The sequence below is a fragment of the Plantactinospora sp. KLBMP9567 genome (assembly GCF_033446045.1).
Taxonomy (GTDB): Bacteria; Actinomycetota; Actinomycetes; order Mycobacteriales; family Micromonosporaceae; genus Plantactinospora.
The window spans coordinates 1-56818 of record NZ_JAWQRR010000023.1; the positions used below are offsets into that span (position 1 = coordinate 1).

General features: G+C 73.7%; 50 protein-coding genes and 3 pseudogenes (1 of these 53 cut by a window edge). 33 read left to right on the plus strand and 20 right to left on the minus strand.

Annotated features, from left to right (window positions below; translation table 11 throughout):
* Nucleotides 1-795 (minus strand): SigB/SigF/SigG family RNA polymerase sigma factor, encoded by a 795-nt coding sequence (locus R6Y94_RS19150; RefSeq protein WP_318397248.1) that lies wholly within the window; start codon nucleotides 793-795, stop codon nucleotides 1-3.
* Nucleotides 796-1005: 210 nt separating this feature from the next.
* Here R6Y94_RS19150 and R6Y94_RS19155 point away from each other — a divergent pair, with 210 nt between their 5' ends.
* Nucleotides 1006-1650 (plus strand): nucleotidyltransferase family protein, encoded by a 645-nt coding sequence (locus tag R6Y94_RS19155; RefSeq protein ID WP_318397249.1) that lies wholly within the window; start codon nucleotides 1006-1008, stop codon nucleotides 1648-1650.
* A gap of 116 nt (nucleotides 1651-1766) precedes the next feature.
* On the opposite strand, the gene R6Y94_RS19160 is transcribed toward R6Y94_RS19155, so the two are convergent.
* A complete protein-coding gene (locus R6Y94_RS19160) occupies nucleotides 1767-3413 on the minus strand; it encodes a PucR family transcriptional regulator (protein ID WP_318397250.1) in 1647 nt (548 codons plus the stop codon).
* Between the two features lie 77 nt (nucleotides 3414-3490).
* On the opposite strand from R6Y94_RS19160, the gene uraD reads away from it, so the two are divergent.
* The 14 genes from uraD to R6Y94_RS19230 all read left to right on the plus strand — a co-directional run bounded on the left by uraD (nucleotide 3491) and on the right by R6Y94_RS19230 (nucleotide 18022).
* A complete protein-coding gene (uraD, locus tag R6Y94_RS19165) occupies nucleotides 3491-4069 on the plus strand; it encodes a 2-oxo-4-hydroxy-4-carboxy-5-ureidoimidazoline decarboxylase (RefSeq protein ID WP_318397251.1) in 579 nt (192 codons plus the stop codon).
* Nucleotides 4066-4449 (plus strand): hydroxyisourate hydrolase, encoded by a 384-nt coding sequence (gene uraH / locus R6Y94_RS19170; RefSeq protein ID WP_318397252.1) that lies wholly within the window; start codon nucleotides 4066-4068, stop codon nucleotides 4447-4449. The genes uraD and uraH overlap by 4 nt, the downstream gene beginning before the upstream one ends.
* Before the next feature lie 13 nt (nucleotides 4450-4462).
* The gene (gene pucL / locus R6Y94_RS19175) at nucleotides 4463-5437 is read left to right on the plus strand and encodes a factor-independent urate hydroxylase (RefSeq protein ID WP_318397253.1); all 975 of its coding nucleotides are present in this window, start codon (nucleotides 4463-4465) and stop codon (nucleotides 5435-5437) included.
* Nucleotides 5437-6324, plus strand: a complete 888-nt coding sequence (locus tag R6Y94_RS19180; protein WP_318397254.1) for an FAD binding domain-containing protein — start codon at nucleotides 5437-5439, stop codon at nucleotides 6322-6324. Before pucL ends, R6Y94_RS19180 begins: the two co-directional genes overlap by 1 nt.
* Nucleotides 6321-6794, plus strand: coding sequence for a (2Fe-2S)-binding protein (locus R6Y94_RS19185; RefSeq protein WP_318397255.1), 474 nt, complete (start codon nucleotides 6321-6323; stop codon nucleotides 6792-6794). Before R6Y94_RS19180 ends, R6Y94_RS19185 begins: the two co-directional genes overlap by 4 nt.
* Entirely contained in the window at nucleotides 6791-8146 is a 1356-nt protein-coding gene (locus R6Y94_RS19190; RefSeq protein ID WP_318397256.1) for an 8-oxoguanine deaminase, read from the plus strand. The genes R6Y94_RS19185 and R6Y94_RS19190 overlap by 4 nt, the downstream gene beginning before the upstream one ends.
* A gap of 83 nt (nucleotides 8147-8229) precedes the next feature.
* On the plus strand, nucleotides 8230-10548 hold the full coding sequence (gene pucD / locus R6Y94_RS19195; RefSeq protein ID WP_318397257.1) for a xanthine dehydrogenase subunit D: 2319 nt from the start codon (nucleotides 8230-8232) through the stop codon (nucleotides 10546-10548).
* Nucleotides 10548-11732 carry a DUF6986 family protein gene (locus R6Y94_RS19200; protein WP_318397258.1) on the plus strand — a complete coding sequence of 395 codons (1185 nt, stop codon included), beginning with the start codon at nucleotides 10548-10550 and terminating at the stop codon, nucleotides 11730-11732. The genes pucD and R6Y94_RS19200 overlap by 1 nt, the downstream gene beginning before the upstream one ends.
* Nucleotides 11733-11765: 33 nt before the next feature.
* Nucleotides 11766-13139, plus strand: coding sequence for an allantoinase AllB (gene allB / locus R6Y94_RS19205; RefSeq protein ID WP_318397259.1), 1374 nt, complete (start codon nucleotides 11766-11768; stop codon nucleotides 13137-13139).
* The gene (alc, locus tag R6Y94_RS19210; protein ID WP_318397260.1) at nucleotides 13136-14212 is read left to right on the plus strand and encodes an allantoicase; all 1077 of its coding nucleotides are present in this window, start codon (nucleotides 13136-13138) and stop codon (nucleotides 14210-14212) included. Before allB ends, alc begins: the two co-directional genes overlap by 4 nt.
* A complete protein-coding gene (locus R6Y94_RS19215) occupies nucleotides 14209-15432 on the plus strand; it encodes an aminoglycoside phosphotransferase family protein (protein ID WP_318397261.1) in 1224 nt (407 codons plus the stop codon). Before alc ends, R6Y94_RS19215 begins: the two co-directional genes overlap by 4 nt.
* A 99-nt stretch (nucleotides 15433-15531) precedes the next feature.
* Nucleotides 15532-16194, plus strand: a complete 663-nt coding sequence (locus tag R6Y94_RS19220; RefSeq protein WP_318397262.1) for a hypothetical protein — start codon at nucleotides 15532-15534, stop codon at nucleotides 16192-16194.
* Between the two features lie 40 nt (nucleotides 16195-16234).
* On the plus strand, nucleotides 16235-17356 hold the full coding sequence (locus R6Y94_RS19225; protein WP_318397263.1) for a protein-L-isoaspartate O-methyltransferase family protein: 1122 nt from the start codon (nucleotides 16235-16237) through the stop codon (nucleotides 17354-17356).
* 531 nt (nucleotides 17357-17887) lie between these two features.
* Nucleotides 17888-18022 (plus strand): hypothetical protein, encoded by a 135-nt coding sequence (locus tag R6Y94_RS19230; protein WP_318397515.1) that lies wholly within the window; start codon nucleotides 17888-17890, stop codon nucleotides 18020-18022.
* A 69-nt stretch (nucleotides 18023-18091) separates the two neighbouring features.
* Here the strand turns inward: R6Y94_RS19230 and R6Y94_RS19235 are convergent, their stop codons facing one another.
* On the minus strand, nucleotides 18092-19561 hold the full coding sequence (locus R6Y94_RS19235; RefSeq protein WP_318397264.1) for an MFS transporter: 1470 nt from the start codon (nucleotides 19559-19561) through the stop codon (nucleotides 18092-18094).
* A gap of 74 nt (nucleotides 19562-19635) precedes the next feature.
* Entirely contained in the window at nucleotides 19636-20406 is a 771-nt protein-coding gene (locus R6Y94_RS19240; protein ID WP_318397265.1) for a hypothetical protein, read from the minus strand.
* Between the two features lie 282 nt (nucleotides 20407-20688).
* Between R6Y94_RS19240 and R6Y94_RS19245 the strand changes: the two genes are divergently transcribed.
* On the plus strand, nucleotides 20689-21153 hold the full coding sequence (locus R6Y94_RS19245; protein ID WP_318397266.1) for a hypothetical protein: 465 nt from the start codon (nucleotides 20689-20691) through the stop codon (nucleotides 21151-21153).
* A 137-nt stretch (nucleotides 21154-21290) separates the two neighbouring features.
* Complete coding sequence (locus R6Y94_RS19250; RefSeq protein WP_318397267.1) at nucleotides 21291-21875, plus strand: DUF1684 domain-containing protein; 585 nt, start codon at nucleotides 21291-21293, stop codon at nucleotides 21873-21875.
* A gap of 46 nt (nucleotides 21876-21921) precedes the next feature.
* Here R6Y94_RS19250 and R6Y94_RS19255 read toward each other — a convergent pair whose 3' ends face one another.
* The 3 genes from R6Y94_RS19255 to R6Y94_RS19265 form a co-directional block, all read right to left on the minus strand.
* Nucleotides 21922-22530: a general stress protein gene (locus R6Y94_RS19255; protein WP_318397498.1), complete on the minus strand. Its 609-nt coding sequence runs from the start codon at nucleotides 22528-22530 to the stop codon at nucleotides 21922-21924.
* A 222-nt stretch (nucleotides 22531-22752) separates the two neighbouring features.
* A complete protein-coding gene (locus tag R6Y94_RS19260) occupies nucleotides 22753-23589 on the minus strand; it encodes a helix-turn-helix transcriptional regulator (RefSeq protein ID WP_318397268.1) in 837 nt (278 codons plus the stop codon).
* Nucleotides 23590-23727: 138 nt separating this feature from the next.
* Nucleotides 23728-25116, minus strand: coding sequence for a glycoside hydrolase family 6 protein (locus R6Y94_RS19265; protein WP_318397269.1), 1389 nt, complete (start codon nucleotides 25114-25116; stop codon nucleotides 23728-23730).
* A 249-nt stretch (nucleotides 25117-25365) separates the two neighbouring features.
* On the opposite strand from R6Y94_RS19265, the gene R6Y94_RS19270 reads away from it, so the two are divergent.
* Entirely contained in the window at nucleotides 25366-26421 is a 1056-nt protein-coding gene (locus R6Y94_RS19270) for a sensor histidine kinase (RefSeq protein WP_318397270.1), read from the plus strand.
* A 12-nt stretch (nucleotides 26422-26433) separates the two neighbouring features.
* Here the strand turns inward: R6Y94_RS19270 and R6Y94_RS19275 are convergent, their stop codons facing one another.
* The 3 genes from R6Y94_RS19275 to R6Y94_RS19285 form a co-directional block, all read right to left on the minus strand.
* Nucleotides 26434-27801, minus strand: a complete 1368-nt coding sequence (locus R6Y94_RS19275) for a cation:proton antiporter (protein WP_318397271.1) — start codon at nucleotides 27799-27801, stop codon at nucleotides 26434-26436.
* A gap of 49 nt (nucleotides 27802-27850) precedes the next feature.
* On the minus strand, nucleotides 27851-30007 hold the full coding sequence (locus tag R6Y94_RS19280; RefSeq protein WP_318397272.1) for a SpoIIE family protein phosphatase: 2157 nt from the start codon (nucleotides 30005-30007) through the stop codon (nucleotides 27851-27853).
* Nucleotides 30008-30109: 102 nt separating this feature from the next.
* The gene (locus R6Y94_RS19285; protein WP_318397273.1) at nucleotides 30110-30322 is read right to left on the minus strand and encodes a hypothetical protein; all 213 of its coding nucleotides are present in this window, start codon (nucleotides 30320-30322) and stop codon (nucleotides 30110-30112) included.
* A gap of 232 nt (nucleotides 30323-30554) precedes the next feature.
* On the opposite strand from R6Y94_RS19285, the gene R6Y94_RS19290 reads away from it, so the two are divergent.
* A complete protein-coding gene (locus tag R6Y94_RS19290) occupies nucleotides 30555-31778 on the plus strand; it encodes an MFS transporter (protein WP_318397274.1) in 1224 nt (407 codons plus the stop codon).
* Nucleotides 31779-31784: 6 nt separating this feature from the next.
* On the opposite strand, the gene R6Y94_RS19295 is transcribed toward R6Y94_RS19290, so the two are convergent.
* From R6Y94_RS19295 to R6Y94_RS19310, 4 genes are all read right to left on the minus strand, one after another.
* Nucleotides 31785-32045, minus strand: a complete 261-nt coding sequence (locus R6Y94_RS19295; RefSeq protein WP_318397275.1) for a hypothetical protein — start codon at nucleotides 32043-32045, stop codon at nucleotides 31785-31787.
* A 142-nt stretch (nucleotides 32046-32187) separates the two neighbouring features.
* Nucleotides 32188-32649, minus strand: coding sequence for an SRPBCC family protein (locus R6Y94_RS19300; RefSeq protein ID WP_318397276.1), 462 nt, complete (start codon nucleotides 32647-32649; stop codon nucleotides 32188-32190).
* A 61-nt stretch (nucleotides 32650-32710) separates the two neighbouring features.
* A complete protein-coding gene (locus tag R6Y94_RS19305) occupies nucleotides 32711-33121 on the minus strand; it encodes a DUF2795 domain-containing protein (RefSeq protein ID WP_318397277.1) in 411 nt (136 codons plus the stop codon).
* Between the two features lie 48 nt (nucleotides 33122-33169).
* Nucleotides 33170-34156 carry a YihY/virulence factor BrkB family protein gene (locus R6Y94_RS19310; RefSeq protein WP_318397278.1) on the minus strand — a complete coding sequence of 329 codons (987 nt, stop codon included), beginning with the start codon at nucleotides 34154-34156 and terminating at the stop codon, nucleotides 33170-33172.
* A 178-nt stretch (nucleotides 34157-34334) separates the two neighbouring features.
* Here R6Y94_RS19310 and R6Y94_RS19315 point away from each other — a divergent pair, with 178 nt between their 5' ends.
* The gene (locus R6Y94_RS19315) at nucleotides 34335-34757 is read left to right on the plus strand and encodes a ChaB family protein (RefSeq protein ID WP_318397279.1); all 423 of its coding nucleotides are present in this window, start codon (nucleotides 34335-34337) and stop codon (nucleotides 34755-34757) included.
* Nucleotides 34758-34841: 84 nt separating this feature from the next.
* On the opposite strand, the gene R6Y94_RS19320 is transcribed toward R6Y94_RS19315, so the two are convergent.
* Nucleotides 34842-36281, minus strand: coding sequence for an aldehyde dehydrogenase family protein (locus tag R6Y94_RS19320; RefSeq protein WP_318397280.1), 1440 nt, complete (start codon nucleotides 36279-36281; stop codon nucleotides 34842-34844).
* A gap of 130 nt (nucleotides 36282-36411) precedes the next feature.
* On the opposite strand from R6Y94_RS19320, the gene R6Y94_RS19325 reads away from it, so the two are divergent.
* The gene (locus tag R6Y94_RS19325) at nucleotides 36412-38004 is read left to right on the plus strand and encodes a phytoene desaturase family protein (RefSeq protein WP_412102818.1); all 1593 of its coding nucleotides are present in this window, start codon (nucleotides 36412-36414) and stop codon (nucleotides 38002-38004) included.
* Nucleotides 38005-38756: 752 nt separating this feature from the next.
* On the opposite strand, the pseudogene R6Y94_RS19330 reads toward R6Y94_RS19325, so the two are convergent.
* Nucleotides 38757-39521: pseudogene (locus R6Y94_RS19330) on the minus strand (polyprenol monophosphomannose synthase); the annotation flags it as partial.
* A gap of 279 nt (nucleotides 39522-39800) precedes the next feature.
* Here R6Y94_RS19330 and R6Y94_RS19335 point away from each other — a divergent pair.
* Nucleotides 39801-41543 (plus strand): annotated as a pseudogene (locus R6Y94_RS19335) (HAD-IIIA family hydrolase); the annotation flags it as partial.
* 74 nt (nucleotides 41544-41617) lie between these two features.
* Here the strand turns inward: R6Y94_RS19335 and R6Y94_RS45170 are convergent.
* A pseudogene (locus R6Y94_RS45170) lies at nucleotides 41618-41833 on the minus strand (hypothetical protein); the annotation flags it as partial.
* Between R6Y94_RS45170 and R6Y94_RS19340 the strand changes: the two are divergent.
* From R6Y94_RS19340 to R6Y94_RS19370, 7 genes are all read left to right on the plus strand, one after another.
* On the plus strand, nucleotides 41771-42748 hold the full coding sequence (locus R6Y94_RS19340; RefSeq protein ID WP_318397282.1) for a glycosyltransferase: 978 nt from the start codon (nucleotides 41771-41773) through the stop codon (nucleotides 42746-42748). The pseudogene R6Y94_RS45170 and the gene R6Y94_RS19340 overlap by 63 nt on opposite strands.
* Entirely contained in the window at nucleotides 42733-43953 is a 1221-nt protein-coding gene (locus tag R6Y94_RS19345; protein WP_318397283.1) for a glycosyltransferase, read from the plus strand. Before R6Y94_RS19340 ends, R6Y94_RS19345 begins: the two co-directional genes overlap by 16 nt.
* Nucleotides 43950-44711, plus strand: coding sequence for an SIS domain-containing protein (locus R6Y94_RS19350; protein ID WP_318397284.1), 762 nt, complete (start codon nucleotides 43950-43952; stop codon nucleotides 44709-44711). The genes R6Y94_RS19345 and R6Y94_RS19350 overlap by 4 nt, the downstream gene beginning before the upstream one ends.
* An 11-nt stretch (nucleotides 44712-44722) precedes the next feature.
* Nucleotides 44723-46321: a PfkB family carbohydrate kinase gene (locus tag R6Y94_RS19355; RefSeq protein WP_412102819.1), complete on the plus strand. Its 1599-nt coding sequence runs from the start codon at nucleotides 44723-44725 to the stop codon at nucleotides 46319-46321.
* A gap of 101 nt (nucleotides 46322-46422) precedes the next feature.
* On the plus strand, nucleotides 46423-47091 hold the full coding sequence (locus R6Y94_RS19360) for an SDR family oxidoreductase (protein ID WP_318397500.1): 669 nt from the start codon (nucleotides 46423-46425) through the stop codon (nucleotides 47089-47091).
* Nucleotides 47088-48050, plus strand: coding sequence for a glycosyltransferase family 9 protein (locus R6Y94_RS19365; RefSeq protein WP_318397286.1), 963 nt, complete (start codon nucleotides 47088-47090; stop codon nucleotides 48048-48050). Before R6Y94_RS19360 ends, R6Y94_RS19365 begins: the two co-directional genes overlap by 4 nt.
* On the plus strand, nucleotides 48034-49014 hold the full coding sequence (locus R6Y94_RS19370; protein ID WP_318397501.1) for a DNA topoisomerase IB: 981 nt from the start codon (nucleotides 48034-48036) through the stop codon (nucleotides 49012-49014). Before R6Y94_RS19365 ends, R6Y94_RS19370 begins: the two co-directional genes overlap by 17 nt.
* A gap of 177 nt (nucleotides 49015-49191) precedes the next feature.
* On the opposite strand, the gene R6Y94_RS19375 is transcribed toward R6Y94_RS19370, so the two are convergent.
* A complete protein-coding gene (locus tag R6Y94_RS19375; RefSeq protein ID WP_318397516.1) occupies nucleotides 49192-49338 on the minus strand; it encodes a hypothetical protein in 147 nt (48 codons plus the stop codon).
* A 501-nt stretch (nucleotides 49339-49839) separates the two neighbouring features.
* On the opposite strand from R6Y94_RS19375, the gene R6Y94_RS19385 reads away from it, so the two are divergent.
* Entirely contained in the window at nucleotides 49840-50607 is a 768-nt protein-coding gene (locus R6Y94_RS19385; protein WP_318397287.1) for a DUF5753 domain-containing protein, read from the plus strand.
* A complete protein-coding gene (locus R6Y94_RS19390; RefSeq protein WP_318397288.1) occupies nucleotides 50595-50786 on the plus strand; it encodes a DUF397 domain-containing protein in 192 nt (63 codons plus the stop codon). The genes R6Y94_RS19385 and R6Y94_RS19390 overlap by 13 nt, the downstream gene beginning before the upstream one ends.
* 63 nt (nucleotides 50787-50849) lie before the next feature.
* On the opposite strand, the gene R6Y94_RS19395 is transcribed toward R6Y94_RS19390, so the two are convergent.
* Both R6Y94_RS19395 and R6Y94_RS19400 read right to left on the minus strand, forming a co-directional pair.
* On the minus strand, nucleotides 50850-51356 hold the full coding sequence (locus R6Y94_RS19395; protein ID WP_318397289.1) for a hypothetical protein: 507 nt from the start codon (nucleotides 51354-51356) through the stop codon (nucleotides 50850-50852).
* Between the two features lie 112 nt (nucleotides 51357-51468).
* The gene (locus tag R6Y94_RS19400) at nucleotides 51469-53172 is read right to left on the minus strand and encodes a RecQ family ATP-dependent DNA helicase (protein WP_318397290.1); all 1704 of its coding nucleotides are present in this window, start codon (nucleotides 53170-53172) and stop codon (nucleotides 51469-51471) included.
* Between the two features lie 490 nt (nucleotides 53173-53662).
* Between R6Y94_RS19400 and R6Y94_RS19405 the strand changes: the two genes are divergently transcribed.
* Nucleotides 53663-55897 (plus strand): YncE family protein, encoded by a 2235-nt coding sequence (locus R6Y94_RS19405; RefSeq protein ID WP_318397291.1) that lies wholly within the window; start codon nucleotides 53663-53665, stop codon nucleotides 55895-55897.
* 147 nt (nucleotides 55898-56044) lie between these two features.
* Nucleotides 56045-56818, plus strand: the 5' portion of a protein-coding gene (locus R6Y94_RS19410) for a multicopper oxidase domain-containing protein (protein WP_318397292.1). It continues 609 nt past the right edge of the window; the window shows 774 of its 1383 coding nt (coding positions 1-774); the start codon lies at nucleotides 56045-56047; its stop codon lies off the right edge, out of view.

A 56818-nucleotide genomic window follows, 5' to 3' on the forward strand; every position in this document is an offset into this window, starting at 1 on the left:
TCAGTACGTGTCGGCGAGTTGGCTGCGGAGTTTGGTGAGGGCGCGGGTGAGGAGGCGGCTGATGTGCATTTGGGAGACGCCGATTTGTTCGGCGATCTGGGATTGGGTGAGGTTGCCGTAGAAGCGGAGGGTGAGGATTTTTTGTTCGCGTTGGTCGAGGGTGGCGAGGGCGGGGCCGAGGGCGACGCGGAGTTCGGCGAGTTCGTATTCGTTGTCTTCGGTGCCGAGGAGGTCGCCGAGTTCGGTGGTGCGGTCGCCGTCGCCGGTGGGGGTGGACAGGGAGACGGCGTTGTAGGCGCGGGCGCCTTCGAGTCCTTCGAGGATTTCTTCTTCGGTGAGGTGGAGGTGGGTGGCGATGTCGGTGATGGTGGGGGAGCGGCCGAGGGTTTGCAGGAGGGTGCTGTTGGCTTCGCTGATGGCGAGGCGGAGTTCTTGGAGGCGGCGGGGGACGCGGATGTCCCAGGTGCGGTCGCGGAAGTGTCGTTTGAGTTCGCCGATGATGGTGGGGATGGCGTAGCCGGCGAAGTCGACGCCGCGGGTGGGGTCCCATTTGTCGATGGCTTTGATGAGGCCGACGGCGGCGGTTTGGGTGAGGTCGTCGGTGGGTTCGCCGCGTCCGCTGTAGCGGTGGGCGAGGTGGTGGGCGAGGGGGAGCCAGGCTTCGATGGCTTTGTCGCGGAGGGCGGGTCGGGAGGGGTGGTGTGCGGGTAGGGCGGTCATGGCGTGGAGTAGGTCGGTGGCGGTGTCGGTGAGGGCGTGGTTGTCGGTCCGGGTGGTGGTTGTGGTGGCGGTCATGGTGGTCCTCCCTGCGCTGAAGTGGTGGCGGGGACGGGGGTTGTCCGGTGGTGGGTGGTCGGTTGGTGGGTGGTGGTGTGGCTGTTCAGGCATCACCTTAGCCCGTTGGTATTGGTTGAGGCTAGCCGAACGGCTGATGTATAAAAGGTGCAAAGCATTCCATAGCAGGAACTTCGTCGAGATCTTGCGACTGAACTAGGCTCACGGACCGTGACCCATCTCGCCCCGGACGAGCCCAGAGCGCACCGGCCGGGACCATCCATCCCCGGACCGGTCGCCGCCGACCGGGTCGCCGGGCTGGTGCTCGCCGCCGGTGCCGGGCGGCGCTACGGCGGGCCCAAGGCGCTGGTCCGGCTGGACGGCCGACTGCTGGTCGAACGGGCGGTCCAGGTCGCCCGCGCCGGTGGCTGCGGGCCGGTGCTCGCGGTGCTCGGTGCCGCCGCGTCGACCGTGCGGTCCCGGGCGGAACTCGGCGACGCCGTACCGGTGGAGAACCCGGAGTGGGCGACCGGGATGGGCTCCTCGCTGCGCGCCGGGCTGGCCACGCTGCGGGACTCCGGCGCCGTCGCGGCGGTGGTCCTGCTGGTCGACATGCCGGGGATCACCGCCGAGGCGGTCCGTCGGCTGGTCGAGATCGCCGAACCGGACGCGCTCGGCATGGCCGGCTACGGCACCCGGCGCGGCCATCCGGTACTGCTCGGCCGGGCGCACTGGCCCGGCGTGGCCGAGCTGGCGGTCGGCGACGTCGGTGCCCGGCCCTACCTGCGCCGGCACGAGGCCCGGGTGTCGGTCGTACCCTGTGACGACGTCGCGGACGACGCGGACCTCGACGTGCCACCGGCGACCGTGCCGTGACGCCCGACCGGCGTCGTGCTGCGCGACCGTGACGTGATGGCGGTAAGGCGGCGACCGTGCCGGGACGCCCGACCGGCGTCCCGAGCGGCGGCGTGGCACCGGGGCAGACCGGCGGGTCAGCGCGGCAGGCGCAGCGCGAGATAGAAGTCGACCCGGTCGGGGAACCGGGACAGGTCACGCCCGGTGAGCTGCTCGATCCGGCCGATCCGGTAGCGCAGGGTATTGACATGCAGGTGCAGCCGTTCGGCCGCCCGACTCCACGAACCGGAACAGGCCAGGAACTCGTCCAACGTACTGACCAGGTCGGCGTGGTGTGCACGGTCGTAGGCCAGCACCGGGCCGAGCACCCGGTCTCGGAACGCCCGCCTCGCCTCCGGGGGTACGCCGCTGAGCAGCAGCAGGTGCGAGGCGAGGTCGCCGGCCGAGACCACGGTGCCGGGGTCGGGATCCGCCAGCGCCGTCGTTAGGGCGTGCTCGGCCTGCTCCACCGCGCCTGCCAGGGCATCCGGTTCGGCGGCCGGCCCGCTGATCCCCACCGCGAGCCGCCCGGCGCCGAGCCCCGGCACCAGCCCCGCGACCGTGCCCCGGACCGCGTCGGGAACCCCGGCCAGTTCGGTCCGCCCGCCCGCCAGCACGGCGAGCACCGTCCCGGGGCGGGCGGTGCCGGTGACCATGGCGGGCAGCGGCGTCGACCGGACGATTTCCTCGGTGACCGCGATCGCCAGCTCGGGGGGTGTGGTCAGCCCGGTCAGCCGGACGGCCAGCACCAGCAGGGTCGACCGGGGTGGCAGCCCACCGGAGGACAGCGCGGCGCGCAGCTCCGCCGGGGAGGCGGTGGTGGACAGGGCCGTACCGAGCTGGTCGGCGAGCCGCCGTTCCACCCGGCCCGCCTCGTCGGCGTGGGCCCGTTCCAGCGCCACCAGGCTGACCAGCTCGGCCGCCGCCTCGGGTAGCCCGGGCGGCGGAACGGCATCGCCGACCGTGGATCGGGCGGTGGCGATCGTGGACGGGGCGGAGCCGGCGGTCGCGGGCCGGACGGCATCGTCGGCATCGGACGGTCCGGTGTGCCGGACCGCGCAGGCCAGCATCCAGGCGGCGAGCCGGTGCTCGGGGCGGCCGGAGACGGCGACCAGCCAGATCCGCCGGCCGTCGACGTCGACCAGGGCCGGCAACCGGCCGGCGGCCAGGAACAAGATCGCCAACCGGCGGCTGGCGTCGGACGGAAGCGGCCCGGTGCCGGCGACGGTCCGCCCGGTCGAGGTCAGCACCCAGCAGTCGACGCCGAGATCGGCGGCGACCGGCTGGAGCAGGTCGGCCAGCCGGGCGCCGCCGGCCATCGCCGCGACCAGACCCCGGTACCGGCCGAGCACCGTCGCCAGCCCGTTCGCCCGGCGGGCCCACAGCGTCGGGGTGACCTCGTCGATGATGTCCCGGAAGGAGACCTCCACCGGGACCTCGAACAGCGGTACCCCGTACCGCCGGCACGCCGTCACCAGGTCCACCGGCACGGACCCGTACGCCGCGTCGCCGGCCCCGATCGCGGTGACTCCGGCGGCGGCGCAGGCGGCCACGAACCCGTCCGAGTCACCGGCCCGGCGGCGCCACATCAGCCCGGTCAGTACGATCTCGCCCCCGGAGAGGTAGCGGCGTGGATCGGGCAGGTCGGTGACGTACACCCGGCTGACCGTGCGGTCCAGTTCCGCCTCGCCGGTGAGCAGGGTCAGGCGCAACTGGGGCCGGTCCAGCGCCTCGCGCAGCAGCATCGCGTACCCGTCCGATCCCGGCGACAGGCCGGTTGGAGGAACCTACGAAAACGATACGGCGGCCGGCCGTGGTTTCGGTGTTCGCGCCGGTTCACCCGGGCACCACCCGGCTGTTGTACTTCTCCCGACCGCAGGAGGTGATCCGGGTGGCCACCGTCAGCGCGATGTTGGACGAGTTCAACCGGCGCTCCGCCGCCGAGGCCGAGACGGAGCTGCTCGCCTGCTGCGCCGTACCGGGCTGGGCCCGGGCGGTGACGGCCGGACGGCCGTACCCGGACGTGGCAGCGGTGGTCGCGGCGGCCGACGCCGTGCTGCGGCGGCTGGACTGGCCGGAGGTGGCGGGGGCGCTGGGCGCGCACCCGCGAATCGGCGAGCGGCCGACCGGCACCGGCCGGGAGTCCGCCTGGTCCCGCCGGGAACAGTCCGGCCTCGACGGTGCCGACCGGGACACCCGGGCCGCGCTCGCCCGGGTCAACCGGGAGTACGAGCAGCGGTTCGGGCACCTCTTCCTGGTATTCGCCGACGGCCGGACCGACGCGGAACTGCTCGCGGCGGCCCGGCGGCGGCTCGGCAACGATCCCGGTACCGAACGCGCGGTGGTGCGGGACGAACTGCGGCAGATCGCGCTGCTCCGGCTGAGGAGGCTGCTCTCGTGACCGACGACCGGACGAGTGCGCCGGACGGTCTGATCCGGATCTCCACACACGTGCTGGACACCGTACGCGGCGAGCCGGCCGCCGACGTCCCGGTCCGGCTGGACCGGCGGGACAGCGGCGGCTGGACGCCGGTGGCACACGGCCGGACCGACTCCGACGGCCGGCTGACCGGCTGGACGCCGCTGCTGGACCGGCTGCCGCTGCGGGGCTGGCAGGCCGGCGGCTACCGGCTGGTGTTCCAGGTCGAGGGCCACTTTCCGCCCGGCACGGCGTTCTTCCCGGAGATCGTCGTCGCCTTCCAGGTCACCGAGCCGGACCGGCACCACCACGTACCGCTGCTGCTCAGCCCGTACGGCTACACCACCTATCGAGGAAGCTGAGGAGGCGGGGGCGGTGGCGATCGTGCTCGGCGCGAACCAGTACGGCAAGGCCGAGGTGCGGCTGGTCCGGGTACGCCGGGACGGTCCCCGGCACGAACTGCGCGACCTGACCGTCAGCATCGCGCTCGCCGGTGACCTCGCCGAGGTGCACCGCAGCGGGGACAACGCGCACGTGCTGCCCACCGACTCGCAGAAGAACACCGTGTACGCCTTCGCCCGCGAACACGGCGTCGACCAGCCCGAGGAGTTCGGCCTGCTGCTCGCCCGGCACTTCGTCCGGAGCGCGCCGGCGATCACCCGGGCCCGGGTGGAGCTGACCGAGCACGGCTGGCGGCGGCTCGGCCCGCACTCCTTCCAGCGCGACGGCGCGGAGAGCCGTACCGCCACGGTGACGGTGGGCACCGACGGCAGCACCGTGGAGTCCGGGATCTCCGGGCTGGTGCTGCTGAACAGCACCGACTCGGAGTTCAGGGGTTACCTGAAGGACCGGTACACGACGCTGCCGGAGACCGGCGACCGGATCCTGGCCACCGCCGTCGAGGCGCGGTGGCGGCACCGCGACGCCGGCCCGGCCGACCGGGGGCGGGACTGGGCGCAGTCGTACGCCGGGGTGCGGGCCGCGCTGGTCGGCGCGTTCGTGGAAACCTACAGCCGCTCCCTGCAACAGACCCTGTACGCGATGGGGCACCGGGTGCTGGCGGAGCGTCCGGAGGTCGCGCAGGTGCGGTTGGCGCTGCCCAACCGGCACCACCTGCTGGTGGACCTGGCGCCGTTCGGGCTGGACAACCCGGGCGAGGTGTTCGTGGCCACCGACCGGCCGTACGGGCTGATCGAGGGGACGGTGACCCGCACACCGGAGGACGGAAGCGGGTCACCGGAGGACGGCACTGGGCCACCGGAGGACGGAAGCGGGTCACCGGAGGACGGGACGGCCGCACTGCGGGGCGGCCCGGCGGGGGCGGCGGCCGGGGACGGCGGGCCGGACTGATGGTCGTCGCACAGCCGGAGATGGAGTTCCTGCAGCCGGAGAGCTGGGCCGAGGCGCTGGCCACCCGGGCGGCGTACCCGGAGGCGCTGCCGGTGGCCGGCGGCACCGACGTGATGGTGGAGCTGAACTTCGCCCGGCGCCGCCCGCCGGCCCTGCTCGACCTGGGCCGGGTCGCCGGGCTGGCCGACTGGGGCACCGAGGACGGCCTGCTGCGGCTCGGCGCCGGGCTGCCGTACCGGCGGATCGTCACCGAACTGGCCGGCCGGGTGCCGGGGCTGGCGATGGCGGCCCGGACGGTCGGTTCGGCGCAGATCCGCAACCGGGGCACCGTCGGCGGCAACCTCGGCTCGGCGTCACCGGCCGGAGACGCGCTGCCGCCGCTGCTCGCCGCCGGGGCGCTGGTGGAACTGGCCTCGGTCCGGGGCGTCCGCCGGGTGCCGGTCGCCGGTTTCTGCACCGGGCCGAAGCGTAGCGTGCTGGCCCCGGACGAGCTGATCGCGGCGGTCCTGCTGCCGCCGGACGGTGGGCCGGAGCAGTTCGCCAAGGTCGGCACCAGGAACGCCATGGTGATCGCGGTCTGTTCGTTCGCGCTGGCGCTGCGCCCGGCGAGCCGGACGGTCGGCACCGGGATCGGTTCCGCGGCCCCGACCCCGGTCCGGGCACCGGCGGCCGAGGAGCTGCTCGCCGCCGAGCTGCCCTGGGCGGACCGGGCCGCACTGCCGGAGCCGCTGGTCCGCCGGTTCGGCGAGCTGGTCGCGGCGGCGGCCAGCCCGATCGACGACGTGCGCGGCACCGCCGCCTACCGCCGGCACGCGCTCGGCGTACTGGCCCGGCGGGCCGTGCAGCGGGCCTGGGCGGAACACCGACGGGGAGGGGGCGACGGGTGAGGATCGAGTGTGTGGTCAACGGCGAGCCGCGCCGGGCCGACGACGTGTGGGCCGGGGAGAGCCTGCTGCACGTGCTGCGGGAGCGGCTCGGCCTGCCCGGTGCCAAGAACGCCTGCGAGCAGGGCGAGTGCGGCTCCTGCACGGTCTACCTCGACGGGGAGCCGGTCTGCGCCTGCCTGGTGCCGGCCGGGCAGGCCCGGGGCCGCGAGGTGGTCACCGTGGAAGGGCTCGGCCCGGGGCCGGGCGAACTCGACCCGGTGCAGCGGGCGTTCGTCGCCGCCGGCGCCGTGCAGTGCGGATTCTGCACTCCGGGACTGGTCGTCGCGGTACACGACCTGCTGGCCCGGACGCCGTCGCCGGCCGACCCGGAGATCCGGGAGGCGCTGGCCGGGAACCTGTGCCGGTGCACCGGATACGAGAAGATCCTGACGGCGGTACGTCTCGCCGCCGGGCGGGAGCACGAGTCGTGATCATCATCGAGAACTGCGCGGTCGCCACGGTCGACCCGGCCGGCACCGAGTACTCCGACGGGCACCTGGTGCTGGACGAGGGCCGGATCGTCGCGGTCGGCCCCGGGCACGCCCCCCGCTACCACCGCTCGGTACGCCGGATCGACGGCACCGGCTGCCTCGCCACCCCCGGCCTGGTCAACACCCACCACCACCTCTACCAGTGGGCGACCCGGGGGATGGCGCAGCAGGCGGAGCTGTTCGGCTGGCTGAAGGCGCTCTATCCGGTCTGGGCCGGGCTGGACGCCGAGGTGGTGGCCGCGACCACCGCCGCCGGACTCGGCTGGCTGGCGCTGCACGGCTGCACCACCAGCACCGACCACCACTACGTCTATCCGGCCGGGGCGGGTGACCTGATGGCCGCCCAGGTCGAGGCGGCCCGCGAGGTGGGGCTGCGGTTCCATCCGTGCCGGGGGTCGATGGATCTCGGGGTGTCCTCGGGCGGGCTGCCGCCGGACGGGATCGTCGAGGAGACCGAGGCGGCGCTGGCCGCCACCGAGGAGGCGATCGACCGCTACCACGACCCGGCCGACGACGCGATGCTGCGGGTGGCGGTGGCGCCCTGCTCGCCGTTCAGCGTCACGCCGAAGCTGATGGCCGAGGCGGCGGCGCTGGCCCGGCGCCGGGGCGTACGGCTGCACACCCATCTCGCCGAGACCGCCGACGAGGAGGAGTACTGCCAGCAGACCCACGGCTGCGCCCCGGTCGAGTACGCCGAACGGCTCGGCTGGCTCGGCCCGGACGTCTGGCTCGCGCACGGCGTACACCTGGACGACGCCGGGCTGGACGCGCTGGCCCGCACCGGCACCTCGGTCGCGCACTGTCCCAGCTCGAACGCCCGGCTCGGGGCCGGTGTCGCGCGGATCCGGGAAATGCTGGACCGGGGAATGGCAGTCGGGCTCGGTGTGGACGGGCCGGCGTCGCAGGAGGCCGGTCAGCTCGGTGCGGAGCTGCGGCAGGCGCTCTATGCGGCCCGACTGGGGGGTGGCGCGGCGGCGCTGACCGCCCGGGAGGCGCTGGCGCTCGGCACCATCGGCGGGGCCCGCTGTCTGGGCCGGGGTGGCCAGCTCGGCTCGCTGGAGGTCGACAAGCTCGCCGACGTGGTGCTGTGGCGGCTGGACGGGCTCGGGCACGTCGGGATCGACGACCCGGTGGCGGCGCTGGTCTTCGGGCCGCCGGCGGCGGTGGACCTGTTGCTGGTGGGGGGTGAACCGGTGGTGGACAACGGTGAGTTGCGGACCGCGGACGAACGGGAGTTGACCCGGCGGGTTCGGCGGGCGCATCGGACGTTGGTCCGGAAGGCACGACGATGACGGGCGTGGAGTCCGGAGGTTCCGGGTGGTCGGTGGGCGCGGTGACCTCTCCTGGTTCCGGGCCGCCTGGTGACGTGCGGTGCGTGCGGGGTGGGGTGGCGCCCGAGCGGGACCGCGAGGCCGGGACGGCCGGGGGGATCGGGGCCAGTCCGGTACGGCCGGACGGTGCCCTGAAGGTACGCGGAGAGTTCGCGTTCTCGTCGGATCTGTGGGCCGACGACATGCTCTGGGGTGCGACGCTGCGCAGTCCCCACCCGTCGGCCACGATCCGGCGCGTCGACGTCGGCCCGGCGCTGGCGGTGCCGGGCGTGTACGCGGTGCTGACCAGTGACGACGTGCCGGGGGACCGGTACTACGGGCTGGATGTCGCCGACCAGCCGGTGCTGGCGGTCGACGAGGTCTGTTACCGGGGCGAGCCGGTGGCGATCGTGGCCGCCGACCATCCGGAGACCGCGCGCCGGGCGGTGCGGCGGATCGCGGTCGACTACCGGGTGCGGGAGCCGGTGACGGATCCGGAGGCGGCGCTGGCCGGTGGGCGGCTGGTGCGGCACGTGCCGATCCGCCGGGGTGATCCGGCGGCGGTCGCCGAGGTGGTGGTGACCGGGGAGTACCGGGTCGGCATGCAGGACCAGGCGTTCCTCGGGCCGGAGTCCGGGCTGGCGGTGCCGGCGCCGGACGGCGGGGTCGAGCTGTACGTCGCCACCCAGTGGCTGCACGCCGACCAGCGGCAGGTGGCGGCCGCGCTCGGGTTGCCGGTCGAGCTGGTCCGGCTGAGCCTGGCCGGGGTCGGTGGCGCGTTCGGTGCCCGGGAGGACCTGTCCATGCAGGTGCACGCCAGCCTGCTGGCGTTGCGTACCGGGCGGCCGGTGAAGATGGTCTACGGCCGGGAGGAGTCGTTCGTCGGGCACGTGCACCGGCATCCGGCGATCCTGCGCTACGAGCACGGCGCCACCCGGGACGGCGAGCTGGTCTACGTACGGGCCCGGATCCTGCTCGACGGTGGGGCGTACACGTCCACGACCCCGGCGGTGGTGGCGAACGCGGCCAGTCTCGGGGTGGGACCGTACCGGGTGCCGAACGTGACGGTGGACGCGTACGGGGTGCACACCAACAACCCGCCGTGCGGGGCGATGCGCGGGTTCGGCGCGGTGCAGGCGTGCTTCGGGTACGAGTCGCAGATGGACCGGCTGGCCGAGGCGGTGGGGCTGGATCCGGTGCAGGTGCGGGTACGCAACGCCCTGGCCGAGGGCGGGGTGATGCCGACCGGGCAGGTGGTGGAGGGGCCGGCGCCGGTGGCCCGGCTGTTGGAGCTGGTGCGGGACCGGCCGGCGCCGCCCCCCGTCGGGGACGATCCGCGGCAGTTGCCGGGCGGGGTGGCGAACACGACCACGCCGGAACAGGTGGTCCGGGGGGTCGGGTACGCGATCGGAATCAAGAACGTCTGCTTCTCCGAGGGGTTCGACGACTACGCGACGGCGCGGGTCCGGCTGGAGCTGATTGGTGGCGAGCCGACGGCGTTGGTGCACACGGCAGCGGCCGAGGTGGGGCAGGGCCTGGTCACCGTGCAGGCGCAGATCGCCCGGACCGAGCTGGGGGTCGAGCGGGTGGTGGTGGCGACCGCCGACACCACGGTGGGGAGTGCGGGGTCGTCGTCGGCGTCCCGGCAGACGTACATGACCGGCGGTGCGGTGCGGGCGGCCTGCCGGGCGGTCCGGGCGGCGCTTGTCGCGCGGCTGGCCGGCGGGCCCGGTGCCGGTGGTGACGACGGTGCCGGGCGGGTCGATGGTGCCGGGCAGATCGACGGGGGTGGGCTGGAGCTGGCCGGTGGCGTGGTACGGGACGCCGCCGGCCGCACGCTCGGCATCCTGGTCGACCTGCTCGGCGCCGGCCCGGTCGAGGAGACCGCCCGCTGGCGGCACCGCCCGACCCGGCCGCTCGACCCGGTTACCGGGCAGGGCGACGCGCACGTGCAGTACGCCTTTGCGGCGCACCGGGCCACCGTGGACGTGGACCCCGAACTCGGGCTGGTCCGGGTGGTGGAGATCGCCACCGCCCAGGACGTGGGCCGGGCGATCAACCCGCAGGCGGTGCTGGGGCAGATCCAGGGCGGCACGGCCCAGGGGCTCGGGTTGGCACTGATGGAGGAACTCCAGGTGGCCGACGGGGTGATCCGGAACCCGTCCTTCACCGACTATCTGATCCCGACCGTCCTGGATGTGCCGCCGATGGCGGTCGACGTGCTGGAGTTGGCCGACCCGCACGCCCCGTACGGGCTGCGCGGAGTGGGGGAGCCGCCGACCATCTCGGCCACTCCGGCGATCGTCGCGGCGATCCGGGCGGCGACCGGGTTGCCGCTGGCCCGGGTACCGGTCCGGCCCGAGCACCTGACCGGGACCGGCTGATGGGACGGCTCTCCCCCGACGTCCTCGCCGAGCTGGACGCGCGGCTCGGGCCGGTCGACGCCGAGCTGCGGCGGCGCTATCCGGGCCAGGCGGCGGGGCGGCAGCCGGTGCACACCGTCTACGTGCCTGCCGACCGCTGCCATCCGGAGCTGGTGGCCCGGTGGGGTGCGGCGGCACTGGCGTCGTTGCGGGACCATCCGCCGCTGCCGTACCCGGCCGAGCTGCACGGGCGGGTGGTCGACAAGCTGCGCCGGGAGCCGATCGAGGACCTGCGGATCGACTTCGAGGACGGCTACGGGGTACGCGAGGACGAGGCCGAGGACGCGGCGGCCCGGGCGGCGGGGCGGCTGGCGGGTAATGGGCTCGGGGTGCCCTTTCTGGGCTTGCGGATCAAGAGCCTGACCGGGGCGCTCCGGCGCAGGGCGGTGCGCACCCTGGATCTCTTCCTCGACGCGCTGCGCGACGGCGGTGCGCTGCCCCCGGCCGGCCGGTTGGTGGTGACGCTGCCGAAGGTGAGCGTGCCGGCCCAGGTCGAGGCGATGGTGCTGCTCTGCGACCGGCTGGAGGCGGCGTACGGGTTGCCGGCCGGGTGGCTGCGCTTCGAGGTGCAGATCGAGACGCCGGCGGCGATCCTCGGGGCGGACGGGCTGGCCACCCCGGGCCGGCTGATCGGGGCGGCCGCCGGCCGGTGCACCGGGTTGCACTACGGCACCTACGACTACAGCGCCGCCTGCGGGATCGCCGCCGCGCAGCAGAGCTCGGCGCACCCGGTGGCCGACTTCGCCAAGGCGGTGATGCAGGTGGCCGCCGCCGAAACCGGGGTACGGCTCTCCGACGGCTCGACCAACCTGCTCCCGGTCGGCGACACCGCTGCGGTACAGGCCGGCTGGGCGGAGCACGCCGCGCTGGTGCGGCGCGGGCTGGAACGCGGCTACTACCAGGGCTGGGACCTGCATCCGGCCCAGTTGCCGACCCGGTTCGCCGGCACGTACGCGTTCTTCCGGGACGGTCGGGCGGCGGCGGTGGCGCGGCTGCGGGCGTACCTCGACCGGCGGTCCACCGGGATCCTGGACGAGCCGGCGACGGCCCGGGCGCTGGCCGGATTCCTGCTGCGCGGGCTGGACTGCGGTGCGCTGACCGAGGCGGAGACCGGCTACGACCGGGCCGCGCTGTCGGCGGTGTGACCGCTGTCGGCGACTGTGGGGGGAGGGGAGCGGATGGGCGGATACGACCTGGTGCTGCGGTCCCGGCGGGTGGTGTTGCCCGACGGCGAGCGGCCGGCGGCGATCTGCGTACGGGACGGCAGGATCGCCCAGGTGGCCGGCTACGACGCGCTGCCCGGCACCGACCTCGGCGACCTGGCCCTGCTGCCCGGGCTGGTGGACACGCACGTGCACGTCAACGAGCCGGGCCGGACCGAGTGGGAGGGCTTCGCCTCGGCCACCCGGGCCGCGCTGGCCGGTGGGGTCACCACGATCGTCGACATGCCGCTGAACTCGGTGCCACCGACCGTCACCGTGCCGGCGCTGCGCGACAAGCGGGACGCGGCCCGGGGCCGGTGCCATGTCGACGTCGGGTTCTGGGGCGGTGCCGTCCCGGAGCACCTGGCCGAGCTGCCCGCGCTGCACGCCGCCGGGGTGTTCGGGTTCAAGGCGTTCCTGGTCGACTCGGGGGTGCCGGAGTTCCCGCCGCTGGATCCGGCCGGGTTGCACGAGGCGCTGGCCGCCGTCGACGCGCTCTTCGTGGTGCACGCCGAGGACCCGACCCGGATCGGCGTCGCCCCGCCCTCGGCCCGGTACGCCGACTTCCTCGGCTCCCGGCCGCCGGTCGCCGAGCGGCGGGCGGTCGAGGTGGTGCTGGAGGCGGCCCGGCGGACCGGCCGGCGGGTGCACATCCTGCACCTGTCGGCCGCCGACGCGCTGCCGGCGGTCGTCGCCGCCCGCTCCGACGGGGTACGGGTGACCGTGGAGACCTGCCCGCACTACCTGACCCTGGACGCCGCCGAGATCCCGGACGGGGCGACCGAGTTCAAGTGCTGCCCGCCGATCCGGGACGCGGCGAACCGGGCGGCGCTCTGGGCCGGCCTGGCCGACGGGCTGGTCGACTGCGTGGTCTCGGACCACTCCCCGTGCCCGCCCGACATGAAGCGGCTCGGCGGCGACTTCGGCGCGGCCTGGGGCGGGATCGCCTCGGTGCAGCTGGGGCTGCCGGTGGTCTGGACCGAGGCGCGGCGGCGCGGGCACGGTCTCGCCGACCTGGTGCGCTGGATGGCACGGCGGCCCGCCGAGATCGCCGGGCTGCCCGGCAAGGGGGTGCTGCGGGTCGGCGCCGACGCCGACCTGGTGGCGCTGGACCCGGACGCGGAGTGGACCGTGGAGCCGGCCCGACTGCTGCACCGGCACCCGGTCACCCCGTACGCCGGGCGTCGGCTGACCGGGGTGGTCCGGGGTACCTGGCTGCGCGGCGCGCCGGTTGCCGCGACGGACCCGCCCCGGGGACGTCTGCTGTCCCGGCAGGACCGGCGGCCCGGCGATCCGGCGGGGGACGGGAGCGGGCCTGCGGGGCGGCGGGCCGGGGAGGGACCGGGATGAGTGCGTTCACCGAGCTGCCGGACCTGGCGTCGCGGTCGCTCGGCGGCGGGGTGGTGGCGGCCAACGACGAGTTCTTCGCCGCCCGGGACAACCTGGTCACGGACGAGCCGCCGGGCTTCGCCGCCGGCACCTTCGGGGCCAAGGGCCAGGTGTACGACGGCTGGGAGACCCGCCGCCGCCGGGAGCCCGGGCACGACTGGGCGATCCTCCGGCTCGGCACCCCCGGCGTCGTCACCGGGGTGGTGGTGGACACCTCGCACTTCGTCGGCAACTACCCGCCGTACGCCTCGGTGGAGGCATGCGGGATGGTTGGATACCCCGGCCCGGCCGACCTGGCCGGTGCCGACTGGACCACCCTGGTGCCCAGGGCGGCGCTGCGCGGGGACGGTCGTAACCTGTTCGAGGTGGACGACCCGCACCGCTACACGCACGTGCGGCTGCGGATCTACCCCGACGGCGGGGTGGCCCGGCTGCGGGTGCACGGTGTGGTCGTACCCGATCCGGCGCTCTTTCCCGACGGGCAGCTCGACCTCGCGGCGCTGGAGCACGGCGGCCTGGTGGTCGGGTGCAGCGACCTGTTCTACGGTGCGCCACGGCAGTTGATCGCACCCGGCCTGGCCCGGACCATGGGCGAGGGCTGGGAGACCGCCCGCCGGCGCGACGACGGCAACGACTGGGTACGGGTCCGGCTGGCCGTCCCCGGCCAGATCCGCCAGGTCGAGCTGGACACCAGCCACTTCAAGGGCAACGCACCGGCGGCGGCGACGCTACGCGGGATCGACACCCGGGTCGCCGACCCGGCGGACGAGGCGGCCTGGTTCGAGATCCTGCCGCGTACCCGGTTGCAGCCGGACACCCGGCACCGGTTTCCGGTCGACGCGGTCCCGACCGCCACCGAGGTCCGGCTGGACGTCTTCCCGGACGGCGGCATGGCCCGGCTGCGACTGCCCGGCCGGATCGCCCCGGCCGACCTCGACGGGCTGCGCCGCCGCTGGTCGGAGTCGTTGCCCCCGGCGCACGCCGGTCAGGTGGGTACGGCCGGGACCCGACCGGCGAGAGCCTGGTGGCCGTGACCCGGACCGTGCTGCTGCACCTGCTCGACGGCGACGGCCGGCCACTCGGCGTGCTGCCCCGCTACGACGTGCCGGCGCCCTGGTGGCAGGAGGTCGCCGACGTGGTGGCCGGGGCCCGGACGCGGTACGGCATCGGCGTCTCCGTGCTGCGGCTGCTGCACACCGACCGGCCCGCGCCGCACGGCGGTACGGTCGGCTATCTGGCCCAGCTCGACGGTGGTGCGGTGGTGCCGCCCGGCGTACCGCTGGCACCGTCCGAGGTGGACCTGTCGGCGGAGCCGCTCCGGGCGCCCTGGGCGGTGCCCGGTGGACCGGCCGCGAGCCTGCGCTGGGCCGCCGCCGAACTGCACCGGGCCGGTCGGGGTGCGCACCTCGCCGTGCCGCAGCGGGCCTGGAACCTGTCGGCGATCTGGCGGCTCGACGGGCCGGGGCCGGGGCCGGGGCCGGACGGTCCGGCCGGTGCCGGTGCGCCGGTCTGGCTCAAGCAGGTACCGGGATTCTTCGCCCACGAGGCGGTGCTGTTGCGCTGGCTCGGCACGGCGGTACCCGACCTGGCGCCGGTGCTGCTGGCCACCGACGGCTGCGGACGGATGCTGCTGGAGCACGTGCCGGGCGAGGACGGCTACGGTCTCGACCCGCCGGGCCGGGATGCGATCGCCGCCGACCAGCACCGGATCCAGCTCGCCTCGGTGGCGCAGGTCGAGACGCTGGTTGCCAGTGGCGTACCGGATCGGCGCGGGGCGGCGCTGGCCCGGACCGTACGGGACCGGCTCACCGCGCACGGTGCGGAGCTGGCGCCGGTGCGCCCGCTGCTGGACGGGCTCCCGGACCGGATGGCCGAGGTGGCCCGCTGCGGCCTGCCGGACGTGCTGGTCCACGGCGACCTGCACCCCGGCAACGTCCGGATCGCCGGCAACCGCCGGGTGATCATCGACTGGGGCGACGGCTTCGTCGGGCATCCCGGCTTCGACATCCTGCGGCTGACCGAGGCGCTCGACCCGGAGCCGGCCGGTCACCTGCTGCGGGCCTGGTCGGGGCGCTGGCGGTCGAGCGTGCCGGGCAGCGATCCGGCCCGCGCGGTCGAGCTGCTCCGCCCGGTGGCTCCGCTGTGGATGGCTGCGGTCTGTGCCGACTTCCTGTCCCGGATCGAGCCGAGCGAGCGGGTGTTCCACGCCGCCGACGTGCCGGCCTATCTGGACCGGGCGGCCCGAACGGTCTGAGCCGGCGGAGGTGACTGTCGACTTTCCGTCTTGTCTGCGCTTGTCTGCACCCGGGGCCGGTCGTAGCGTCGCGGCTATCCCGACGCGACAGGAGCCCTGTTGAGCCAGCCTGTTCCGCCGCAACTGGTCGTGCACTGCCGGATGCTCCACTTCGGCTGGGTGCCGGCGGATCCCGAGGCGGTGGCGGCGATGGTGCCGCCGGGCCTGCCACTGCCGGCCAACCGGCAGGTCTTCCTGCAGCAGTACGTGGTGGACGACGCGGTCCAGACCTCCGGGCTGGACAGTTACTCGGCGGCCGGACTCGGCCCGGACCTCGACCTGGCCGACTCGGGTCGGGCGCGCTGGTACGCCCACCACCTGAGTTCGAGCCCGCTCGCCCGGGCCCAGGCGGCGGTACGCGGCGTGCCGGCCGGCGCCGGCCGGACCACGATCGAGATCACCGGACAGGCACTGGTGGCGGTGACCGAGGCGGACGGCATGGCGCTGATCCGCACCACCGCCCGGATCGGCCGCAACGTCACCCGGGTCTACCGGGGACACGTCCGCTACCTCAGCCAACTCGGCAGCCAGCTCACCGGGGCCACCTGCCCGTACGTCTTCGAGCCGGTCACACCGTTCGAGATCGAGTCGGTGGAGTTCCTCGCGCCGGACCATCCCGTCTTCGCGCTCCGTCCGGCCAACCCGTTGGAGTTGCTGTGGGGGTTCTACTCGCCACGCTCGTCGTTCGCGCTGCCGGGCAGCGAGGGCTGGGTCGGGTGCTGAGGTCGTCCGGGCCGGCGGCGGCCGTCGTGGCGGACCGGCCATGACGGCCGCGGCCGAGCTGCGCGCCCGGTACGTCGAGGAGCTGCGCCGGGACGGACTGCTCGGCGGCGAGGACCTGGTCCGGGCGTTCGGCGCGGTGCCCCGGGAGGAGTTCGTGGCGACCGGCTTCGACGGTGGCGACGGGCGCTGGGTCGGGCCGGCCGACCCTGACTTCCTGCCCCTCGTCTACCGGAACCATCCGCTGGTGACCAAGGTCGCCGACGGTGTGCCGGTCAGTTCGTCGAGTCAGCCGTCGCTGATGGCGGCGATGATCGAGTCGCTGGAGCTGCGCCCCGGCAGCCGGGTACTGGAAATCGGCGTCGGCACCGGCTACAACGCCGCCCTGATGGCGACCATGGGCGCCCGGGTGACCACGATGGACATCGCCCCGGACGTCGTGGAGCGGGCCGGGGCCGCGCTGCGCCGGGTCGGGCTGGCCGGCTCCGTCGACGTACGCCTCGGTGACGGTTACCTCGGCGTGCCGGCGGAGGCCGGGTACGACCGGGTGGTGGTCACGGTCGGGGTCACCGGGGTCTCTCCGCGCTGGCTGGACCAGCTCGGGCCGGACGGTTACCTGCTCGCCCCGGTCGAACACGCCGGGAACCACCCGGTGCTGCGGATCCGGCCGGGCGGGCCGGGGATGGGCGAGGCGCGCGGCGAGTTGCGGGCCGGATTCATGTCGGCGGCCGGGCCGCTGGCCGCCCGCCATCCGGGAGCGCATCCGGCGCCCCGGCGGACCGGTGCGCTGCCGCCGACGACCGTGCGGCATCCGCGCCGCTGGCATCCGCCGCTGGACGTCTTCCGCTACCACGACCTGTGGTTCGCGGTCGGGGCCTGGGACCGGCGGACCACCTTCTGCGCCGGGCCGGCCGGCGGTTGGGGCGGCCCCGGCGGCTGCGCCCTGCTGGACGAGGTGCACGACGGCGGGGCGGGCCTGCTCGCCGACGGCTCGGTGCAGGCGTCCGGACCGTCCGCCGCCCGGTACGCCGCCGACGCGCTCACCCTGCGGGACCGCTGGATGGTCCGGGGCGAGCCGACGATCTCCGACTGGACCGCCCGGCTGGTGCCGGCCGGCGAGCCCGACCAGCCGATCCTGGTGCCGACCGGGTGGATTCAACGCTGAACCTCGGGCACGCCGCGCGCTGGTCGAAGCGGTGACCGGTCTTCGGCCTCGGTCTGCCCCATAACGGCTTCTGTCCCGGGTGCGACCCGGAGCTTCGGGGCGAGATGACCCAGGGCGGGCGGCATGCCCTGACCGGGCGTTCGTGCCGCTCCCCGCAACCTGGGCCGTACCCGAAGACGCGCCGTTTCGTAACGTCCGGTTCCACACCGGCACTGCCGGCACGGCGGCACCGCGCGTACCGGTGGTCGGGGTGGGGCAGGCTACCTCGGAATCGGGCCGCGCTGCCGGGTTTCCGATCGGCCAGAGTGGCAACTCCGATGTCGGGTTGCCCCGATCGTGCGTGACGTCGGGGGCTGTGCTCAAGACGGCCTCCGGGCAGCCCAGGCGCCCAGAGGTGCCCAGGCGAGGACGACCGGCGCGTACCAGCGGGAGGTGCCGGGGAAACCGGTCAGTCGGCGGCAGAACGGCAGAGCCGGTACGGCGGTGGTCGTCCTGCCCGTCCAGAGCAGGTGACGACCAGGGGAGGACAGCATGTCCAGCGAGATCATGGACGCCGAGCGGGACCGACCGGACCAGGCGGCGGTGGAGAGCGAGCGCGGAGCCCTCGTCGCGGTGTTGGTGATGGTCGTGCTCGGGGTGGCCGGCATCTTCGCCGTCTCCACGTGATGGTGTCCGATCTCCCACGCACGGGACCCGCCGGCCGGCGCGCTGGCGGGTCCGGCATTCCCCTGACGATCAGGAGCGGAGCGCCGGGTCTCCGTCCGGCACGGTGCCGAACCCGATGTCCGGACGGCTGCGCCCACCCGGGTCCGCACCGTGCGGCGGCTGGTCCGGAGCCGGGCTCGCCAGGGTCGGGCTCTGCGGCGTCGGACTCTTCGGAGTGGGGCTTTCCGGCGTCGGCCTCTGCGGAGTCGGGCTTTCCCGGGTACCGGCTCGACGGGCATGTCGGGCCGACCGGAGCGCGACCGGACCGACGCCGAGGCATAGCACGGCGGCGACGACCAGCGGCAGGCGGTGGTCCGGCAGGACCAGGGCAGCCCCCACCGGGGTGGCGATCGCGACCGGTGCGAAGAGCAGGGTGTTGACGCTGCCCGAGACCCGCCCGAGCAGCGCCTCGGGAGTCCGGGACTGCACCGCCGTGACGGCGGCCACCAGGGTCCAGGGCAGGCCGATCCCGACCACCACCGAGCACGCCACGGCCGCCGGAGACCAGGGAACGGCCCGGCCGAGCGTGCCGAGCGCGAACAGGGCGGCGCCGAGTACGCCGACCGCGAGGCTTCCCCGGGTACGCAGCAGCCGGCCGACGACCAGGCCGCCGAGCAGCGATCCGGCGCCCTGCCCCGAGGAGAGCACTCCGACGAACGCGCCGGGCTGGTGCAGGTCCTCGGTGACGACGGCGTAGACGGCGGCGGTGGTCAGCCCGGACATCGCGATGGTGACCGATCCGACCAGCACGGACGTCCGCAGTTCGGGATCCCGCCACAGGAAGGCGACACCGGTTGGGACGCGCCGTTTCCGGCCCGGCCGCCGCGTGCCGCGCTCGGCCGGCTCCGGGGGTGCCGGGGGCCGGTCGGGATCGGCCGGTCCCGACCGGCTGCCGGTGGAGCGGTCCGGCGGCGACGGGAGCCGGGGACGGATCCGGAGCAGGGTGTAGAGGCCGGCGGCCAGGGCCAGCGCCCCGGCGGTGAGCGCGGCCACCGGATATCCGCCCTGCCAGGCGAAGAGTCCCGCACCGACCAGTGGGGCGACCAGTTTCACGCCTTCCTGTGCGCTCGTCCGCAGTCCGTTGACCCCGCCGAGGGCAGCCGGTGGGAGAGCGGCGGGCAGCAGGGCGTTCTCGGCGGCGTCGACCAGGACGAGGCTGGTGCCGTAGCCGAGCAGCACGAGGTAGACGAGCCAGACCTGGGCGTCGGTGCGGACCGCCAGCAGCGAGAGTACGGCGAGCGCGGTGAGCAGGTGGGTCCAGACGATCAGCCGCCTGCGGGGCAGCCGGTCGACGAGTGCACCGAGGACAGGGCCGAGCAGTGTCGGCGCGAAGAGGCAGAGGCCGGTGAGCGCGGCCAGGCTGCTGGATCCGGAGAGGTCGAGAACCCACACCCCGGCGGCCACGTTCAGCGCGGTACCGCCGAATCCGGAGGTCAGCGAGATGCCGACGAAGAGCAAAGTGTTGCGCCGCTTCGGGCTGCGCCATCGTCCCGCACGCACGGTTCGACCTCCGCTGATTGAGTCACAGAGACTCACATCTTCGATTGATCAGTCGTGGTGCGTCAACCAAAACTTCAGTCGGGCCGACTCAACTTGCCGTCGGTGTCCCCGGCTCGCCCGGCTTCGGACGCCGGGCTGGCCTGGTCGAGTGCCTGGCGGAGCCGGTGCAGTGCGTCCGGCAGCGCCCCGCCGAACTGCTCGGCCGGGACCCGTTCGAGGTCGTCGACGGCTCGGGTGGCCAGCGCGTACAGCCCGCCGGGATCGGCGGAGCCGGCCAGTCCGAGCGTGGTATGCGCGAGTCGGACCAACGGATGCCAGTCGTCCCGGTCGGGTTCCGTGCCCAGTTGGCGGTGCGCGGTTACCACTGCCGCCCGGAGTCGGCTGATCTCTGCCCCGAAGGCGGTGTCAACAGATTGTTGACGCTTCCGTTCGACACGTACCCGGGCCGGGTCGCGGGTCGCCGCGCCCGAGAGTCGTACCCAGCGCTGCTCGGCCGCCTGTCGGCTGGCCAGTCCCAGCGCGGTGGCGATCTGGGCCCAGCTCGCCCGCTGCTCCCGGGCGGCCTCGACGAGCCGCCGTTCCGCCTCGTCCAGCCCGGCCCGCAACCCGCCGAGCCGCCGTAACGCGGCCAGTGGCTCGGGCCGGCCGGCACCGGCCCCGGACGCGGCGGCCAGCACGGCCGCGTACGCGGCGAGCCGCCGGTCAACCTCGTCCGCCGGCCCGGTCGTCGACGGAGCGCCGCGATCGGGTCCGGTGGTCGAGGGTCGTGGGTCGGGTTCGATGGTCGAGGGTCGCGGCGGGATCCTGTCGGGGAACTCGTCGCCGGGCCGGTCCTCGGGGCGCATTCGGGCATGATCCCGGCCGGGCGAGCAGCTTGTCAACACATCGTTGACGTGACTTATCGTTTCACGGTCCACCGGGCAGCGACCTCCGCGCCGTCGTCTTCCGTCTCGTCGGTCTCCCGGAAGCCGAGCGAGGCGTAGAGGTCCCGCCGGATGTGGCCCGCCGAGGGGGGACGGCGATGGAACGGCGAAACGCCTGTGCGTTTTCTGTGCGGATTCTGTGCAGTCCGGCGGGCACGATGCCCAGATCGCTTAATCGATCATCCTCTTCAAGGAGGTCCAGGTATGGGCAGAAAACTGAGGGCATCGTTGCTGGTCGTCGCGGGCGCCGCGGCGTTCGCCTTGGGCGCCACTCCGGCAGCGGCACACGCGGGAACGGTCCAGGGTCAGCAGCAGGACCAAGCGGTACGGATAGAGATCGAGCCGCAGGGCGAGCTGGTTACGGCGGCCGCAGGATGTCCCGTTTCCGCCTACGGCTACTCCGGTACGGCCATGTGCGGCACCATCGCCCTGGTCTGTTCCTGGGACGAGGCATTCGTCATCGCGCCCAGCCGCACCATCTGGCACGCCTGGCCGGGTAGCGGTGGCTGGAGGGAGATGCCCAACAACGGCCGCGCGGACAACATGTGGGACTGCTACCGCAACGGCGACGGCCAGCGTCAGGTCGAGGTATGGACCGCTGCCGACAACGTCTACTACAGCTACTACAACGGCGGCTGGCGCGGCTGGTACTACTACCCCGGCTCGTGAGCACCGTCGGTAGTGCGCCGGGCTGGCACCGGCCCGGCGCGCTACCGGCGCGGGCGCGAACCGGCCGCTTCGCCGCTGTGCCTGTCGGTCAAGTACCGCCGCCACCGCGGTAGACCGCCGCCGCTAGGCTCGGTGGAGTGGAGGAACTGGAACTGGCGGACTGGCGTGAGCAGGTGGCCGGGCTCTACCTGTCCGACCTTGACCTGGCCGGATTCCGGGCGGCCCGGGACGCACTCTTCGCCGGGCATCCGCAGTCGCCGATCCCGCTGGCCGAGCGGGCCGGCTTCACCGGCCTGCGCTACTTCCCACCCGAGCCGTCGGCCGCGGTCGACGTGCCGGTACGCCCGGCCGCCGGCACGTTGAGCATCGACACCGGCGGGCCGGACGGCGTGGTGCACTACCGCCGTTCGGGCATCGCCGAGACTCCATGGGGGCCGCTGACCCTCTGGTGGATCGAGGCGTACGGCGGCGGGCTCTTCCTGCCGTTCCGGGACGGTACCGCAGGCCGGGAGACGTACGGCGGCGGGCGCTATCTCACCGACACCGTCAAGGGCACCTACGGCCGAGGGCTGATCGTGCTGCCGGGTGGCCGGCTACGGCTGGACTTCAACTACGCCTACAACGCCTCCTGCGCCTACGACGACAGGTGGGCCTGCCCACTCGCTCCGGAGGAGAACCGGATCGCGGCACCGGTCCGGGCCGGCGAGCGCGTCTACCACTGACCGGCCCGGCCGGCGTCGCACGCTCCACGACGATGCCGGCGTCCTGTCAGCCGATGGCGCCGGCCGGCCGCTGGCCCTGCCAGTTCATCCGGCCGATCAGCTGTCGCGCCTGGTCGGCAAAGGTCGCGTCGACGGTCACCGCGTACTGGTTGGCCCGCAGGCTGCTGGCCGAGGTGAAGTCGCGTCGGCCACCGGTCATGGCGTGCGCGATGGCACCGAAGATCGCACCCCAGACAGCACCGATGGCGAGTCCCACGAGGATGACGGCCCACCAGTTGCCGACCGTGAAGATGCCGAAGAGCAGGCCGATGAAGAGCCCGAACCAGGCACCGGTGGCGGCACCGGCCAACGCGGCCCGGGCGGTCGTCATCCGGCCCAGTACCGTTTCGACCAGGGTGAGGTCGGTGCCGACGATGGCGGCCCTTTCGACCGGGAACTCGTTGTCGGAGAGGAAGTCCACGGTGTACTGCGCCGATGGGTAGTCCGGGTACGAGGCGACCGTCACGGTGGACTGCTGCCCGGGCGCCGTCCCGCCGTCGCTGCTCGGCGCACTGAACTGGTCGCCGGACGGCCCGGCGGGTAGGTTGTTGCCTCCGGCAACACCCGGCATACCAGGCATACCGGACCGCCAGGCTGCCGTCGGGTTCCTGGACATCATGAATCAGCCTCCTTCGTCACGGCTCGATTTCCCGCCTGCCCCACTCGGTAACCCGCTCTGGCGGACGGTAAACGGAACGGCCCTGACGGGCGTGATGTCCGGTTCCGCCGTCGGTCGGTCGGGACCGCCGGCCGTGCAGGCCAGCGCGCGCGAAGACCGTCGCAGGGTCAGCGTGGGGGAGACCGTCGCAGGGTCGGCGCGGGGAAGTGCGTCGCAGGGTCAGCGCGCCGGGGCGCTGCCCACCCGGCGCTCCTCCTGCTCGGCGACCGAGCGGACCGCCGCCGCCGTGTAGTCGTCGAGCGGGAAGAACGACTCGACGGAGAGCTCCGCGACGGTGACGTCCAGCGGGGTGCCGAAGGTGAAGACGGTGCTGAAGAGGGCGAGCTCCCGGTCGCCGTCCCGGATCCGCAGCGGCACCACGACGTCACCCGGCCCCGGGATCTCGACCTCGGGCTCCGGCTGGTCGCAGGGGTACGCCCGCAGTTCGTCGTAGAGGTCGGTCAGCTCGGCGTCGCCGCTGACCGCGACCTGCCGGCGGAGCCGCCCGAGCAGGTGCGCCCGCCACTCGCCGAGGTTGACGATCCGGGGCGCCAGCCCGGCCGGATGCAGGGCCAGCCGGAGCGCGTTGACCGGCGGGGTGAGCAGCGGGGCCGCCGCGCCCTGGGTGAACAGGCCGATGCTGGCGTTCGTCTCGACCAGATACCAGCCCCGGTCCACCGCGATGGCAGGATAGGGCTGGTGGGCGGTGAGCACCTGGCGGACCGCCGCGCGTACGGCGGCCAGCGCCGGGGAGTCCAGTGGGGTACGCGGATAGATCGGTGCGTACCCGGCGGCCAGCAGCAGGTGGTTGCGCTCGCGCAGCGGCACGTCGAGTTGCTCGGCGAGCCGGAGCACCATGTCGCGACTCGGCATCGCCCGGCCGGTCTCCACGAAACTGAGGTGCCGGGTGGAGATGTCCGCCTGGATGGCGAGTTCGAGTTGGCTGAGCCGGCGTCGCTCGCGCCACTCGCGCAGCAGGTGGCCGACCGGTCGCTGCCACTGTCCGGCGACCGTCATCTCGTCATCACCATTCCGATCGTACGACCGGGTCGCTGGGGGCTGCGGCCCGGCCGGCCAGGTCAGGGGCGGTCTGCCCGGGGTGGCCGGGTCGCCGCCCGCGCGTGGCGGACGGCGACCCGGCCGGAGGGGACGGGGTCAGCTCGTGCAGGCGTTGCCGTTCAGGGCGTAGCCGGTCGGTGCGGCCAGGGTCCCGCTGTAGGTGCCCTGGAAGCCGACGCTGGTGGTGCCGCCGGTCGGCAGCGAGCCGTTCCAGGCGACGTTGCCGACGCTGAGCTGGCTGCCGGACTGGCTCCAGACGCCGTTCCACCCGTTGCTGTACCGGACGTTGGAACCGACGCTGAAGGTCAGGGTCCAGCCGTTGACCGCCGGCCCGTTGTTGGTCACCCGGATCTCGGCGGTGAATCCGCCGGTCCAGGAGTTGGCGGTCCAGGTCACCCGGCAGCTTGTGCCGGCCGGCGGCGGGGTGGTCGGCGGCGGGGTGGTCGGTGGCTGGGTCGTCGGCGGTGCCGTGGTCGGCGGCCCGGTGGTCGGCGGCCCGGTGGGTGGGTTGGGGGCGGCGATCGCCAGGTCGTACGCACGCTGCGGGACGAACTGGCCCGCACCGGCGATGCAGCCGTCCGCCTCACCCGGCAGCTTGATCCAGAACAGCGCGTCGACCGCCGGGTCACCGGTCTCCGTGGTGCTCGCGGTGCCGATCGCCCGACCGGCCGGGTCGCACCACTCGCCCCGGGGGTCAGGGCCGTTGCCGTTCCGGCTGGTGTCCACCACGATCTTCAGGTCTGGCGCGCCGGTGGCCGCGACCACCGCCTTGGCGTAGCTGACCGACTCCGCCGTGGTGCGGTAGTTGGAGACGTTGACCGAGATCCCGTCGGCGCTGTTGGCGATGTCCGCCGCGACCAGCCGGGAGGCCATCGCCGACGGGGTGAGCCAGGCCGAGTGTGCCGCGTCGAAGTAGACCCTGGCCTGGCTGGAGGCGGTCTTGAACGCCTTGCCGGCGTACGCCATCGACGCCTGGGTCTCGGCCTGCTGCGAGGAGTTCATACAGTCCGACATCAGCGCGAGTACGTCGGGTTCGAGGATGATGCTCGCCGGTCGCCCGTTCAGGCCGCCGGCCACCTGGTCGATCCACTGCCGGTAGGCGGTGTGGTTGGGCAGGCCACCGCTGCTGGCACCGCTACAGTCCCGGTTGGGGATGTTGTAGACCACCAGGATCGGGATCTTCCCGGCTGCGGCCGCGGCACCGACGAAGGCGTCGACCTGACCGCGTACGGTGCTGGGGTTGTTCTGGGTGAACCACCGGCCCTGCGGGACGTTGGCGATCCGGTCCCGGATGACGGCGGCGCGGGAGTCGTTGGGGTTGGCGGCGACCCAGCGTGCGGCGCTGGTGTCCGGGTCGACGTAGAACGCCGAGTCGGCGGCCTTGGCCGGGGTGGGGTTCAGCAGGCCGACACCGACCGCTGTCGTCGCGGCGAGTGCCGTGACGGCGACGACACCGACCGCGGCGAGCGCGGGTCTGAGGTGCATGCGGTACTCCCTTCGGGGCGGTGGGAGATCGAGGGGCATCGCTGGAAGCGCTCCCATAGACATCGACCACGGTAAGGCCATGTTGCGTCGGTGTGAAGCCCTGGTTTCGGACGTCGGTCATCGCCGCAGGTCACCGGCGTATGGACAGAGCCGTTCCGGCGGCCCTGCCCGCCGACCGTCCCACCGTACGGGAGGGCAACCGCACCTCGGCGAACCGGGCCGCTGACTCTGCGTGGCCAGATGTTGCCGATGCCGCGTACGCTGCTGGCGGAGGTGGGCAGTGAACGCGTCGCGTACGACGGGCGGGCGATGACATCCGAACCAGCCGCCCGGCCGGAGGCCGGAACGCTGCGGCACGACGCCCTCTTCTACCGTAGCGACGACGACTACGTCACTGGCATCCGCTCCTTCGTGGAGGCCGGGGTCGCCGCCGGGGAGCCGGTGCTGGTCGCGGTGCCCGGCAGCCGGCTCGACCTGCTGCGCACGGCCCTCGGCGCCAGCACCGAACTGCGCTTCGTCGACATGGCCCGGGAGGGGCGCAACCCGGGGTGGATCATCCCGGGAGTGCTGCACGCCTTCGTCGAGGAGCACGCGCCGGTCCGGGTACGCGTCGTCGGGGAGCCGATCTGGCCGGGCCGCGCGGTGCTGGCCTATCCCCGGTGCGTGCAGCACGAGGCCCTGATCAACATCGCCCTCGCCGGCCGGCCGGTCAGTGTGCTCTGCCCCTACGACGCGGTGCGGCTGGACGTGGACGTCGTCGCCGACGCGGCGAGTACCCACCCGTTCCTGATCCGGGACGGTGACCGGCAGGCCAGCGCCGGATACGGCCGCCCGGAGAGCGTGGTCGACTCCTTCAACCTGCCCTTTCCGACCCCGCCGTCGACGGCGTCCATGTTGTTCTTCGAGGCCGCCGGCCTCTCCGGGATGCGTGCCATGGTCGCCGCGCTGGCCCGGGAGGCCGGGCTCGACCCGGACCAGGTCGAAGACCTGCGGGTCGCGGCGAACGAGATCGCCACCAACGCCGTGGTGCACTCGGGGCGGCCGGCGGTGGCCCGGGTCTGGCTGGACGAGGACGGGCTGGTCTGCGAGATCACCGGCTCGAGCGTGCTGACCGACCGGCTCGCCGGCCGCCTCCCGCCGTCGCCGGTCAGCGACACCGGGCGCGGTCTGCTGCTGGTCAACTACCTCTGCGACCTGGTCCAGGTGCACACCGACAGCACCTCGACCGCCATCCGGCTGCACATGCACCGCCGGGTGGAGCCGGCGACCGGTCCCGCCCCGGCGACCGGGGCCGGACCCACCTGAGGAGCGGGGTGGTCAGTTCCGGGTCGGGCCGGACGGCCCGGGGGAGGCCGGTGCGCTCTCACCCGCGGGAGCGGGCCCGCGTGGCGCCGGGACTTCCACCGGCCGGTCGCCCCGCAACGGGTCCCCGGAAGCCGGCCCGGAGGTGCGATCCAGCCGCCGGTCCAGCAGTTGCATGACCGGGGTGGCGGCCACCCCGTGCACCACCACCGACACGACCACCACCAGCCCGGCCGTCGCCCAGAGCAGATCGGCGTCCGGGAAGTGCGCGTGCGTGGTGGCGTACCCGAGGTAGTAGAACGTGCCGACGCCACGGATCCCGAACAGCGCGATCACCCAGTGCTCGGCGGGCCGGCCCGGCGCGCCGAACAGCGACAGCCGGCCGGTCAGCGGGCGGACGACGAAGACCAGGGCCAGCGCCACCGCCACCGCCGGCCAGGTCAGCGGAGCGAGCAGCCCGGTGACCACCGCACCACCGAGGAGCAGCAGCAACAGCACGGTGAGCAGTCGCTCGACCTGCTCGGCGAAGTTGTGCAACACCTGGTGGTACTCGTGCGACCGCTCCGCTGCCCGGATCGCCCGGGCGGTGGCGAAGACCGCGACGAATCCGTAGCCGCCGACCAGCTCGACCAGCCCGTACGACAGGAAGGTGGCGGCCAGCGCGAGGAAGCCCTCCGAGTGCCGGGCCAGCCGCAGCCGCTCGGAGCGGGCCCGGAAGAACAGCTTGCCGAGCAGCCACCCCACCAGCAACCCACCGGCCACCCCGAGCAGGATCCGGTAGCCGACGTCCACGGTCAGCCAGCGCGCCAGCCAGTCGCCGGGGGCCAGCCCGACCGTGGCGATCGTGATCGCTGCGTAGACGAACGGAAAGGCGAGACCGTCGTTCAGTCCGGCCTCGGCGGTCAGCGCGAACCGCACCTCGTCCTCGTTGTCCTCGACGTCGGTCGGCTCGCCGACCTGCACGTCGGAGGCGAGCACCGGGTCGGTGGGTGCCAGCGCGGCGGCCAGCAGCAGCGCGGCGGCCGGCGCCAGCCCCAGCCACCACCAGCCGAGCAGCGCCACGGCGGCGATGCAGAGCGGCATCGCGACCGCGAGCAGCCGCCAGGTCGACGACCAGCGCCGTCGGCCGAGCGGACGGTCGATCTTGAGCCCGGCGCCCATCAACGCCACTATCACGCCGATCTCGGTGAGCTGGGTGGTGATCCCGGCGTGGGTCAGTGGATCCGGCTCGGGCAGCCCGAGCGGGAGCAGGAACACCAGCATGCCGAGGCCGAGGAAGGCGATCGGCATGGAGAGCGGGCGCCGTTCCAGCACCCGGGGCAGGACGCCGGCCAGCAGCGCGCCCAGGCCGATCAACGCGTACGAGGTAGCCGAGAGATCCACCCCGGGACCCTTTCCCCGCCGGGATGCTCCGCACGCCTGGGCGCAGCGGTCAGCCGCCCGGTCGCTCGCCGGTGCCGGCCGTCCCGGGAATCATCATCTCGAACCAGACCGTCGAGCCGCGTACCGTCGGATCGGTCCCCCAGGCGTCGCTGAGCTGCTCGATCAGCCCGAGACCCCGGCCCCGGCTGCTCAGTTTCTCGGTCCGGGCCCGGGTCACGGCGCCCCGGGTGCCGCTGTCGGCGACCGAGACCAGCAACCGCTCCGGGCTGAGGTCGATCTCCACCCGGGCAGCGGTGCCGGCGTGCAGCAGCGCGTTGGTGGTCAACTCGCTGGTGCAGAGCACGGCCGCGCCGACCACCTGCTCGGGCACCCCCCAGAGCTGCAGTTGACCGGTCATCCAGTGCCGTACCCGGCCCGGGGCGGTCGGCTCCGCCGGCACCTCCATGCTCGCCGACCGGCTGGGTGTGCTCGCGTGCTCGACGGCGAGGACGGCGACGTCGTCCTCGGTACTGCCCGGCACCGCGCCACTGGCCAGCGCGCAGAGCGTACGCGGGTCGCCGGTCGCCGCCCCGGCCATCGTGCCGGCCAGCGCCTCGAACCCGTCGGTCAGGCTCCGCCGCCGCCGCTCCACCACACCGTCGCTGAAGAGCAGCAGCGTGTCGCCGGGCGGAAACTCCACGGTGACCGCCGACCGCCGCCCGTGCAGCCCGAGCGGCACCCCCGGGGGCACCTCGACGTACCGGGCGGTGCCGGGCTGGCCGGGGGAGCCGCGCCGGATCAGCGGCGGGGGATGGCCGGCGCTGGCGATGGTCAGCCGGGCGGTCTCCGGCTCGATCAGCCCGTAGACCACGGTGACGAAGAGCTCGTCGCTGTGTGCCTCCGCACTCAGGCTCGCCACCAGCCGGTCCAGCCCGGCGAGTACGCCGACCGGATCGGGGTCGCTCAGGGCCAGCGCCCGCAGTGCGGCGCGTACCTGCCCCATCAGCGCGGCGGCCTGCACGTCGTGCCCGGCCACGTCGCCGAGGACCACCGCCAGCCGCCCGTCCGGCAGCGCGAAGGCGTCGTAGAAGTCGCCACCGGCCGCGTTGCCGTCGACCCCGGCGTCGTAGCGGGCGGCGATCCGCAGCAGCGGCAGGTCGGGCAGGTGCTCCGGCAGCATGCTGCGCTGGAGCAGTTGCGCCGTGCCGTGCTGGGTCTCGAACCGGCGGGCCCGCTCGGCGGCCTGGGCCACCAACTCCGCCGAGGCGGCCAGCAGGGCGCGCTCGGCCGGCGGCCAGCGGTGCGGCTGCCGGTAGCCGACGGTCAGCCCGCCGCGCAGCGTGGGCGTACGCAGCGGCAGCGCGGCCAGCGCCCTGATCTTCTCGTCGTGCCGGTCGACCGCGCTGTGCAGCATCGGCTGGCCGTCGCTGGCGAAGCTCGGCTTACCGCTGTCGGCGGTCAGCACCAGCGGGGCGGGCGAGTCGGCCGTGTGCCGGCGCCACAGCGGGGGAAGGCGCTCGTCGGCCTCGTCCAGCACCTCGCCCCGGATCCGCCGGACCAGCCGCCAGCCGCTGCCGTCGTCCACCCCGAACTCGACCTGGTCGGCGGCGAACGTCGAGACGGCGTTACGCAGCGTGACCCGAGCGACGTCGTCGAGGGTGAGCGTCCCGGCCAGCGCCGAGGCCAGCTCGCTGAGGTTCTGCAGGCGCTGGGTGACCTGGGTGGCCTCGGCGGCCACCGTGAGTACTCCGATGATCTTCCCGGTGGAGTCCCGGACCGGGGAGTAGCCGCGGGTGAAGAGGGCCTGCTCCGGTATCCCGGCCTCGTCGCGGACCAGCGGCAGCGGGGCGTCCCGCTCCAGGAACGGCTCGCCGGTCCGGTAGACCCGCTCGATCACGTCGCCGACGCCCGGCACGTGCCACACCTCGGCGAAGACCTCGGCCGCCGGCCGGCCGAACGCCTCCGGATGCTTGCCGGAGATCAGCTCGGCGAAACCGTCGTTGTAGACCAGCGTGAACTGCGCGCCGTACGCCAGGGCCATCGGCACCGGGGCGGAGAGGACCAGGTCGACGACCGCCCGCAGCGCCGGATCCCAGCGGCCGGGCGGACCCAGCGGAGTGTCCGGCCAGCGGAGGTCGGCCGGTGGCCCGACGGTGGGATCCGGAGTCGGCGGCGCACCGGCCACGGTGGAGGGGGGAGCGGGAGTCCGCCCGACCGTGCCTGGCATGCCAGCAGCCTAACCGGAGCCGCCGAATCCGCTCGTCGGACGCGGTCTGCTGGATCCCTGTGCTGCGCTGCGCCCGCTCGAATGCCCCGGCGCGGTTGGTGGCTAGTCGACCGAGCCGGCATCCACCGGACGGCGCCGCATGGCGTCGTCGGCCAGGATCACGGTGGCGACCATCAGCGAGACGCAGAGGCTGAACAACCAGGAGCCGTCGTCGACCAGGCGGGCGGAGACCGGGGCCTGCACCGCGGTGAGCAGGAAGGCGAGCCACGCGAGGCGACGCTGACGGACGGAGAGGAAACCAGGAGCCTGACGCATCCCGAAATTCTGCCCCGCCGAATGCCGGTCGCCGGTCCTCCGTTCGGACGAATTCGGGGCTGGTGTCCCCTTGATCCAGCTCTGCACGCTCCCGCCCGCCGTCGGTGGGCGTACCGACAGCCCGCACCACCGGCTCGGACGCTCCCGCCAAACCGACGGCAGCCTTGCCCGTACTGCCTATGACGGTGGCCACGGTGGCCAGTCGTGCCGCCGTCCGGCATGATCGGCGGGCGTGTCCACTCCCTCCCGCCGCCGGACGGGTCTCGCCGTACTCGTCCTGGCCTATCTGGCCTTCATCAGCCTCGGCCTCCCCGACGGCCTGCTCGGGGTCGGCTGGCCGTCGATCAGCGCCGAGCTGACGGTGCCGACCGAGGCGGTCGGGCTGCTGCTCACCTCGGGTACGGTCGGCTATCTCGTCTCCAGCGTGGTGGCCGGGTTCAGCATCGCCCGGGTCGGCGTCGGCTGGCTGCTGGCCGGGAGTACCGCCCTGGCCAGCCTGGCGCTGGCTGGCTATGCCGGTGCACCCGAGTTGCCGATCATGATCGGCTGCGCGCTGTTGCTCGGCCTCGGCTCGGGTGCGATCGACGCGGGGCTGAACGCGTACGCCGCCGGTGCGTTCGGGCCGCGCCAGATGAACTGGCTGCACGCCTGCTTCGGGCTCGGCGTCGCCATCGGGCCGCTGGTGATGACCACCGTGCTCGGCGTCGGGCTCGGCTGGCGCTGGGGGTACGGCATCGTGGCCGCCGCCCAGGCCGGGCTGGCGCTGGCCTTCGTGCTCACCGTCCGCACCTGGGAGCGTCGGCGCCCCGTCGACGTCGACGTCGACGATCCGGCCCGCGAGCCGGCCGCCCCGGCCGGGCCGGTACGGATCGGTGCCACCCTGGCCCTGCCTGCGGTCTGGTTCGGCGTGCTGACCTTCGCGGTGTACGTGGCGATCGAGGTGGCCGCCGGACTCTGGGCCTTCCTGCTGCTCACCGAGGACCGCGGGGTCAGCGCGACCGTCGCCGGCCTCTGCGTCTCGCTCTACTGGGGCAGCCTCTTCCTCGGCCGGGTGGTGCAGGGCTTCGTCGCCGAGCGGCTCGGCACCCGCACGGTGCTGCTCGGCAGCATGTACGCGATGGCGCTCGGCTCCGCGCTCGTCGCGGTGCCCGGACCGGGCTGGCTCGCGGTCTCCGGCCTCGCCGTCGTCGGGTTCGGTGCGGCGGCGGTCTTCCCGCTGCTGACCCTCACCACCGCCGAACGGGTGGGGCAGCAGCACGCGGACCGGACGATCGGGTTGCAGATCGGGGCGTCCGGGTTGGGCGGGGCGATCATCCCGGGTGCGCTCGGTGTGCTGATCGGGCGTACCTCGGTCGAGGTGCTGGGGCCGGCGCTGCTGCTGCTATCGCTGGCCATGATCGGGCTCTACTGGGCGTCCAGCCGCCGGGCGGGCCGGCACCCCGTGCCGGCCGGCTGACCCGGATCAGTGCGGGCCGGTGCGCCCGGTGGTCGACGGCCGGTACCGGCGCTGCTCGTCGCTGCGTTGCGCGGCCTGCTCCTCGTCGTACGGCTGGTCGGGATCGTCCGCCTCCGCGCCGTGGCCGAACGCCGACTCCGCGCCCGCGTCGTTGCCGGTCACGTCGTCGACCTGCCCGTCAGGCGTCGACGCACCCATCGCCCCTTCCAGGTCGCGCAGCGGCAGCCGCTCCTCGTCGCGCCAGACGTGCCTGTCCCTGTCGGTCATACCTGTCGCCCTACCCGGCCCGGCCGAGGGGCAAACACCGCCGACCCGGGCCGTACCCGGCGGTGCGGGACAATACGACGGTGACCACCGGGAGGGGGCGGACCCCTGCCGGCGGCCACCGGGCGTCGTATCCGGACCGCAGTTACGGCTGCGGCCGGGCGACCGCGCCGCGCCAGGCACCGGTCTCGGTGCCGCGCCGCTCGATGAACTCCTTGAACCTGTCCAGGTCACCGGCGACCCGCCGGTCCACCATGCCGAGCTTGTCGCCGGCCTTCTCGGTGACCCCCTGCGGCTCGAACTCCATCTGCGCGGTGACCCGGGTGTGGTTCTCGTCGATCCGGTGGAAGGTCACCACACCGGCCTGCCGGGTGCCGTCGGTCGAGGTCCAGGCCACCCGTTCGTCGGGTAGCTGCTCGGTGATCCTGGCGTCGAACTCCCGGTTGACCCCGCCGATCTCGACCTTCCAGTGCGTCATCGTGTCCGACATCTGCCGGACCTCCTCGACGCCCTCCATGAACTGCGGAAAGTCCTCGAACTGGGTCCACTGGTCGTACGCGGTCCGGATCGGCACCGCCACGTCGACGGACTTGGTCACGCCACTCATCTGGCATCCTCCTTGTCGGTCGGTCTGGGTTCGGCCCCTGTGCCGGTGAGTTCGGGAGCAGTCACCAGCGATGGGTCTCGTTCGGGTGTCCGAGCGCGGCCCACACCTCGGAGACGGTCTGGAACTGGGTGCCCGGGGGCAGCCGGTCCAGTTGGGCGAGGATCTCGTCCGGCGCCTCGTTCTGCTCCGCGCTGCGTCGGAGGCCCTCCCGGTCGCCGGGCAGGGCGGAGAGCGGGATGAACCGGCCCAGCCGGCTCCGCTGCTCGACCTCCTCCGAGGTCATCCCCTGCGGCGCACCGGCCCGGGTGTCGTTGCCGGGCGCCCTGGTCACGCCGGGTTGGTCCTCCCCGGCCGGCTCGGGATCGCGCCACTCCTCGGCGCGACCGCCGATGGAGCCCTGCACCGTGCCCTGCACCTCCCGGTCCATCTGCTCGTCCAGGCGGGGGCCGTGCTTGCTGTTCCCACGTTCCATGTCTAATGCGCTACCCGAGGGGAATCGCGCTAAACGGCATCGGGGACGTCACCGCGCTCCGTCCGCCGGTGATTTCGGCGGCAGCGCGGGCTCCACCGGCTCCTCGGCGCCGCCCTGGCGGGCCCGGCCGCGCTGCACCTCGGCGTTGATCTCCACGCCGAGCATCACCGCGCAGTTGGAGAGGTAGAGCCAGACCAGGAAGGCGATGACCGCCCCCAGGCTGCCGTAGGTGACGTCGTAGGAGTCGAACCGGGAGACGTAGAAGCCGAAGCCCGCCGAGACGACGGCCCAGGAGGCGAGAGCGACCGCCCCACCGACGGTGAGCCAGCGGAACCGGGGCTGCCGGACGTTCGGGGCGATCCAGAACAGCAGCGAGAGCAGCAGCATCATGATGGCCACCAGCACCGGCCACTTCGCCACCGTCCAGGCGGTCCGGGGCGCGTTTCCGAGCCCCAGCCAGTCGCCGACCGCGTCGGTGACCGGACCGCTCACGATCAGCCCGGCGGCCACCACCGCGAGCAGCACCAGCGCGATCGCGGTCAGCCCGAGCTGCAGCGGACGCAGCAGGTAGAACGGCCGCCCCTCGGCGACCCCGTAGATGGCGTTGGAGGCCCGGGTGAACGCGCCGACGTAGCCCGAGGCCGACCAGAGCGCCGCCAGCACACCGAAACCGAGCAGTACCTTCGCTGACCCCTGGTTGTCGACCACGTCCTCCAGGACCTTCAGCACGGCGTCGTTGGCCACCACCGAGCCGGCGCCGACGTCCCTGGCGAGCCCGGCGATCGTGTCGATGGTCTGCTCCCCGTTGGAGACCAGGCCGACCAGCGCGACGATGACGATCGCGGACGGGAAGAGCGCCAGCACGCCGTAGTAGGTCAGCGCGGCGGCCCAGTCGGCGCAGTTGTCCGTCACGAAGTTCCGCACACTGCGGACCAGTACGCCCCGCCAGGTCGACCAGTGCAACTGGCGCAGCCGCCCGGGGAGGTGGCGGTCCGGCCCGCGTACCGCCGGGACCGGTTCGGTGGTCGACGCCATGCTCGCCCCCTCGTCGGTGGGGCCAGCCGGGTGCGCGGTCGCGTCGCGGCTGGGGTTGCGCTGCCCGGTACCCAGGGCGGGAACTGGACAAACTCCCGGCCACGCGGCGGCGTGGTTTGCCGACGGTGGCTCGGGAAACCGAACGAGGAGACAGGAGACGATCCGGAGGAGGAAGATCATGCCCGGACGCGAGGTTCTGCCGAGCACCCTGCGGCGCTCGCCGCAGAAGGCCCAGGAGACCTGGGCGAAGACCCACGACTCGGCGGTCGAGACGTACGGCGAGGGGCAGCGGTCGCACCGGACCGCGTTCGCCTCGCTCAAGCACTCGTTCGAGAAGGTCGGTGACCACTGGGAGCCGAAGGGGCGCAAGGGCCCGAGTGACGAGCAGGCGGCCGGTGGTGGACCGGCGCGGCGCGCACCGACCGCCGGTGGCGTGGACGCCAACGCCCCGAAGGAGCACCTGATGGACGTGGCGAAGCGGCTCGACATCAAGGGACGCTCCCGGATGACCAAGGCCGAGCTGGTCGGCGCGATCCAGAAGGCGAACAACCGCAAGACCACCGCCTCCCGTGGGCGGGAGAAGGGCCGTAACCGACGCTGACCCGCGCGGGTCAGCCGGTCACGGGTGGGGTCAGCCGGGCGGGCGCGGGTCAGTTGGTTACGGGTGGGGCAGTGGCCGCCGGGCTCACCACCGGCCGCCCTCCCCACCCGGCCCCTCGATGTGCACCACCTTGGTGGCGGTCAGCTCGTCCAGCAGCTCCGGGCCGTACCCGAAGCCCTGGCCGCTGCCGCCCCGGGGCTCGGCGGCGCCGCCCGGTGCCCCGCCGAAGACGGCATTGATCTTCACGGTCCCGACCGGCAGCTCCCGCCAGGCCCGCTGTGCGTGGCTCATCGACCCGGTGAGCACCGTCGCCGCCAGCCCGTACGGCGAGTGCGACGCCCTCGACAGTGCCTCGTCGAACGACTCGACCACCATCACCGGGGCGACCGGGCCGAACGTCTCCTCCCGCATCACCGCCATCTGGTCGGTGCACTCGGCGAGCACCGTCGGCGGGTAGAAGGAACCGGGCCCGTCCGGGACGGTACCGCCGGACAGCAGGTCGGCACCGTCCGCCACCGCCGCCCGGACCTGCCCGTGCACGTGGTCGCGGTGCAGGCGGTCGACCAGCGGCCCGAGTTGGGTGAGCGGGTCGCGGCCCGGTCCCGACCGCAGCGCCTCGGCCCGCTCCACCAGGGCGGCCAGGAACCGGGTCGACACCGACCGGAGTACGTAGATCCGCTCCACCGCGACGCAGAGCTGCCCGGCGTTGGCGAAGGCACCCGTGGCGGCCTGTTCGGCCGCCCAGAGTGTGTCGACGTCACCGTCGACGACCATCGGGTCGCTGCCGCCGTTCTCCAGCAGCGCCTTGGCGCCGGACCGCGCGCAGGCGGCCGCGATCGACCGGCCGGTGGCGGTCGAGCCGACGTGCGCGACCACGTCGACCTCCTGGCCGGCCAGCGCGGCACCCACCGGGGCGTCGCCGGTCAGCAGCGACAGCACCCCGGACGGCAGGTGCTCGTCGAGCAGCCGGGCGAGCAGCCAGCCGCTGGCCGTGCTCCGCTCGCTCGGCTTGTAGACGACGGTGTTCCCGGTGGCCAGGGCCGCGCCGAGCAGCCCGCAGGAGACCGCGACCGGGTCGTTCCACGGCGTGACGACGGCGACCACGCCGCGCGGCTGCGGCACCATCAGGTCGATCGCGTCGGCGTCGCCGCCGAGGGTTCGGCCGCCGCGGACGGGGGCGAGTTCGGCGTACTGGCGCAGCGTCGACACACCCGCCTGGACCCCGGCGCGGGCGGCGGCCAGCGGCCGGCCCATCTCGGCGGTCTCCGCCTCGGCGAGCCGGTCGGCGCACGCCTCGATCGCGTCGGCGGCGCGGTGCAGCGCGGCGGCCCGGTCGGCGGGTGCGGTCCGGGCCCACCGGGGGGCCGTCGCCCGGGCTGCCTTGACCGCCGCCTCGACCTCGGCCTCGGTGGCCACCGGCACCCGGCTGACCGGGGTACCGTCGGCCGGATCGACCACGGTCAACCACCCGGCGTCGCCGCTGCCGTCCCACACCCCGGCGATGAGTTGTTGCACCTGATACATGGAGCGCAGTTTGCCCCGGTCCGGGCGGTCCAAACTATCCCCGTTCGACCCGTACCCCGGTAGCTGGTGCAACCGGCCGGTGGCGGCGGGGCGGCCGGACGGGCCGGGATAGGGTGCTCGGGTGACGGTCCTGGGGGACACCGCCGACGCGGTCGTCGTCGGAGCGGGGCACAACGGCCTGGTCGCCGCGAACCTGCTCGCGGACGCCGGGTGGGACGTGCTGGTGCTGGAGGCGACCGGCGGGCCGGGCGGGGCGGTCCGGTCGGCCGAGCTGACGGCCCCGGGTTACCTGAGCGACCTCTACAGCGCCTTCTATCCGCTCGGCTACGCCTCGCCGGTGCTGCGCCGGTTGCGGCTGGACGGCTACGGACTGTCCTGGCGGCACGCGCCGGACGTGTTGGCGCACCTGTTCCCGGACGACGGCGCCGTGCTGCTCAACCGCGACCCCGAGGTAACCGCCGGCTCCGTGGCGCGGTTCGGCGCCGGGGACGGCGAGCGGTGGATCGAGGCGTACGCGCAGTGGCGGCAGATCTCCGCGCCCCTGCTCGACGCGCTCTTCACCCCGTTCCCACCGCTGCGCGGCGGCCTGGCGCTCGCCCGCCGGCTGCGTACCGCCGGGATGCTGCGGCTGGCCCGCCGGCTGGTGCTGCCCAGCGCCCGGCTCGGGGCGGAACTCTTCGCCGGCCCGGGCGGCCCGGCGCTGTTCACCGGCTGCGCGCTGCACACCGACCTCGCCCCGGACGACCCCGGTTCCGGAGTGTACGGCTGGCTGCTGGCCATGCTGGGACAGCAGGTCGGCTGGCCGGTACCGGTCGGCGGGGCGCAGCGGATCACCGACGCGCTGGTGGCCCGGCTGCGGGACCGGGGCGGCCGGCTGCGCACCGGCAGTGCGGTCGACCGGGTGCTGGTGGCCCGGAACCGGGCCGTCGGGGTGCGCTCGGCCGACGGCCTGCTGTGGCGGGCCCGGCGTGCCGTGCTGGCCGATGTGCCGGCCCCGGCGCTCTTCCTCGACCTGGTCGGCGCCGGGCGGCTGCCGCCCCGGCTGGTGGACGACCTGGCACACTTCCGCTGGGACGGCTCCACGGTCAAAGTGGACTGGGCGCTGACCGGGCCGGTGCCGTGGCGGGATCCGGCGGTGGCCGGTGCCGGCACCGTGCACCTCGGCGGCGACCTCGCCGACCTGCGCCGGTACGCGGCCGCGCTGCATCGGGACGAGTTGCCGGCCGACCCGTTCGTGCTGGCCGGGCAGATGACGGTGGCGGACCCGAGCCGCTCGCCGGCCGGTACCGAGTCGCTCTGGGCCTACACCCACCTGCCGTTCCGGCGGGAGTGGCGGGCGGAGGAGGTCGGCGCGCACGTCGAGCGGATCGAGGCGGTGCTGGAGCGGGCCGCGCCCGGCTTCGGCCGGCTGGTCAGGGCACGGCACGTGGCCGGGCCGGCCGAGTTGGCGGCCGGGAATCCGAGCCTGGTCGGCGGCGCGGTGGGCGGCGGCACGTCCGCCGCCTACCAGCAGCTCTTCCTCCGCCCGGTGCCCGGGTTGGGCCGGGCGGACACCCCGGTCGACCGGCTGTTCCTGGCCAGCGCGTCGGCGCATCCCGGGGGCGGGGTGCACGGCGGCCCCGGGGCGAACGCCGCCCGGGCGGCACTGGCCCGGGACCGCGCCCTGACCGGCCGGGCGTACGCCGCCGTGCTCGCCCGGGCGCAGCGCGCCGTCTACGCCTGACCCGCGCCGCTCACGTCCGGCCCACGCTGTTTCCGCCTGGCCGGCGTCGTCGGCGTGGGGACCGTGCCGGCAGGGGCGGTCCCGTCCGCCCCGGCGCCCTCGGCCGACTCCGTGACCTTCACCGAGTCGATGACCTCGGCCGACTCCGTGACCTCGGCCGACTCCGTGACCTCGGCGGATCTCGTGGCTTTGGTGGCCTTGGTGGCCCTTACGGCCTTGGCAGCCTTGGTGGCCTTCGCCGGCTTGGTGGCCGTCGCAGCCTTGGTGGCCTTCGTCGCGGTCGTCGCCTTCGTGGCCTTCGTGGCCGTCGCAGCCTTCGTGGCCTTCGCAGCCTTCGTGGCCTTCGCAGCCTTCGTAGCCTTCGTAGCCTTCACCGGCTTCGTGACCGCCGGCTCCGGAAGCTCTGCGGGCTCGTCGATATCCGGCGGCTCCGTGACCGCCAGCGACGCGGGGACCTTCACCGACGCCGGGACGTCGTTCGGCCGCGGAACCTCGACCGACGCCGGGACGTCGTTCGACTCCGGGCTCTCGGTGTACGCCGGGACGTCGTTCGGCCGCCGAACCTCGACCGACGCCGGGACGTCGTTCGACTCCGGGCTCTCGGTGTACGCCGGGACGTCGTTCGGCCGCCGAACCTCGACCGACGCCGGGACGTCGTTCGACTCCGGAATCCCGGTGTACGCCGGGACAAGGTTCGATTCGGGAACCTCGGTCGGCGCCGGGATCTGGTCGGCACGGGGAGCCCGGGGCGAGCGGGTGATGTTGCGGTGCCGGCCGCGCAGCTTGAACGGCATCAACGCGCTTTCGATCTTGGTCGCGGTGGTCATCTTCGAGTCGCCGTCCAGGCGCTCCTGGAACCGGATCGGCACCTCCAGGATGGTGTGGCCGAGCTTGGTGGCCAGGTAGTGCATTTCGACCTGGAAGCTGTATCCGTTCGACTGCACCCGGTGCAGGCCGATGTCGCGCAGCGCGTCCGCCCGCCAGATCTTGAAGCCGGCGGTGAGGTCCCGGATCCGCACCTGGAGCAGGGTGTGCACGTAGAAGTTGGCCCAACCGCTGAGCGCGCGCCGGTAGAGCGGCCACGCCTCGTCGAGCTGCCCGCCCGGGACGTACCGGGAGCCGATCACCACACCGGCCCGGGTGGAGAGCAGCGAACCGAGCATCCCGGGCAGCGCCTCCGGCGGGTGGGACAGGTCGGCGTCCATCTGCGCCACATAATCCGCACCGGCCTCCAGGGCCCGGCTCATCCCGTCGACGTACGCCCGCCCGAGCCCTTCCTTGCCCGCCCGGTGCAGCACCTGGATCCGCTCCGGGTGCTCGATCGCGAGCTTGTCCGCGACCTCGCCGGTGCCGTCCGGGGAGTTGTCGTCGGCGACGAGGATGTTCAGCCCAGGTAGCGGCAGCGCGAGCAGTCGCTCGACCAGCACAGGAAGGTTCCCCGCCTCGTTGTAGGTGGGGACGACGACGGTCAGGCGAGCGTCCCGCCATGGAGAGGGCAGCTGTACGGGTTCGATCATCGGGGCATCCTCGGTTGGCCGACAGCGGTCAGGGGCAAAGCCTAACTTGACGCATCGCGCGGGCCACCACACGGGCCGGAGCCGGCAAATCGGCCCGGACCTCGGTGAACACCATGGGGGCGGCCGGAAAAACCGGGCCGGCGCCCGGGTAACGGTTCGGGCTCTGGATAGCGGCGACCCGGCCGGGGTATGCGGACTGACGACGACGGCCGGGGTGGACCGCAGGCCCGACGGGTGACGTCGGACGGGTCCGGCGCGCCCGTCCGGCCGGCGGAATTGATGTTTACTTCTCCTGCGCCAGGGAACCCGCCGGCCGTGCGCAACGACCAGGTCGACCCGCATCAGTGCAGGTCAGGGGCACCGCACGGTGGCCCGGCCGGGGTGTGGGCCACGGCCGGTCTGTTCGACGCGGTGCTCTTCGACCGGGACGGCACGCTGGTGCACGACGTGCCGTACAACGGGGATCCGAGGTTGGTCCGGCCGATGCCGGGTGCCCGGGAGGCCCTCGACCGGCTGCGCGCCGCAGGGCTGCGGTTGGGGGTGGTGACGAACCAGTCCGGGGTGGCCCGTGGCCGGTTCAGTTCCGCCGATCTGGCCCGGGTCAACGCCCGGGTCGACGAGCTTCTGGGCCCGTTCGACACCTGGCAGGTCTGCCCGCACGCTGAACCGGCCCCCGGTGAACACGGCTGCCGTTGCCGTAAGCCCGCGCCCGGGATGCTCTGGGACGCGGCCCGGGCGCTCGGCACCGAGCCGACCCGCTGCGTACTCGTCGGCGACATCGGCGCCGACATGATCGCGGCCGGCGCGGCCGGGGCGAGCGCGGTACTGGTACCGACGCCGGTCACCCGCCCGGACGAGGTCGCGGCGGCTCCGGCCGTCGCCGGTGACCTGCGGGGCGCGGTCGACCTGATCCTGCGCCGGCACCGGTCCACGCTGGGCAACCCGGCTGCCGGTGTCCCACCTCGGCGCCCCCGCTGCGTCCTGGTGGCCCGACCGGACTCGGCCGGGGACGTGCTGGTGACCGGCCCGGCGATCCGGGCCGTCGCGGCCGGGGCCGACCGGGTGGTGCTGCTCTGCGGGCCGCGTGGCCGGGCCGCCGCCGAACTGCTGCCCGGCGTGGACGAGCTGGTCGAGTGGCGGCTTCCCTGGATCGACCCGGAACCCGGCCCGGTCGACCGGGCCGAGGTGGACCGGCTGACCGCCCGGCTCGCCGCCACCGGTGCCGAGGAGGCGGTGCTGTTCACCTCGTTCCACCAGTCCGCGCTGCCGCTCGCCCTGGTGCTGCGGATGGCCGGGGTGGACCGGATCTCGGCGATCAGCCCGGACTATCCGGGCTCGCTGCTCGACGTGCGGCACCGCGTCTCGCCGGGGATGCCCGAGGCCGAGCGGGCGCTGTCGCTGGCGGCGGCGGCGGGATTCGTACTGCCACCGGGGGACGAGCCGGTGCTGCGGCTGCGCGCCGAGGCGGGTACGGCGCCGGCCGACGGTGTGCTGCCCGACCCGGGGTACATCGTGCTGCACCCCGGGTCGTCGGTGCAGGCCCGAGCCTGTCCGCCCGAACTCTGTGCCGAGATCGTCACGGCGCTGACCGGCGCCGGGCACCGGGTGGTGGTGACCGGCGGTCCCGGGGAGCGGACGCTGACCGCCCGGGTCGCCGGGCGTACCGGGATCGACCTGGGCGGGCAGACCTCGCTGACCGGGCTGGCGGCGATCATCGCCCGGGCGGGTTGCCTGGTCGTCGGCAACACCGGACCGGCGCACCTGGCCGCCGCGCTCGGCGTACCGGTGGTGAGCCTCTTCGCCCCGACCGTTCCGTTCGGACAGTGGGGGCCTTACCGGGTGCCGGCCGTACGGCTCGGTGCCGCCGTCGCCGACTGCCGGCACACCCGGGCCACCACCTGTCCGGTACCCGGCCACCCGTGCCTGTCCGGCATCGAGCCGCGCGAGGTGGTCGAGGCGGTCCGGCTGCTCGGCGCCCCGACGGCACCCCCGGCCGCCCCAGCCGGTCCGGCCCGGTCCGGCCCGCTGTGGTCCGGTCCGGCCAGATCCGGTCCGGCCAGATCCGACCCGGCCAGATCCGACCCGGCCAGATCCGACCCGGCCAGATCCGACCCGGCCAGATCCGACCCGGCCAGATCCGACCCGGCACGCTCCGGTCCGGCGCTCTCCGGTCCGGCGCTCTCCGCTCCGGCACGCTCCAATCTCGCGCCGTCCGGCACAGTGCGCTGCGGAGCCGAGGAGGTGCGGCCGTGAACATCCTGCTCTGGCACGTGCACGGCTCCTGGACCACCGCCTTCGTGCACGGCAAGCACCGCTATCTCGTCCCGGTCACCCCGGACCGCGGCCCGTACGGACTGGGCCGGGCCCGCACCTACCAGTGGCCGGACACGGTCGACGAGGTGACCCCGGAGGAACTGTCCAACGCCGACGTCGACCTGGTGATCCTGCAACGGCCGGAGGAGATCGACCTGGTCGCGCAGTGGCTGGGCCGGCGGATCGGCCGGGACCTGCCGGCGATCTTCGTCGAACACAACACCCCGAAGCAGGGGGACGTGCCGAACAGCCGGCACCCGCTGGCCGACCGGGACGACCTGCTTATCGCGCACGTCACGCACTTCAACGCGCTGTACTGGGACACCGGCAGCACCCGGACCACGGTTGTCGAGCACGGCATCGTGGCACCGACCGCGCACTACACCGGTGAACTCGACCGGCTCGCGGTGGTGGTCAACGAGCCGGTACGGCGCTGGCGGGTCACCGGCACCGACCTGCTGCCACTCTTCGCCGAGATCGCCCCGCTCGACGTCTTCGGCATGGGTGTGGCCGGGCTGCCGGACCGGCTGGGACTGCCGGCCGACCGGCTCGCCGTCTACGACGACCTGCCGCAGGGTCGGATGCAGGCGGAGATCGCCCGGCGGCGGGCGTACCTGCACCTGTGCCGGTGGACGTCGCTGGGGCTGAGCCTGATCGAGGCGATGACCATGGGCATGCCGGTGGTGGTACTCGCCGCCACCGAGGCGGTCGAGGCGGTGCCGCCGGAGGCGGGTGTGCTCTCCACGCGGCTCGACACCCTGCTGGCGGCCACCCGACAGCTCGTCGAGGAGCCCGACACCGCCCGCCAGCTCGGGGAGCAGGCCCGCGAGGTCGCGCAGGCCCGGTACGGCCTGGACCGGTTCCTCACCGACTGGGACCGGTTGCTGGAGGAGGAACTATGCGCGTCGCGATGATCTCCGAGCACGCCAGCCCGCTCGCGGTACTCGGCGGTGAGGACGCCGGCGGCCAGAACACGCACGTCGCCGAACTCTCCGCCGCGCTCGCCGACGCCGGCCACGAGGTGCGGGTCTACACCCGGCGGGACACCCCGGACGCGCCCGAAGCGGTACGGCTGCGCGACGGGGTCGAGGTGGTGCACGTACCGGCGGGGCCGCCGCAGCCGATCGCCAAGGACGAGCTGCTGCCGTACATGAAGGACTTCAGCCGCTGGCTGGTGGCGCGCTGGCGCGGCGACGAGTGGGTGCCGGACGTCGCGCACGCGCACTTCTGGATGAGCGGGCTGGCCGGGATCGCCGCCGGCCGGCAGACCGGGATTCCGGTGGTGCAGACCTACCACGCGCTCGGCACGGTGAAGCGGCGGCACCAGGGCGCCGCCGACACCAGCCCGGCCCGCCGGGTCGGCTACGAGCGGGCGCTGGGCCGGGCGGTCGACCGGGTCATCGCGCAGAGCCAGGACGAGGTTCGTGAACTGGTCCGGATGGGCGTGCCGCAGGCCCGGGTGACGGTGATCCCGTCCGGGGTCAACGACGAGACCTTTTCGCCGGACGGCCCGTCCGTGCCCCGGGTGCCCGGCCGGCCCCGGATCCTCACCGTCGGCCGGCTGGTGGAGCGGAAGGGCTACCAGGACGTGATCCGGGCGATGCCGATGGTCCCGGACGCCGAGTGCGTGGTGGTCGGCGGTCCGCCGGCCGGCGAGGTCGACGACGACCCCCAGGTCCGCCGGCTGCGGGCACTCGCCGAGGAGGTCGGGGTGGCCGACCGGGTACGCCTGATCGGCGCGGTGCCCCGCGAGGAGATGCCGTACTGGTACCGGTCGGCGGACGTGCTGGTCGCCGCCCCCTGGTACGAGCCGTTCGGGCTGACCCCGCTGGAGGCGATGGCCTGTGGCGTGCCGGTGGTCGGTACCGCCGTCGGCGGGCTCACCGACACGGTCGCGGACGGGCGCACCGGCGACCTGGTGCCGGCGCGCGATCCCGGGGCGCTCGGCACCGCCCTGCGGGACCTGCTCGCCGACCGGGTACGCCGGTTCGGCTACGCCGCCGCCGCGCTGGACCGGGCCCGCCGCTGGTACTCCTGGACGCGTACCGCCGACCAGATCGCCGCCGTCTACACCGCGGTCAGCGAGGTGCGCCGGCCGAGCGGGGTGGTCGCCGGATGACCGCGTCGATGGAGGTGCTGGACAGCCACCTGGCCGGGCTCGCCTCCGCGCTGCTGCCGTACCGGACCGAGGCCGCCCGGCTGGCCCGCTGGGGCGACGAACTCGCCCGGCTGCTCGCCGGCGGCGGTCGGATCCTGGTCGCCGGCAACGGCGGCAGCGCGGCCGAGGCGCAACACCTCGCCGCCGAGCTGGTCGGCAAGCTGCGCGACGACCGGGCCCCGCTGTCGGCGATCGCGCTCTGCGCCGAGACCTCCTCGCTGACCGCTATCGGCAACGACTACGGCTTCGACGAGGTCTTCGCCCGGCAGGTACGCGCGCACGGCCGCCCCGACGACGTCCTGCTGCTGCTCTCCACCAGCGGGCGCAGCGCCAACCTGGTCCGGGCGGCCCGGGCCGGTCGGGAGCTGGGGATGCGCTGCTGGGCGCTGACCGGCCCGACCCCGAACCCGCTCGCCGACGCCTGCACGGAGGTGCTCGCCGTGCCCTGCCCGGACAGCCAGGTGGTGCAGGAACTCCACCTGGTCTCGGCGCACGTGCTCTGCGGCTACGTCGACGCGTACCTGCCGGTGCCGTTCGGCCCGGCCAGCCACGCCGGTCCGGTCCCGGCGGTGGCCCGGGCGGCGGCCTCGCCCGGTGCCGGCCCCGATCCGGTACGCCCGGCCGGCGCCGGCCCGGTACGCCCGTCCGGGGTCGAGGACGAGTTGGTGCTGCGGGTGCCGGGGACGCTCCGGCCGGCCGGGCCCGAGGAGGTGCCGTGACCGGGACGATCGTGGTTGTCGGCGACACGCTGCTCGACCGGGACGTGGAGGGCGTGGTCAACCGGCTCTGCCCGGACTCGCCGGTGCCGGTGCTGGACGAGAACAACAGCGTCGACCGGCCGGGCGGTGCCGGGCTGGCCGCGCTCTTCGCCGCCGGGCGCGGCTACGAGGTCGCCCTGGTCACCGCGCTCGCCGACGACGAGGGGGCGGCCCGGCTGAGTCACCTGCTCACCGCGGCCGGGGTGCAGGTCTACGGGCTGCCGCTGCCCGGAGCCACCCCGGAGAAGATCCGGCTGCGCACCCGGGGCCGGGTGCTGCTCCGGCACGACCGGGGCGGTCCGGCCGGGCCACCCGGAGAGCCGAGCGAGGCCGTACTCGACCTGCTGGCCGGGGCGGCCGGGATCCTGGTCAGCGACTACGGCCGGGGCGTGGCCCGGCTGCCGGCCCTGCGTACCGCGCTGGCCGGCACCGCCGCGCCGATCGTCTGGGATCCGCATCCGCGCGGTCCGGCGGCGGTGCCCGGCGTACGGCTGGCCACCCCGAACGAGGTGGAGGCCCGGGAACTCGCCGGGGTGGCGACCGGCGGCTCCCGGCTGGTCAGCGCGGCTCGGTGCGCCCAGGCGCTGCGCCAGCGCTGGCGGGTCGGTGCGGTGGTGGTGACGATGGGTGGCGAGGGCGCGCTGCTCTGCCACGCCGGGTCGACGCCGCTGGCGGTGCCGTCGCCGACCTGCGCCGACGGCGACACCTGCGGTGCCGGTGACCGGTTCGCCGCCACCGCCACCGTGGCGCTGGCCGACGGGGCGCTGGTCTCCGAGGCGGTGCAGCTTGCCGTCGCCGAGGCGTCCGGCTATGTGGCGGCCGGCGGGGTGGCCAGTGCCGTACCGGCGGCTCCGGCCCGGGGCGCGACGGTGCGTACCGGAGCAGGGCCGGCTTCCGGCGGCCCCGGCGCGATGCCCGACGGCTCCCGGGCGGCTCCCGGCGACCCGGTCCCGGCGGCTTCCGGCGACGGTGCCGGTGCAATGGGGCGGCCCGGTGAGCTGGGACGCGGCCGTACCGGGGCTGCTGCTCACCAACTGGACACCGTGCCGATCACGGCGGTGGACTGGAGTGACCGGATCGGCCCCCGGGCCGCCGGTGAGGTGGTCGCCCGGGTCCGGGCCGCCGGCGGCACGGTGGTGGCCACCGGCGGCTGCTTCGACCTGCTGCACGCGGGGCACGTGGCAACCCTGGAGGCGGCCCGGCAACTCGGCGACTGCCTGGTCGTCTGCGTCAATTCCGACGACAGCGTGGCCGGGCTCAAGGGTCCGGACCGGCCGCTGGTCCGGCACGCCGACCGGGCTCGGCTGCTGGCCGCGCTCGGCTGCGTGGACGCGGTGGTGGTCTTCGACGAGTCCACCCCGCACGCGGCGCTGGCCTGGCTGCGGCCGGACATCTGGGTCAAGGGCGGCGACTATGGCACCGGTGCCGACGGGCCGGACCTGCCGGAGGCCGAGATCATGCACCGCTGGGGCGGCCACACCGTCGTGGTGCCCTATCTGGACGGGCGCTCCACCACCGGGATGATCGCCGCCGCCCGGGCCGGCCGCCGACCGGTGGGACGGGCCCGGTGAGCGGCGGACTCGACGGGGCCGGCGGCGCGCTGTCCGGCCGGCCCGGTGACGTCTCGTCGGCCACCGGTGCCGCCGCCGCTGCCGGTGCCCTCGGCGGTGCGGTGCTGGTCAGCGGCGGGTCCAGCGGGCTCGGCGCGGCGGTGGTGGCCGCGATCGCCAACTCGGGCGGGCGACCGCTGGTGCTCGACCGGCAGCCGCCGGTCGCGCCCACCCCGTGGCTGCACTGCGACCTCGCGGATACCCGGGCCGCCGAGGCGGCGACCCGGCAACTCGCCGAGCAGGCCGGCGGACTCGCCGGGGTGGTCACCGCCGCCGGAGTCGACGTGCCGGGACGGCTCGGTGAGGTGCCGGCGGAGACCTGGGAACGGGTCGTCACCGTCGACCTGCTGGCCACCGCCGCCGTCATCCGGGCCGCACTGCCCTATCTGGAACGCTCGCGCGGCACGGTGGTCACCGTCGCCTCGACCCTCGGCGTCAAGGCGGTCGGGGACGCCACCGCGTACTGCGCGGCCAAGTTCGGGGTGGTGGGCTTCACCCGGGCGCTCGCCGCCGAACTGGCCGGGACGGTCGGGGTGACGCTGCTGGTGCCGGGCGGGATGCGTACGGCCTTTTTCGACGAGCGCGACCCGCAGTACCGGCCGGGTGACGACGCCGCGCTGAACGAGCCGGCACACGTCGCCGACGCCGTACTCTTCGCCCTGCGCCAGCCGCCCGGATGCGCGATCCGGGAGATGGTGGTCTGCGCCGACCGGGAAACGTCCTATCCGTGATCCTGGTGCTGCGGGCGCTCGGGGTGGGTGACCTGGCGACGGCGGTGCCGGCGCTGCGCGGGCTGCGCGCCGCGTTTCCGGAGCACACCCTGACGGTGGCCGCCCCGGACTGGCTCACCCCGCTGGTGGAACTGGTCGGCGACGTGGACAACGTGGTGCCGACCGACGGGCTGGACCCGGTCGACTGGGCCGGGCCGGCACCGTACTGGGCGGTCAACCTGCACGGTCGGGGTCCGCAGTCGCACCGGCTGCTCGCCGCCGCCGACCCGGAACGGCTCTGCGGCTACCACTGTGCCGAGGCCGGCCACCACGACGGCCCGGCCTGGCGGGCGGAGGAGCACGAGGTACGCCGCTGGTGCCGGCTGCTGAGCTGGTACGGCGTCGAGTGCGACCCGGACGACCTGGACCTGCACCGCCCGGCGCCCCGGCGGGTGCCGGTCGGGGTGACCGTCGTGCACCCCGGCGGCAAGGGCACCGCGCGCCGCTGGTCGGCGGCCCGGTTCGGCACGCTGGCTCGGGAGCTGACCCGGGCCGGGCACCGGGTGGTGGTGACCGGCTCACCCGATGAGCGGCACCTGACCGAACGGGTGGCGAGCAGCGCCGGACTGCCGGCGACGGCGGTACTCGCCGGCCGGCTCACCCTGCTGGAGTTGGCCGCCGTGGTCGCGCACGCCCGCCTGGTGCTGAGTACGGACACCGGCGTCGCGCACCTGGCCACCGCGTACCGGACGCCGTCGGTGGTGCTGTTCGGGCCGATTCGGCCGCAGCTCTGGGGCCCGCCGCCGAACCGGCCATGGCATCGTGCCCTGCACCGGGCGGCGGGGTTCACCGGAGCCCGGGAGCCGGCCGACCGCTCACAGATCCACCCGGGGCTCGCCGCGATCGGAGTGGACGAGGTGTTGGCGGCGGCGGATGAGGTTGAACGGGTGGGGCGGGGTCGCCGTGCGGTTGCGGCGTAGTGACCTGTCGGCCCCCGGGTACGGACGGCGCCGGCACGGTCGCGGCGTGGTCTTCCTGGACACCGAGGGGCGGCCGATCCGGGACCGGGACGAGCTGACCCGGCTCCGTGAACTGGTGATCCCACCGGCCTGGAAGGACGTCTGGATCTGCCCGCATCCGGCCGGGCACATCCAGGCGGTCGGCATCGACGCGGCCGGTCGCCGGCAGTACCTCTACCACCCGACCTGGCGGCTCCGGCGTGACCAGGCGAAGTTCGACCACGTACTGGAGGTCGCCGCCCGGCTGCCGGTGCTGCGCGAACAGGTCTGCGCCGACCTGGCCGGGCGGGGACTGCGCCGTCCCCGGGTACTGGCGACGGTGGCTCGGCTGCTGGACATGGGCACCTTCCGGATCGGCAGCGACCAGTACGCGGCCGGCGACGACCCCACGTACGGGGTGGCCACCCTCCGGCCCGAGCACACCCGGTGCCGGCACGGCGCAGTGGTCTTCGCCTTTCCGGCCAAGGGGGGCATCGACCAGGTGCTCCGGATCGACGACACCGAGGCGTGCCGGGTGCTGCGGGAACTGCGCCGACGCAGGCGCGCTGCCCAGCGGCTCTTCGGCTACTGGGACGGCCGGAGCTGGCGGGACGTCCGCAGCGACGAGGTCAACGACTACCTGCGGACGGCCAGCGGGGGTGAGATGACGGCGAAGGACTTCCGGACCTGGCACGCGACCCTGTGGGCGTCCCGGGCGCTCGCCGAGGCGGGGCCGCAGCAGTCGGTGACCGCCCGGCGCCGGGTGATCGCCGAGGCGATGCGCCGGGTCTCCGGCCGGCTCGGCAACACCCCGGCGGTGGCCCGGGCATCCTACGTGGACCCCCGTCTGATCGACCTCTACCAGAGCGGCACGGTCGCCGAGGTGACCCCGGACAGCACCGACGCCGACGCCGAACGCGCCGTACTCGCGCTGCTGGCCCGATAACTGGCGGGGCGCCGTCCTGCCCCTCTGCTGGCCCGGCACCTGACGCGCCGCCGGCTCGTCCGACGCCGGTCGCCGGCCGTGTCGTGGGGTCGTTCGCCCGGGGACGCCGGCTCACCTGTACGTCAGAGGCGCTACCGGCCAGTGGTAGCGCCTCTGACGTACAGGTGAGCGATGGCGTCAGCGGCCGTCGGGCAGCCAGCCGAGAAAGCGGGCGGTCAGGCCGTCCGGGTCGGCCTGGGGTTCGTCCGCCAGGGCCAGGGCCAGCTTGTTCGTCAGCATGCCGCGCAGTCCGGCGAGGTTGTCCCGGTAGGCGACGAGCAGCACGAGCCTGGCCGGTTGGCACGGCCACTTCGCGCCGCACTCGCGGCACAGGAACAGCGGACGGCTGGGGGAGGAGCCTGCGGGGCGCCCGGGTACGAGGGCTCGGAAACGACGGCCGCGCGGTGGGCGGTGCGGTCGAGCGGCGGCACCGTTGGCGAGTACGGCATCGGCACGAGGTCGATCGAGTCGGGGCAGCGCCAGCGCCACCCGCATCGGCAGTACCGCCAGAGTCGGCGCCAGTCGCGGCGGTGGCGCGGCCTGTCTCGCCGGATCGGTCGCATGCTGTCTCTCCCTCCGAGGCAATGGAGACGGGGGCGGCGCCAGGGCATCCCGACCCTGCTGGCGCCACCCCCGTCGGCAACCTCCGCCCGTCCTGGCGATGTGCTGCGGGTGATGGGTCCGAGCGGAGGCGCCATGGATTGAAGCCTGCGCCGCGTGATGGAACAATCACACCGCGCCACGGAATGGCCTTCATTCGTTGGGTACGTCCGGTTAGGAGCTGGAATGAACCACGCTCTCAAGGTTGCGATGGCCGAGGCCGGTCAGACGGCCGAATCGCTCGCCGGCCGGATCGGCGTGGATCCCAAGACGGCGGCGCGCTGGGTGACGCCCGGACGGATCCCGCAGACCCGGCATCGTGCCCAGGTCGCGGAAGCCGTCGGCAGGGACATAGGGGACCTTTGGCCGGACGTACTGCGTCGCCGCGAACCGGCCTGGCTGCGCGAGTGGCTCGAAATCGAGCGGGAGGCACGGTTACTCCGCTGGTTCGAGCCGGCGCTCGTGCCCGGCCTGTTGCAGACCGAGGCGTACGCGCGGGCCGTCCTCGGCTGGGGCGGCCTGATGACCACCGACGAGGTGGAGCAGCGTACCCAGTCCCGGATGGAGCGGCAGGGCATCCTCGCCGGATCGAAACCGCCGCAGTTCTTCGTCATGGTCGACGAGGCGGTGCTGCGCCGCTGCGTCGGCGGCCCGGCGGTCATGGCCGAACAGTGCGACCGCCTGGTCCAGTTCGCCGAACGCCCGCACATCCACCTCCAGGCGGTACCGGCCAGCGCCGGAGGCCACGTCGGGCTCGCCGGAGGTTTCATCCTGGCCAAGGGGCCGTCCGGGGAGGCGGCACACCTGGACGATCGGCTTCGCGCGCACGTCGTCACTCAACAGGACGAGATTGATACCCTCGAAGAGACATGGGAAGCCGTTCGGGCGGTAGCCCTGCCCACCGAGCAGACCCTCCGACTGATCAAGGAAGTGGCAGCGACATGGCAGACCTGACCGGAGCCATCTGGCGGAAGTCGACCCGCAGCAGCAACGGCGGGTCCACCTGCGTCGAGGTGGCGAAGAACCTCCCCGAGATCGTCGGCGTACGGGACAGCAAGGACCCGGCCGGACCGGCGCTGGCCTTCGGCCCGGCCGCCTGGCGCGCGTTCGTCCGCGACGTCCCGACCCGCTGACCCAGACAGGCAGCAGCACGCCCCCGTACCGGACCCGGTACGGGGGCGGTGTCGTTCCGGCGCTCAGTCGTTGAGTACGTGCGCCAGCTCGTCGCGGAAGCGTCGCTCCGACTCGGTCACCTCGTCGCCGCCGAGGCCGAGTACCCCGCCGGTCGACGCGGCGGTCACCACCTGCTCGGCGATGGTCAGCAGCCAGTGCCGGTACGCCCCGGCCTCGCCCTCGGAGACCCGGCCGGCGAGCAGCTTCGACGCGCTCTGCGCCCGGCTCAGTACGTCGGCGATCAGTGCCTTCGGGTCGTCCGGTTCGATCGCCGGCAGTTCCTCGCCCACCTCCGGGTCGCCGACCCGGGTGATCAGCTCCCCGGCGACGGCGGCGACCAGCGGGCTGGCCGACTCCCGTCCGGCGGCGATGCTCTCCAGCCCGGCGGCGTTCTCCGTCCGGGTCCGGCGGCCGCCGTCCGACTCCGCGGCACTGGCCGCGGTCAGCACCGACTGCGGCAGGCCCACGAGCAGCCCCCACTCGTCGTCGGAGAACCCGAACTCGCTCGCGTACAGCGGTTGCTCGGTCACGGCAACCTCCCTCCACTGAGAACAAACCATCACATCCCACGGCACGGCGTGGCCGAGGGCAAACCGAATCGCCGTACGGCGTCCTGTGACCCGTACCCCGGGACACCGTAGATCAGTCGTCTACCGGCTCCAGCAGGCCCTGCTCGCTGACCACCGGCACCGAGAGGGTCTTGTAGCCGACCTCGTCGAAGAGCACGGTCATCCGGTCGTCCTCGTAGCCGAGCACCATCCCGGAGCCCCACTCGGTGTGCCGGACCGCGCTGTGTACCGGAAAGGGCTCGTCGGCCTTCGGCCCGTTACGGCGACCTTGCCGGCCGGAGCCGCCGCCCCGGGTCGTACCGGTGCCGGTCGACGGCGCGGCGGCGTCCAGTCCGGCGTGGCAGTTGTCGCAGTGCCCGCAGGGTTTCGGCAGCCGCTCGCCGAAGTACGCCAGCAGGATCTGCCCCCGGCAGCTCCGGGTCTCGGCGAACGCCCGCATCATGTCGGTACGCGACCGCTGTACCGTCTGCTGCCGTTCCGCCTCGGCCAGCGCGGCGGTGGCCGCGTCGGCGGGCTTCGGAGCGTACCGGGGGCTGCCGAGCCGGTTGTCCGGGCGGGTGTCGGCGGCACCGACCTGTTCCAGCAGGGCGAGGAGTTGGCCGAGCTTGCGGGCGCCGAGTCCGGTCCGCTCCCGCAGCGCGCTCCGGGTGGTCGGGCCGTCCCGGAGCAGCGCGGCGAGGTCGCGCAGCTCCTCCGGGTCCGGGGCGCCGCCGGTGAAGTAGCGGCGCAGCCCGACGTCCTCGGCCCGCCACAGCAGCAGCGCGCGAGCCGGTTCGCCGTCCCGGCCGGCCCGGCCGATCTCCTGGAGATAGCTGTCCGGCGCGTCCGGCAGCGCCATGTGCGCCACCCAGCGGATGTCCGGCTTGTCGATGCCCATTCCGAACGCCGACGTGGCGACCATGATCGGTACCCGGTCGGCGAGGAAGTCCTCGTGCAGTTCCTCGCGGGCGCCGACCGGCATCCCGCCGTGGTAGTACTTCGCCGGGAAGTCGGCGCCGGTCAGCCGCTCGGCGAGTTCCTCGGCGGCCCGCCGGGTCGGCACGTAGACGATCCCGGGGCGGGACTCGGCGCGGAGCAGTGCGAGCAGCCGCCGCCACCGGTAGTCCTCGGTGGCGCAGTTCGCCACCTCCAGGAACAGGTTGGCCCGGTCCAGCCCGGAGACCACCACCCGGGGTCTGCGCAGGCCGAGCCGGCCGACGATGTCGTCCCGGACCGGCGGTGACGCGGTGGCGGTCAGCGCGACCACCGGCGGGCGGCCCAACTCGCGGATCAGGTGTCCCAGTGCCAGGTAGTCGGGGCGGAAGTCGTGCCCCCAGGCGGAGATGCAGTGCGCCTCGTCGACCGCGACCAGGGCCGGGCGCAGCGCGCGTACCTCGGCCAGCCGTTCCGGGTTGCTGAGCTGTTCCGGGGTGGTGAAGAGGAACCGGGCCCGGCCGGACCGGATCTCGTCCAGGGCGGCGGCCTGCTGCCCGGGGCTCTCCGCCGAGCTGATCCGTACCGCGCGCAGTTCCGGTCGGTCACGGTCGTTGAGCGCGGCGATCTGGTCCTGCTGGAGGGCCAGCAGCGGCGAGATCACCACCGTCGGTCCGGTCAGCAGCATCGCCGGTACCTGGTAGACGGCGGATTTTCCGGCCCCGGTCGGCAGTACGACGAGAGCGTCCCGGCGGCGCATCACCGCACGCATCGCCGTGAGTTGGTCGGGGCGCAACGATCGCCAGCCGAATCGGTGCCGGGCGGTACGGCGGAGCCGGGTGGCGTGCAGGGGTGGCAGCTTCATCGGTCGCCGGAGGTACCCCGACGGTCCCGCCCCGAAACGGCACCGGCGAAGCTCTCCGCACTTGTCGACCGACGACATCTCCACCTGGGCGCTCGCGACCGGGCCGGGTAACGTGGGTTGACGGCGGCCGGACCGGGCGCAGCGTCTCGGTCACGATCACGACCTCCTCGGTCCGCCGCGGTCTTCGGCGTCGCGTTCTCCGGTGTTTCGTCCCGCGCACATTCGCGACCAAAGCATTGAAGAGTTTCGTTAATCGAGTATTTCGCGCTTTCGGCGAACTCGTGTAACGGCCGGCTGGCCTGCTGGCGCTGTGGCCGGTTGAACAGACAGGCCGGCCACCGTCGGTCCCCCGGCGGCTGCGGTGGTGGGTCGCATCGACGCCTCCACCGCCGCAGATGTCTCTTGTCTAGGAGGAGCCCAGATGCATCCCCCACCTGATGGTGTGCGCGCCGCACGGAGAGAGGCCACTCGGAAACGATGGTCCTGGCTGATGGTGCCGACCCTGGTCATCGCCGGTCTCGGCGTACCGGTGTCGGTGCAGGCCAATCCGGTCGGCGTCGGCATTCCCGTCATGTTCGACCTCACCGACAACCAGGGCGCCTGGTTCGACACCGGCGCGACGCTGTTCGGCACGAACTCGCTGGGCGTCGCGGTGACGCCCCGGACGAGGCTCCTCGAGTTGCCGCTCGACTCCGTTCCGCTGCTCAACGGGAACCTCGGTGAGCTGGTCAACCTGCCCATCCTCGACGGTGAGGCGCCGCTGCTGGGCAGCCTCGGCGTCGACCTCACCACCCTGCTCAACCTGGATCAGCTCACCGACGCGATCGACGACGCGGGTGGGTTGCTCGGTTTCCTCAACCCCACCGTCCAGCAGGCCAAGGCACAGGTCGAGCAACTGCGGCAACAGATCGGTAGTCGCAGTTCGAGCGAGGCGATACCGCTGTCGAGCCTGCCGGTCGGGCTCAACCTGATGGAGACTCTGGAGGATCTGGGAGAGCTGGCGCCGCGTGACCTGAGCCTGACCCCGAAGGCGAAGTTCAAGGTGGCGGCACCGGAGGCGGGTTCCGCGCACTCGGTCACCAGTCTCATCTGGCCGGTCGGCGCGCAGGCGTTCGACCAGGGCAGCGCCTTCATCGGCGACGTCGAGACGTCGCTGGTCGAGCCGGGACTGTACGCCTGGGCGTGCAAGATCCATCCGTACATGCTCGGGGCGGTCGTGGTCGACGATCCGTTGACGCCCGGTCTCGACTTCGGCAAGCAGTTGAACGTCGCGGTCAAGGGCGGCATGGTGGTGCCGAGTTCCTCGGACGTGGTGCAGCAGTTGGTGCAGAAGTTCTTCCGGATCACTTCGCCGAGCAACTGGCAGAACTACAGCAACAGCGAGGAACGGCAGTGGAATCCGTCGTACCCGCCGGCACCGATCCTGATGTACGACGGCAGCGGCCAACCCGTGCTGGTCCCCCTGCTGGACGCCTTCTACGAGAGCAAGTTCGGCGAAGGAGTGACCCTGCCGGCGTTGACCCAGCGGCCGGCGGTGCCCGGGGTCGGCGAGGTCTGGATCGACACCCAGATGGAGAAGTACGCCGGCAAGACCAAATCGGGCGCGGCCACCAGAGTCGACGTGCAGAACTGGACGGTGGCCCGGAAGGTCGCGCTGCCGCAGATCAACATGAACAACCCGCACAACATGTGGAGCGACAAGGACGGTCAGTACATCTATCAGACGGAATGGTTCTCGGACCGGCTCACGGTGTTCAACCGGACGACCGGGCAGTTGGTCCGGACCATCCAGGTCGGTCCGGACCCGTCACACGTGATGACCCGGACCGATACCGACCAACTGCACGTGGCGATCAACGCCGGTAACGCCGTGGTCGAGTTGAGTCCCGGCGGGACGGCGATCGACCGGAGAATCCTGGTGCAGGGCCCGGGCCAGACCCCGGCGCACCCGCACGCGCACTGGATGAGCGCGGACGGCCAGACGATGGTGACGCCGAACGTCAACCATCACGATTCGACCGTGGTGGACGTGCCCACCGGCGGGATCACCAAGATGCAGACCGAGGAGTTGCCGATCGCGACCGGCATGATGCCGGACAGCTCCAAGTACTACGTGGCGAACTTCCTTGGCCAGAGCGTCTCCTGCATCTCGCTGGCCGGGCCCGCCTGCCGCTCCGACGGCGGAAGCGCGGTCGGCTACAAGGCGATCGACCTGTGGGACACGTACGACCCGGTCAGCGGCGCCACCAGCGGGCCGTTCGGCGGGCTGCCGATCCAGATCCCGGTCAGTCCGGACGGCCAGTACGTCCTGGTGGCCAACACGCTGACCAGCAACATCATGGTCATCGACACCGAGACGGACAGGGTCGTCAAGACCCTGGCCTGCGACTCCGGCTGCCACGGCATCAACTTCGGCGCCAAGCAGGGCGGCGGCTACTACGCGTACGTGTCGAGCAAGTTCTCCAACGCGATGTCGGTGGTCGACGGCGACCCCAACGGTGACGGCAATCCGATCGACGCGACGATCGTCGGCCGGATGGTGTTGAACTCCGGCCCCGGCACCGCCACCGACGACACCGTGACCGGCTACAACGGCCTCGGCGGTCAGGGCGTCTTCGCCTTCCCGATCGTCTACAACGGCTGGGTCCAGAACACCCCGGCCAGCATGGCCAACCAGCTCACCTGCGCGCAGCTCAACCCCATCAACACCGGCATCTGTTCCTAGCCGGACCCGCCTGAAGGGGAGGGAGGGACCGTAAAGCGGACGGTCCCTCCCTCGCTCAGGGCGGACAACACCGCGTGCTGCCGGGCAGCCGTCGTCGGCTGTTCGTGATGCCGCGCGCTCTCACCAGGGTAGATGAGGAGAGACCCCATGTCCGACCCGAGCTTGCCGGGCTGGCGCACCGCCGTCCGACAGGTGTTGAGAAGTACGTCCCCGCCGGTACGCCGGCTCGTCCTGGCCGCGTTGCTGGGCCTCGCGGTCGTCGCGGCAGGCGCGGCGATCTTCGTACCGCAGATGGCGATGGCCGCCAACCACACGGTTGTGATCAGGAACTTCGCGTTCAGCCCGGAGGTGCTCAACGTGGCCCCCGGCGACACGGTGACCTTCGTCAATCAGGAGACCGACGGAACGCTGCACATGATCCGGGGCGACTTCACGTCCCCGGACATGCCGCCCGGCGCGACCTTCACCGTGACGGTCAGCGCGGCCCGCTCGTACTCCTACTTCTGCGGCAACCATCCCTACATGCTCGGCACCATCAACGCGGGTACCGCACCGCCGACCACCGCCGGGCCGACCCCGACCACGCCCAGACCCACCACGCCGGGCCCGAGCCCGACGGTCGGTCCCACCGCCACACCGACGGTCGGTCCCACCGTGCCCCCGACCGCCACCCCCACCGGGCCACCCCCGGGCGCGCCGCCGTGCCAGAGCCCGACCGTCGGCGCCGCACAGGGTGACGGCACCCGGTTGGCGACCTTCGAGGTGATCGGCGGGGTGAAGGTGTTCAAGCTCTGTATGGCGCCGCTCGACCTGGAGGTGTCGGCCGGGGTGGTACGGCCGGCGTACGCGTTCAACGGCATAGTCCCGGGGCCCACCCTCAAGGTCAACGAGGGGGACCGGCTCCGGTTCATCGTGCAGAAC

Excerpts from the sequence above, each read along its gene's own strand:
- R6Y94_RS19315 (WP_318397279.1), top strand. The coding sequence starts at position 34,335 with ATGCCCGGACGCGAGGTTCTGCCGAGCACCCTGCGGCGCTCGCCGCAG.
- R6Y94_RS19150 (WP_318397248.1), bottom strand. The coding sequence starts at position 795 with ATGACCGCCACCACAACCACCACCCGGACCGACAACCACGCCCTCACC.
- R6Y94_RS19180 (WP_318397254.1), top strand. The coding sequence starts at position 5,437 with ATGGTCGTCGCACAGCCGGAGATGGAGTTCCTGCAGCCGGAGAGCTGG.
- R6Y94_RS19400 (WP_318397290.1), bottom strand. The coding sequence starts at position 53,172 with ATGAAGCTGCCACCCCTGCACGCCACCCGGCTCCGCCGTACCGCCCGG.
- R6Y94_RS19390 (WP_318397288.1), top strand. The coding sequence starts at position 50,595 with ATGGCAGACCTGACCGGAGCCATCTGGCGGAAGTCGACCCGCAGCAGC.
- R6Y94_RS19385 (WP_318397287.1), top strand. The coding sequence starts at position 49,840 with ATGAACCACGCTCTCAAGGTTGCGATGGCCGAGGCCGGTCAGACGGCC.
- R6Y94_RS19160 (WP_318397250.1), bottom strand. The coding sequence starts at position 3,413 with ATGCTGCTGCGCGAGGCGCTGGACCGGCCCCAGTTGCGCCTGACCCTG.
- allB (WP_318397259.1), top strand. The coding sequence starts at position 11,766 with ATGGGCGGATACGACCTGGTGCTGCGGTCCCGGCGGGTGGTGTTGCCC.
- R6Y94_RS19200 (WP_318397258.1), top strand. The coding sequence starts at position 10,548 with ATGGGACGGCTCTCCCCCGACGTCCTCGCCGAGCTGGACGCGCGGCTC.
- R6Y94_RS19265 (WP_318397269.1), bottom strand. The coding sequence starts at position 25,116 with ATGCACCTCAGACCCGCGCTCGCCGCGGTCGGTGTCGTCGCCGTCACG.
- R6Y94_RS19300 (WP_318397276.1), bottom strand. The coding sequence starts at position 32,649 with ATGAGTGGCGTGACCAAGTCCGTCGACGTGGCGGTGCCGATCCGGACC.
- alc (WP_318397260.1), top strand. The coding sequence starts at position 13,136 with ATGAGTGCGTTCACCGAGCTGCCGGACCTGGCGTCGCGGTCGCTCGGC.
- R6Y94_RS19285 (WP_318397273.1), bottom strand. The coding sequence starts at position 30,322 with ATGCGTCAGGCTCCTGGTTTCCTCTCCGTCCGTCAGCGTCGCCTCGCG.
- R6Y94_RS19310 (WP_318397278.1), bottom strand. The coding sequence starts at position 34,156 with ATGGCGTCGACCACCGAACCGGTCCCGGCGGTACGCGGGCCGGACCGC.
- R6Y94_RS19280 (WP_318397272.1), bottom strand. The coding sequence starts at position 30,007 with ATGCCAGGCACGGTCGGGCGGACTCCCGCTCCCCCCTCCACCGTGGCC.
- R6Y94_RS19320 (WP_318397280.1), bottom strand. The coding sequence starts at position 36,281 with ATGTATCAGGTGCAACAACTCATCGCCGGGGTGTGGGACGGCAGCGGC.
- R6Y94_RS19245 (WP_318397266.1), top strand. The coding sequence starts at position 20,689 with ATGGGCAGAAAACTGAGGGCATCGTTGCTGGTCGTCGCGGGCGCCGCG.
- R6Y94_RS19350 (WP_318397284.1), top strand. The coding sequence starts at position 43,950 with ATGACCGCGTCGATGGAGGTGCTGGACAGCCACCTGGCCGGGCTCGCC.
- R6Y94_RS19225 (WP_318397263.1), top strand. The coding sequence starts at position 16,235 with ATGACGGCCGCGGCCGAGCTGCGCGCCCGGTACGTCGAGGAGCTGCGC.
- R6Y94_RS19260 (WP_318397268.1), bottom strand. The coding sequence starts at position 23,589 with ATGACGGTCGCCGGACAGTGGCAGCGACCGGTCGGCCACCTGCTGCGC.
- R6Y94_RS19270 (WP_318397270.1), top strand. The coding sequence starts at position 25,366 with ATGCCGCGTACGCTGCTGGCGGAGGTGGGCAGTGAACGCGTCGCGTAC.
- R6Y94_RS19230 (WP_318397515.1), top strand. The coding sequence starts at position 17,888 with ATGTCCAGCGAGATCATGGACGCCGAGCGGGACCGACCGGACCAGGCG.
- R6Y94_RS19305 (WP_318397277.1), bottom strand. The coding sequence starts at position 33,121 with ATGGAACGTGGGAACAGCAAGCACGGCCCCCGCCTGGACGAGCAGATG.
- R6Y94_RS19405 (WP_318397291.1), top strand. The coding sequence starts at position 53,663 with ATGGTGCCGACCCTGGTCATCGCCGGTCTCGGCGTACCGGTGTCGGTG.
- R6Y94_RS19295 (WP_318397275.1), bottom strand. The coding sequence starts at position 32,045 with ATGACCGACAGGGACAGGCACGTCTGGCGCGACGAGGAGCGGCTGCCG.
- R6Y94_RS19255 (WP_318397498.1), bottom strand. The coding sequence starts at position 22,530 with ATGTCCAGGAACCCGACGGCAGCCTGGCGGTCCGGTATGCCTGGTATG.
- R6Y94_RS19240 (WP_318397265.1), bottom strand. The coding sequence starts at position 20,406 with ATGCGCCCCGAGGACCGGCCCGGCGACGAGTTCCCCGACAGGATCCCG.
- R6Y94_RS19345 (WP_318397283.1), top strand. The coding sequence starts at position 42,733 with ATGCGCGTCGCGATGATCTCCGAGCACGCCAGCCCGCTCGCGGTACTC.